The organism is Colwellia sp. SU-HH01217 (assembly GCF_057543495.1).
Genome location: NZ_BAAJLX010000004.1, coordinates 57,672 through 115,342 on the forward strand (window position 1 = coordinate 57,672; position 57,671 = coordinate 115,342).

47 protein-coding genes and 1 tRNA gene (2 of these 48 cut by a window edge) are annotated in these 57,671 nt (G+C 37.6%); 31 read left to right on the forward strand and 17 right to left on the reverse strand.

Annotated elements, in window-relative coordinates:
* The 5 genes from aceK to AC27G3_RS06940 form a co-directional block, all read left to right on the forward strand.
* On the forward strand, positions 1-18 hold the 3' end of the coding sequence (gene aceK, locus AC27G3_RS06920; RefSeq protein WP_487120066.1) for a bifunctional isocitrate dehydrogenase kinase/phosphatase. It extends 1,716 nt beyond the left edge of the window; only the last 18 of its 1,734 coding nucleotides appear in the window; the start codon falls outside the window, past its left edge; it ends in the stop codon at positions 16-18.
* A 120-nt stretch (positions 19-138) separates the two neighbouring features.
* Positions 139-215, forward strand: a tRNA-Trp gene (locus tag AC27G3_RS06925).
* 146 nt (positions 216-361) lie between these two features.
* Positions 362-823: a hypothetical protein gene (locus tag AC27G3_RS06930; protein WP_487120068.1), complete on the forward strand. Its 462-nt coding sequence runs from the start codon at positions 362-364 to the stop codon at positions 821-823.
* Positions 814-1,278: a ribosomal protein S18-alanine N-acetyltransferase gene (rimI, locus tag AC27G3_RS06935; protein ID WP_487120070.1), complete on the forward strand. Its 465-nt coding sequence runs from the start codon at positions 814-816 to the stop codon at positions 1,276-1,278. Before AC27G3_RS06930 ends, rimI begins: the two co-directional genes overlap by 10 nt.
* A gap of 183 nt (positions 1,279-1,461) precedes the next feature.
* Positions 1,462-1,701: a hypothetical protein gene (locus tag AC27G3_RS06940; protein ID WP_487120072.1), complete on the forward strand. Its 240-nt coding sequence runs from the start codon at positions 1,462-1,464 to the stop codon at positions 1,699-1,701.
* Between the two features lie 51 nt (positions 1,702-1,752).
* Here the strand turns inward: AC27G3_RS06940 and AC27G3_RS06945 are convergent, their stop codons facing one another.
* Positions 1,753-2,313, reverse strand: coding sequence for a type II secretion system protein (locus AC27G3_RS06945; protein WP_487120074.1), 561 nt, complete (start codon positions 2,311-2,313; stop codon positions 1,753-1,755).
* A 342-nt stretch (positions 2,314-2,655) separates the two neighbouring features.
* Between AC27G3_RS06945 and prfC the strand changes: the two genes are divergently transcribed.
* The 3 genes from prfC to AC27G3_RS06960 all read left to right on the forward strand — a co-directional run bounded on the left by prfC (position 2,656) and on the right by AC27G3_RS06960 (position 7,196).
* A complete protein-coding gene (gene prfC / locus AC27G3_RS06950) occupies positions 2,656-4,236 on the forward strand; it encodes a peptide chain release factor 3 (protein ID WP_487120076.1) in 1,581 nt (526 codons plus the stop codon).
* Between the two features lie 310 nt (positions 4,237-4,546).
* Positions 4,547-6,286: an arginine--tRNA ligase gene (gene argS, locus AC27G3_RS06955; protein WP_487120077.1), complete on the forward strand. Its 1,740-nt coding sequence runs from the start codon at positions 4,547-4,549 to the stop codon at positions 6,284-6,286.
* A 94-nt stretch (positions 6,287-6,380) separates the two neighbouring features.
* Entirely contained in the window at positions 6,381-7,196 is an 816-nt protein-coding gene (locus AC27G3_RS06960; protein WP_487120079.1) for a TatD family hydrolase, read from the forward strand.
* A 38-nt stretch (positions 7,197-7,234) separates the two neighbouring features.
* Here the strand turns inward: AC27G3_RS06960 and AC27G3_RS06965 are convergent, their stop codons facing one another.
* Positions 7,235-7,858: an AhpA/YtjB family protein gene (locus AC27G3_RS06965; protein WP_487120081.1), complete on the reverse strand. Its 624-nt coding sequence runs from the start codon at positions 7,856-7,858 to the stop codon at positions 7,235-7,237.
* 186 nt (positions 7,859-8,044) lie between these two features.
* Between AC27G3_RS06965 and serB the strand changes: the two genes are divergently transcribed.
* Positions 8,045-9,139, forward strand: coding sequence for a phosphoserine phosphatase SerB (gene serB / locus AC27G3_RS06970; RefSeq protein ID WP_487120083.1), 1,095 nt, complete (start codon positions 8,045-8,047; stop codon positions 9,137-9,139).
* 93 nt (positions 9,140-9,232) lie between these two features.
* Here the strand turns inward: serB and AC27G3_RS06975 are convergent, their stop codons facing one another.
* On the reverse strand, positions 9,233-11,674 hold the full coding sequence (locus AC27G3_RS06975; RefSeq protein ID WP_487120085.1) for a PilZ domain-containing protein: 2,442 nt from the start codon (positions 11,672-11,674) through the stop codon (positions 9,233-9,235).
* Positions 11,675-11,918: 244 nt separating this feature from the next.
* On the opposite strand from AC27G3_RS06975, the gene radA reads away from it, so the two are divergent.
* From radA to AC27G3_RS06995, 4 genes are all read left to right on the forward strand, one after another.
* Positions 11,919-13,280: a DNA repair protein RadA gene (gene radA, locus AC27G3_RS06980; RefSeq protein WP_487120087.1), complete on the forward strand. Its 1,362-nt coding sequence runs from the start codon at positions 11,919-11,921 to the stop codon at positions 13,278-13,280.
* Between the two features lie 195 nt (positions 13,281-13,475).
* Positions 13,476-15,713: a S9 family peptidase gene (locus AC27G3_RS06985; RefSeq protein WP_487120412.1), complete on the forward strand. Its 2,238-nt coding sequence runs from the start codon at positions 13,476-13,478 to the stop codon at positions 15,711-15,713.
* Positions 15,714-15,999: 286 nt separating this feature from the next.
* Complete coding sequence (locus tag AC27G3_RS06990; protein WP_487120089.1) at positions 16,000-16,437, forward strand: hypothetical protein; 438 nt, start codon at positions 16,000-16,002, stop codon at positions 16,435-16,437.
* Between the two features lie 684 nt (positions 16,438-17,121).
* Entirely contained in the window at positions 17,122-21,411 is a 4,290-nt protein-coding gene (locus tag AC27G3_RS06995; RefSeq protein ID WP_487120091.1) for a collagenase, read from the forward strand.
* A gap of 60 nt (positions 21,412-21,471) precedes the next feature.
* Here the strand turns inward: AC27G3_RS06995 and AC27G3_RS07000 are convergent, their stop codons facing one another.
* From AC27G3_RS07000 to AC27G3_RS07030, 7 genes are all read right to left on the reverse strand, one after another.
* On the reverse strand, positions 21,472-22,038 hold the full coding sequence (locus AC27G3_RS07000; protein WP_487120093.1) for an SAM-dependent methyltransferase: 567 nt from the start codon (positions 22,036-22,038) through the stop codon (positions 21,472-21,474).
* Between the two features lie 255 nt (positions 22,039-22,293).
* Positions 22,294-23,334 (reverse strand): hypothetical protein, encoded by a 1,041-nt coding sequence (locus tag AC27G3_RS07005; RefSeq protein ID WP_487120094.1) that lies wholly within the window; start codon positions 23,332-23,334, stop codon positions 22,294-22,296.
* Between the two features lie 11 nt (positions 23,335-23,345).
* Entirely contained in the window at positions 23,346-24,392 is a 1,047-nt protein-coding gene (locus AC27G3_RS07010) for a hypothetical protein (RefSeq protein ID WP_487120095.1), read from the reverse strand.
* A gap of 507 nt (positions 24,393-24,899) precedes the next feature.
* Positions 24,900-26,201 (reverse strand): sensor histidine kinase, encoded by a 1,302-nt coding sequence (locus AC27G3_RS07015; protein WP_487120097.1) that lies wholly within the window; start codon positions 26,199-26,201, stop codon positions 24,900-24,902.
* Positions 26,201-26,938, reverse strand: a complete 738-nt coding sequence (locus AC27G3_RS07020; protein WP_487120098.1) for a response regulator transcription factor — start codon at positions 26,936-26,938, stop codon at positions 26,201-26,203. The genes AC27G3_RS07015 and AC27G3_RS07020 overlap by 1 nt, the downstream gene beginning before the upstream one ends.
* A gap of 10 nt (positions 26,939-26,948) precedes the next feature.
* Positions 26,949-30,008, reverse strand: coding sequence for an efflux RND transporter permease subunit (locus AC27G3_RS07025; protein WP_487120100.1), 3,060 nt, complete (start codon positions 30,006-30,008; stop codon positions 26,949-26,951).
* Positions 30,009-30,033: 25 nt separating this feature from the next.
* Entirely contained in the window at positions 30,034-31,152 is a 1,119-nt protein-coding gene (locus AC27G3_RS07030) for an efflux RND transporter periplasmic adaptor subunit (RefSeq protein ID WP_487120101.1), read from the reverse strand.
* A 449-nt stretch (positions 31,153-31,601) separates the two neighbouring features.
* Between AC27G3_RS07030 and AC27G3_RS07035 the strand changes: the two genes are divergently transcribed.
* Genes AC27G3_RS07035 through paaZ form a run of 3 tightly spaced genes read left to right on the forward strand, consistent with a single transcriptional unit; the run spans position 31,602 to position 37,094 of the window.
* Positions 31,602-33,746 carry an alpha-ketoacid dehydrogenase subunit alpha/beta gene (locus AC27G3_RS07035; RefSeq protein ID WP_487120103.1) on the forward strand — a complete coding sequence of 715 codons (2,145 nt, stop codon included), beginning with the start codon at positions 31,602-31,604 and terminating at the stop codon, positions 33,744-33,746.
* An 18-nt stretch (positions 33,747-33,764) separates the two neighbouring features.
* Positions 33,765-34,994 (forward strand): dihydrolipoamide acetyltransferase family protein, encoded by a 1,230-nt coding sequence (locus tag AC27G3_RS07040; RefSeq protein WP_487120105.1) that lies wholly within the window; start codon positions 33,765-33,767, stop codon positions 34,992-34,994.
* A gap of 48 nt (positions 34,995-35,042) precedes the next feature.
* A complete protein-coding gene (gene paaZ / locus AC27G3_RS07045) occupies positions 35,043-37,094 on the forward strand; it encodes a phenylacetic acid degradation bifunctional protein PaaZ (protein ID WP_487120106.1) in 2,052 nt (683 codons plus the stop codon).
* Between the two features lie 60 nt (positions 37,095-37,154).
* Here paaZ and AC27G3_RS07050 read toward each other — a convergent pair whose 3' ends face one another.
* Positions 37,155-37,739 carry an acyltransferase gene (locus AC27G3_RS07050; protein WP_487120108.1) on the reverse strand — a complete coding sequence of 195 codons (585 nt, stop codon included), beginning with the start codon at positions 37,737-37,739 and terminating at the stop codon, positions 37,155-37,157.
* Between the two features lie 70 nt (positions 37,740-37,809).
* Between AC27G3_RS07050 and paaG the strand changes: the two genes are divergently transcribed.
* The 3 genes from paaG to AC27G3_RS07065 all read left to right on the forward strand — a co-directional run bounded on the left by paaG (position 37,810) and on the right by AC27G3_RS07065 (position 40,499).
* Positions 37,810-38,628 carry a 2-(1,2-epoxy-1,2-dihydrophenyl)acetyl-CoA isomerase PaaG gene (gene paaG, locus AC27G3_RS07055; RefSeq protein WP_487120110.1) on the forward strand — a complete coding sequence of 273 codons (819 nt, stop codon included), beginning with the start codon at positions 37,810-37,812 and terminating at the stop codon, positions 38,626-38,628.
* Positions 38,629-38,642: 14 nt separating this feature from the next.
* A complete protein-coding gene (pcaF, locus tag AC27G3_RS07060) occupies positions 38,643-39,848 on the forward strand; it encodes a 3-oxoadipyl-CoA thiolase (RefSeq protein ID WP_487120112.1) in 1,206 nt (401 codons plus the stop codon).
* Positions 39,849-39,947: 99 nt separating this feature from the next.
* Positions 39,948-40,499 carry a MarR family winged helix-turn-helix transcriptional regulator gene (locus tag AC27G3_RS07065; protein WP_487120114.1) on the forward strand — a complete coding sequence of 184 codons (552 nt, stop codon included), beginning with the start codon at positions 39,948-39,950 and terminating at the stop codon, positions 40,497-40,499.
* A 58-nt stretch (positions 40,500-40,557) separates the two neighbouring features.
* On the opposite strand, the gene AC27G3_RS07070 is transcribed toward AC27G3_RS07065, so the two are convergent.
* Positions 40,558-41,310 carry a substrate-binding periplasmic protein gene (locus tag AC27G3_RS07070; protein WP_487120116.1) on the reverse strand — a complete coding sequence of 251 codons (753 nt, stop codon included), beginning with the start codon at positions 41,308-41,310 and terminating at the stop codon, positions 40,558-40,560.
* A gap of 109 nt (positions 41,311-41,419) precedes the next feature.
* Positions 41,420-43,021, reverse strand: coding sequence for a nitric oxide reductase transcriptional regulator NorR (gene norR / locus AC27G3_RS07075; protein WP_487120118.1), 1,602 nt, complete (start codon positions 43,019-43,021; stop codon positions 41,420-41,422).
* 227 nt (positions 43,022-43,248) lie between these two features.
* Here norR and AC27G3_RS07080 point away from each other — a divergent pair, with 227 nt between their 5' ends.
* From AC27G3_RS07080 to AC27G3_RS07115, 8 genes are all read left to right on the forward strand, one after another.
* The gene (locus tag AC27G3_RS07080; protein ID WP_487120120.1) at positions 43,249-43,518 is read left to right on the forward strand and encodes a hypothetical protein; all 270 of its coding nucleotides are present in this window, start codon (positions 43,249-43,251) and stop codon (positions 43,516-43,518) included.
* 83 nt (positions 43,519-43,601) lie between these two features.
* Positions 43,602-44,783, forward strand: a complete 1,182-nt coding sequence (hmpA, locus tag AC27G3_RS07085; protein ID WP_487120122.1) for an NO-inducible flavohemoprotein — start codon at positions 43,602-43,604, stop codon at positions 44,781-44,783.
* A gap of 294 nt (positions 44,784-45,077) precedes the next feature.
* Positions 45,078-45,836, forward strand: coding sequence for a PRC-barrel domain containing protein (locus AC27G3_RS07090; protein WP_487120124.1), 759 nt, complete (start codon positions 45,078-45,080; stop codon positions 45,834-45,836).
* Positions 45,837-46,055: 219 nt separating this feature from the next.
* On the forward strand, positions 46,056-47,438 hold the full coding sequence (locus tag AC27G3_RS07095; protein WP_487120126.1) for a class II fumarate hydratase: 1,383 nt from the start codon (positions 46,056-46,058) through the stop codon (positions 47,436-47,438).
* Positions 47,439-48,062: 624 nt separating this feature from the next.
* Positions 48,063-48,935 carry a LysR family transcriptional regulator gene (locus AC27G3_RS07100; RefSeq protein WP_487120414.1) on the forward strand — a complete coding sequence of 291 codons (873 nt, stop codon included), beginning with the start codon at positions 48,063-48,065 and terminating at the stop codon, positions 48,933-48,935.
* Positions 48,936-49,088: 153 nt separating this feature from the next.
* Positions 49,089-49,604: a hypothetical protein gene (locus AC27G3_RS07105; RefSeq protein WP_487120128.1), complete on the forward strand. Its 516-nt coding sequence runs from the start codon at positions 49,089-49,091 to the stop codon at positions 49,602-49,604.
* A gap of 72 nt (positions 49,605-49,676) precedes the next feature.
* The gene (locus AC27G3_RS07110) at positions 49,677-49,799 is read left to right on the forward strand and encodes a hypothetical protein (protein ID WP_487120130.1); all 123 of its coding nucleotides are present in this window, start codon (positions 49,677-49,679) and stop codon (positions 49,797-49,799) included.
* Between the two features lie 48 nt (positions 49,800-49,847).
* Entirely contained in the window at positions 49,848-50,801 is a 954-nt protein-coding gene (locus tag AC27G3_RS07115) for a PDC sensor domain-containing protein (protein ID WP_487120132.1), read from the forward strand.
* A 98-nt stretch (positions 50,802-50,899) separates the two neighbouring features.
* On the opposite strand, the gene AC27G3_RS07120 is transcribed toward AC27G3_RS07115, so the two are convergent.
* On the reverse strand, positions 50,900-51,154 hold the full coding sequence (locus tag AC27G3_RS07120; protein WP_487120134.1) for a hypothetical protein: 255 nt from the start codon (positions 51,152-51,154) through the stop codon (positions 50,900-50,902).
* Positions 51,155-51,447: 293 nt separating this feature from the next.
* Here AC27G3_RS07120 and AC27G3_RS07125 point away from each other — a divergent pair, with 293 nt between their 5' ends.
* On the forward strand, positions 51,448-52,173 hold the full coding sequence (locus AC27G3_RS07125) for a YebC/PmpR family DNA-binding transcriptional regulator (protein ID WP_487120136.1): 726 nt from the start codon (positions 51,448-51,450) through the stop codon (positions 52,171-52,173).
* Between the two features lie 77 nt (positions 52,174-52,250).
* Here the strand turns inward: AC27G3_RS07125 and AC27G3_RS07130 are convergent, their stop codons facing one another.
* Positions 52,251-52,427, reverse strand: a complete 177-nt coding sequence (locus AC27G3_RS07130) for a hypothetical protein (protein ID WP_487120138.1) — start codon at positions 52,425-52,427, stop codon at positions 52,251-52,253.
* 350 nt (positions 52,428-52,777) lie between these two features.
* Between AC27G3_RS07130 and AC27G3_RS07135 the strand changes: the two genes are divergently transcribed.
* Both AC27G3_RS07135 and AC27G3_RS07140 read left to right on the forward strand, forming a co-directional pair.
* Entirely contained in the window at positions 52,778-52,954 is a 177-nt protein-coding gene (locus tag AC27G3_RS07135; RefSeq protein WP_487120140.1) for a hypothetical protein, read from the forward strand.
* 20 nt (positions 52,955-52,974) lie between these two features.
* The gene (locus AC27G3_RS07140; RefSeq protein WP_487120142.1) at positions 52,975-53,745 is read left to right on the forward strand and encodes a hypothetical protein; all 771 of its coding nucleotides are present in this window, start codon (positions 52,975-52,977) and stop codon (positions 53,743-53,745) included.
* A gap of 42 nt (positions 53,746-53,787) precedes the next feature.
* On the opposite strand, the gene AC27G3_RS07145 is transcribed toward AC27G3_RS07140, so the two are convergent.
* On the reverse strand, positions 53,788-54,966 hold the full coding sequence (locus tag AC27G3_RS07145; RefSeq protein WP_487120144.1) for a DUF547 domain-containing protein: 1,179 nt from the start codon (positions 54,964-54,966) through the stop codon (positions 53,788-53,790).
* Between the two features lie 187 nt (positions 54,967-55,153).
* Between AC27G3_RS07145 and AC27G3_RS07150 the strand changes: the two genes are divergently transcribed.
* On the forward strand, positions 55,154-56,176 hold the full coding sequence (locus tag AC27G3_RS07150) for a LacI family DNA-binding transcriptional regulator (RefSeq protein ID WP_487120146.1): 1,023 nt from the start codon (positions 55,154-55,156) through the stop codon (positions 56,174-56,176).
* A gap of 75 nt (positions 56,177-56,251) precedes the next feature.
* Here the strand turns inward: AC27G3_RS07150 and AC27G3_RS07155 are convergent, their stop codons facing one another.
* Positions 56,252-57,671, reverse strand: the 3' portion of a protein-coding gene (locus tag AC27G3_RS07155) for an MFS transporter (protein WP_487120147.1). The gene runs 32 nt beyond the window's last position; only the last 1,420 of its 1,452 coding nucleotides appear in the window; its start codon lies beyond the right edge, outside the window; its stop codon occupies positions 56,252-56,254.

Sequence of the window (57,671 nt, forward strand, 5' to 3'; positions counted from 1 at the left end):
CATGACGAAAAACTTTAATACCGACATCTAAATACTGACAAAACACTAGGATTTGCTGAATATTCAAGCAATCAAAAAATATTTAGCAAATTCCACTTTACCTTTTAACTTCCTTGAGTATAATGCTTCACCTGTTGCAGGGGTGTAGTTCCAATTGGTAGAACAGCGGTCTCCAAAACCGACGGTTGGGAGTTCGAATCTCTCCACCCCTGCCATTTTCTCTTCTATTGTACGTCAATATCACGCCTATTTTCTTATTTCTCTTGAGTTGCTATTTAATTCTGTCATCATATTGCCAGTAGTATCATCCGTATTATTAAGTGACAATTTTCAATATCAACTTTAATTCTGGCCCTTTGTTATGACAGTAAGTAAACGACAGTTTGATGTGCTTAATGCAATGGAAATTCCATTATGGGTGTCAAAAAAGTTCTCTACAAAGCATGCAGCTCAAACAACAAGTGATTTAGCATCGTCAGCGCCTGAGTTTAAGGCGCAATCACTTAATAAAAATCAAGAACAAACAGAACAACACCATCAAGCCCCTACTGACACCATAGCCAAGGTTGAATTATCAGCGCTCACTAGCCAACCATTATTTAGCGATATTTTAATGACATTTGGCGTACCAATTTCGGCCATTACAGTAGAAAATAATACAGTTAACCTAGGTTTGTTTCGTTGGCAATTTTGCCTTACAGGCAAACTAGATTTTACTGACAACCTTTTAATTACGCCCAGCATCACACAGTTAGAAAAGTCATCCACTTTAAAACGCCAATTATGGCAATTAATTATAGATAAGTCATTGATATGTCATTAACATTTCATCAAATCACCTTAGCAGATGTTGCCAAGTTAATGCCGATTGAAAGTGCTTGTCACTCTCACCCTTGGAATGAAAAAACTTTTAAAAGCTGTATTGGCAGTCGCTATTTCGGGCAATTTTCAACCCTTAATGCCCCCTCAAAAAATGCTGATATTATAGGGTTTTATATTGGTGAACATGTGGCTGGCGAAGGTACATTAATGGATATTTGTGTTCCTCCTGAACATCAAGGAAAAGGTTACGGTAAAGCACTATTATTATCATTTTTCCAGCAATGCGAACAACTGCTACTAACGAAAGTACATTTAGAGGTTCGTGCTAAAAATATTAGTGCACAAATGCTTTATATCAATCAGGGATTTATTGAAGTTGGCAGAAGAAGTGGCTATTACCCAAGTGCAACAGGCTTTGGTTATGAAGACGCTATTGTAATGACAAAAACCTTGTAATACTAACCTCACGAACTATGTGATCATACCTACTGTTTCAACGAACCAACCACTGCGTTAGTTGTTCAATAATTATGCGATAACAATTTATTGCACTTTACTACACAATCGCCCTACTTTATTAGCCTGTAACTTTCTATTCTATCATTTATTATTTTATTACTGACTCAAAGTGAGTAGTGTATGTTTACTCAAATATCACCACAAAGCGATACCGCATTGTCTAATGATCAAGTTGCTAATATGCTTTTAAAGCAAGCGCTCGATCAACTAAGTAAGTTAACTCAGTTAAATAACAGCGACTGTTTATCATTATTAGAGCAGCAATTAGCAGGTGAGTCGCCTCAAAGAAAGTTGAAATCAGCACAAAAACAGTTAATAGATCACCAAGAAAGTGACTATATTATTTCCTTGTTTAACTGATAAAACAAAATGTCAGAGCAAAGTAGTTCATTGCGCTATAACTATAAAATTTTAGCTTAATGTTGCACGTCGTACTTCAACTTCGCCTGTTGCCGGATAATAGCGCATTTGCCAGTTTTCTTGGCCTTTAGCTGTATTGTCAGCAATGTAATTATAGTAACAATAGGTTGATGCTAAGGTAGCATCTGGACTTGAATACCAGTAAATAATATCATTTGTGCCACCAAAAGATGAATCGGCATGAACAGCCAGTTGAAACTCATTGTCGGCTAGTAAGCCTTGCCAAATTTGACGGCAATAATCCCCTGTTAGTTTATTTCCATCATCACTTACCAAAGTACTTTCCCCTAAAGGAAACCCTGTTGAGGTTGAATCAATATTACCTTGACCAAAGCAGGCTAAATCAAATACTACAACATCTTCACCAGAGGCTAACCAGCAGCTATGGTAAAGCGAGACACCGCTTTTAAATGAAGCAAAAAGGGTTTTAGCTACCGCATCGTGCGCATCTTGACTTACATTAATAAATCTAGGGAGTGCAGTGGCGGCTAAAATGCCTAAAATAACAATAACAACAACCAGTTCAATGAGGGTAAAACCTTTATTTTTCATTTAAGCACCTGCAAACCTAATTTAAATATTCAATATACAACTTAATTGTAATTCGATTAGCTTCTTTAAACAAGTTGGAAGTAAAAGCCTTTAATGCTCTCGCCTCAACCTCCAAACAGCTACCTTGTTTGAATGCTTAGCCTTTAAATTAATTATCTAATCCCCTTAGACTTGAACATGACACCCATAATTGCCTGCATTAAACGCATTTTTTCTGTGCAATTGTGCTTTCTACCATTACTTTTATTTCAGATTTTAGCTATAATGTCGCGCTTTAATTTTTATTTCTTCGGCTTACTTTTTATAAAAGCGCCAACAACCCATTTTTAACAGGTAATATGCATGTCTGTACAGCAGCAGGAAGTTGATCTTCGTAGAACTTTCGCCATTATCTCGCATCCCGATGCGGGTAAAACTACTATCACTGAAAAAGTGTTACTTTTTGGTCAAGCTTTACAAAAAGCGGGTACAGTAAAAGGTAAAAAATCGGGTCAACATGCGAAGTCTGATTGGATGGAGATGGAAAAAGATCGTGGTATTTCTATTACCACTTCCGTAATGCAATTTCCTTATAATGATTGTTTAGTGAATCTACTCGATACTCCAGGACATGAAGACTTCTCTGAGGATACTTACCGTACGTTAACAGCAGTAGATTCTTGCTTAATGGTAATTGATGTTGCCAAAGGTGTTGAAGCACGTACTGTTAAACTAATGGAAGTAACTCGTTTGCGCGATACGCCCATTATTACCTTCATGAACAAAATGGACCGTGATGTGCGTGACCCCATTGAAGTTATGGATGAAGTTGAAGAAGTCTTGAATATTAATTGCGCGCCAATTACTTGGCCAATAGGTATGGGTAAAGAGTTTAAAGGTGTTTATAACTTACTCACCGATGAAGTTTATTTATATCAGTCAGGTTTGGGTCATACCATTCAAGAAAAAAGAGTGATTAAAGGCTTAAACAATCCAGAGTTCGATGCCGCTATAGGACCTTTTGCTCAAGACTTTAGAGACGAAATGGAACTTGTTGAAGGTGCATCGCATGAATTTGATTTAGACGCTTTTTTAGCCGGTGAGTTAACACCTGTATTCTTTGGTACAGCCTTAGGTAACTTTGGTGTAGACCACATGTTAGATGGGTTAACCCAATGGGCACCTAAACCGCTACCTCGAGCAACTGATCTTCGCGAAGTTACAGCAACAGAAGATAAGTTTTCAGGTTTTGTTTTTAAGATTCAAGCAAACATGGATCCAAAGCATCGAGATCGAATTGCCTTTATGCGTATTTGTTCAGGCAAGTATGAAAAAGGCATGAAAATGCGTCAAGTACGTACCAATAAAGACGTAAAAATTGCTGACGCTGTGACTTTTATGGCTGGCGACAGAGCACATGTAGAAGAAGCATTTGCAGGTGACATTATTGGTTTACATAATCATGGCAGCATACAAATAGGTGATACTTTTACTGGCGGAGAAATGATGAAGTTTAGTGGTATACCGAACTTCGCTCCAGAAATGTTCCGCCGTATTCGTTTGCGCGACCCATTGAAAGCCAAGCAATTACAAAAAGGTCTTATTCAATTATCTGAAGAAGGTGCTGTACAAGTGTTTAGGCCGTTAATTAATAACGACATGATCGTTGGCGCCGTTGGTGTTCTTCAATTTGAAGTAGTAGTACAACGTTTAAAATCTGAATACAAAGTAGATGCTTTATATGAGCCCATTAGTGTCGCGACTGCGCGCTGGTGTACATGTGATGACGAGCGTACCTTAGAGCAGTTTAGAAAGAAAGCCGGCGATAACTTAGCATTAGATGGTGGTGACAACTTAACTTATATTGCACCAACAATGGTGAATTTATCGTTAGCGCAAGAAAGGCATCCAGAAATTGTTTTCCACGCAACGCGTGAACACTAAACTTTGGTGTCGTATATAACGTTCTAGCGGCGTTGCTTAATAGTTTTTATGCAGTCACTTAGTCAACTAAGCTCTCTTATAAAAATATTAAGCGCCTTGCTATAACGCTATCTTTTTGCAAAATATGCTATAGATACAACATATTTGATGCCCCTTATCAAAGGCATCAAAAACAAAATAAATGACTCACTGTGAGTTACTCTATTTTTACAGTGAGTGAGTTCAAGGCTGATTAAATGCGTGCGTTGATAAATATCAATCGGTACGCTGATGTCGGTATTGAGCTAAATAACAATGAAAGAGTCTATTAATGAATATTAAACAAATTTTAAGTGAAAAAGTAAGCGCTGCTATGACAGCAGCGGGTTTACCTGAAGGTACAAACCCAGCATTAAGCCTTTCAAGTCGCCCAGAGTTTGGTGACTACCAAGCCAATGGTGTAATGGGCGCGGCTAAAAAACTTAAAACAAATCCTCGCGCGCTTGCAACTGAAGTAGTTGAAAAGCTTAACCTCGACGGTATTGCCAGTAAAATTGAACTTGCAGGCCCTGGATTTATTAATATTCATTTAGAAGAAAAATGGTTAAGCGAGCAACTGAATCATATCGCTACAGATGCCCATATTGGAGTTAATCAACGTACGAAGCCGCAAACGGTTGTGGTTGATTATTCAGCGCCAAACCTTGCTAAAGAAATGCACGTAGGACATTTACGCTCGACCATTATTGGTGATGCAGTGGTACGCGCGCTTGAATTTAGAGGCGATAAAGTTATCCGTCAAAATCATATGGGTGACTGGGGTACGCAGTTTGGTATGTTAATCGCTCATTTAAGCGATAAGTTAGCCAGTAATGAAGTTGCAGAAACAGCCCTTAGTGATTTAGAAAATTTTTACCGAGAAGCGAAAATTCGCTTTGATGAAGAAGAAGGTTTTGCCGATCGCGCACGTGAAGATGTAGTGAAGCTACAAAGCGGCGACGCAGAATGCGCAAAGTTGTGGCAGCAGTTTATCGATATCTCCATTACTCACAGTGAAGAAATTTACCAAAAGCTGAATGTATCACTTAGCCGAACTGACATCATGGGCGAAAGTGCCTACAACGATGACTTGTCCGAAGTTATTGATGAATTAATGGCAAAAGAAATTGCAGTAGAAGATCAAGGCGCTAAAGTGGTCTTTATTGATGAAATGGCTAATAAAGATGGTGAACCATCAGTCTTCATCGTGCAAAAATCAGGAGGAGGTTATTTATATGCCACAACCGATTTATCTGCTTGTCGCTACCGCAGCGGTAAACTTAAAGCGGATCGCATCATTATATTTACCGATGCTCGCCAGTCTCTTCACTTTAAACAGGTCGAAGTAGTGGCGCGCAAAGCAGGCTTTTTACCTGAACATGTAGGTTACCAACATTGTCCATTTGGCATGATGATGGGCGAAGATGGTAAGCCATTTAAAACCCGTACTGGCGGCACGATAAAACTGGCTGAGTTATTAGATGAAGCTGTCTCTCGTGCAGCAGAAGTTATTAGTGAAAAAAATCCAGATTATAGTGAAGAAAAGTTAGCCGATATTGCCAGTAAAGTTGGTATTGGCGCTGTTAAGTTTGCTGATTTATCGAAAAACCGAACTAGTGATTACATTTTTAATTGGAAAACAATGTTAAGCTTTGAAGGTGCAACAGCCCCTTACCTACAGTACGCTTACTCTCGTATCCAATCTATATTTAATAAAGCTGATGTAAACTTATCGCAAGCGCCTCAAGCTATCAATATAGTAGCGCCACAAGAGAAAGCCTTAGCATTAAAATTATTGCAATTAGAAGATGTGATTGATGCGGTTATTAGCGAATGTACCCCTAACTTGTTATGTAATTACTTGTATGAATTAGCCAGTTTATACATGAGTTTTTATGAAGCATGTCCTATCCTTAAAGAAGGCATTGAGCCTGATGTTAAACAATCACGCTTAGCTTTATGTCAGATAATTTCGGCAACATTAAAACAAGGTTTAGATATTCTAGGCATTGAAGTAATGGATCGCATGTAAAAAGAAGAATATGGTAAGTAATACTTCATAATGTTATGAGTATTACTTACCTTTGTTATCTTTTTAGCTGTTTTTATACTGGGTGACTCAACCGATGAAATTTACTGATAGTCATTGCCACTTAGATTTCGATGAGTTTTCTCAACAGCGTAACACGTTAATCAATCAATGCGCCGATAATAATATTCACCAAATTATTGTGCCAAGCATCCATCCAAAAAACTGGGATAAGGTATTAACCCTTGCTGATACCATATATCCCAATTCGTTATCGCCTAACCTTGTTTGCAACATATACCCTTGCCTTGGTATTCATCCGTGGTTTTTAGAGGGATTAAATCAACAAGACTTAACTGCGTTATCAGCTATTGTCGAGTGCAACAAAGATAAGATTATCGCTATTGGTGAAGCGGGAATTGATGGCGGTATCATCAAACAAGCGAATAATTTAGCACAGCAAATTGAGTTTTTTCGTCACCAATTACAACTTGCCAAACAGCACAAGTTACCGATAATTGTGCATCACAGACAATCTCATCAACATATAATCCCCTTAATCAAACAAGCAAACCTTAGCGCAGGCGGTGTAATCCACGCATTTTCAGGCAGTTACCAGCAAGCAAAAGAGTATGTTGATTTAGGCTTTAAATTAGGAATTGGTGGCACTATCACCTACCCGAGAGCGCGTAAAACAATCAATGCCATAAAGCGCTTGCCTGTTTCATGTTTAGTGTTAGAAACAGATGCTCCGTCTATGCCATTATTTGGCCAACAAGGTAAGGAAAATTCGCCGTTAGCCCTGCTTGATGTATTTAATGCATTAACAGAAATACGTGATGAAACCCCAGAAGCTCTAGCGACCCAATTAGAAGAAAATATTGACCAGTTATTTTTTAGCAATGATCACTGAATAAACATAGCTAAACAGGGTTATACCAACCTCAATAATTATGTTTCACTTTTGGGCGGCCGATAACCTTGCCTGCTAAATCGATTTAACCCGCGAGTTAAGAAGAAGCCAACAAAGCCTGCCATAATCAGCATAAGTCTAAATAAGCGTTGTCGTTCATTACTTGCCGTCGTTAATGCCTCGCTAAGTTGCGATTTTTCAATGGTGATCCGTAAGTAACCTAATAGTTGATCCGTTCTAATTTCTTGAACAAAAGGCACATATTTAGCACTGTTATTGCGTTTATTCAAAGAGATACCATAAAGATCGTTAACTGAATCTAGCGAATAGTTTTCACTGGTAGACGAATACAACACACGACCAGTGGTATCATATAAATGAACAGATTGAACATAATCCATCGTTGATAAATCATCAATAATCTCTTCAATGAGCTCGTTTTGTTGTTCGAGCATTAATCGTTGCAAACTCACCCCAGCTTGACTGAGATATTGCGTGCTTATTTCTTGAAAATAGTCGTCAATTAATTCGTTATCTTTCGTGCCATTCGCGATCCATAAATTCATCAGCACTATAATAAACATAATAGCTATAGCTAATTGCATTATTTTATTATAAATAGATGATGTTTTAGGGTATAAAGATGGTTCAGGTTGTTGCATAAATACCTTTATAACCAAACCCCTTGCAATTTAGGTTCGAGTAAGTGGTTTGAATAGAGAATGTCGCTAACACAATATTTACACTATAAATTATTTTCAATGTTCGATGAAGTAAATTGTCGAATTATATAGATCAATTTTCAATAGTCATTAACTTAAGTATTTAACATAGAATAGAGGCTTACCTTGTCAATTTCAGTAAAAATTTTATCGATACCAGAAACCACTAGTGGCGTACTTTCCCAATATATATCGACCAATCAAGATAACAGCCAGTTACCAAGTTTCTGCCAATTATCTGCTTCTGAAATTGTAATTGATTTAGCAATAGCATTACAAAGCACACACATAAAATCTATCTCTGAATCAACCATAGCTGACGAAGCGCTACCTCAAACAAACTCAAATACCGAATTATCTGATTTAGAATTAGTTGTCTTTAGTGATATTGATTATAAGTTATTAATCGCAATGCTCAGTCAATGCCAATTAACTATTAACGCTTTAAATGCGATTAACCACAGAAACAATCAAATTAGTTATCGCTTTAATGTGTCAACTTCGTCGTTGAGTCAGTCACGTGAATTACTAGCCCAATTTTTATTAAAAAATACTATTGAAGCAGCATTATTAAGCAAGGCTCCTCAACTTTCGATTCCCGGTCTTTTAGTCATGGATATGGACTCAACAACAATTGAAATTGAATGTATTGATGAAATTGCCATTTTAGCTGGTGTAGGTGAACAAGTTGCAGCGGTTACTGAACAAGCGATGCAAGGAGAGCTAGACTTTTCTGAAAGTTTACATCAACGTGTATTAACCCTTAAGGGATCATCAGCACAAATATTGGCAGATGTTGCTCAAAACATTCCCTTAATGCCAGGGCTTAAAACGCTTATTCAGCATCTAAAAGAACACAATTGGCGTATAGCCATCGCCTCGGGTGGTTTTACTTATTTCGCTGAACACTTAGAAAATATGCTCGGCTTAGATGCGAGCTTCGCTAACCAGCTTGAAATACAAGATGGCAAATTAACCGGTAAAGTATTAGGTGATGTAGTAGATGCGCAAGCAAAAGCAGACTCGCTTAATATTTTAAGTGAACGTTATAACATTTCAGCCAATCAAACTGTTGCTATGGGCGATGGCGCAAACGATTTAGTGATGATGGCCAGTGCTTACTTAGGGGTTGCCTTTCATGCTAAACCAATTGTATTGGCTCAAGCCGACAGTAGTATTAATCATCAAGGCTTAGACTGTTTATTGCATTGGTTGAAATAACGTTATTATGCAACTGTAATGCACGATTAAAGCAAACCAGAGAGTTAACTCTGATTTGTTTTTTTATACAACACTCACTTTAATCGATGAATATCAAACCAGTTTATAGCGAAATAAAGTTTCTTTAGTAATATCAGTTAATTGAATAACCCCCGCCACACTCCATATTTCTTGCTCTAACTGCTTCCCTCGATGAATTGCATAACTACTAATATAATCCAGCTCGGGATTTAAGTAGTCCATATCAGGCTCGTTAGTGCGGGAGAGTTGGGTGTTAATACAAAAGAAACTCCCCTTTTTTAAAGCGTCTTTAATAAATGCTTTTTTCGCATCTACAGTGTTTAGCTCGCTAGAGAGTTGAGTAGTTACTGCTTTTTCAACCTGTTCAACTTCATCATTTATCGCGATGAATAACATATTCTCAATCGGTTGGCTCCCCGATTGCATTTTCTTTAAGCTAGTATTTACTAAGCTGCTTGCTTGATAATTATTTAACAGCGGGTATAAGTTATAAAAATTATTACGATTACTGAGCTGCAACATTTTTGCTAACAAGTCGCTATTATCTGAGCCCGAAGCTATCGACTCAATTTTATAGCGACTGCCGCTTGTTTGAACAATTAATGTCTGCGTTGTTGAGCAATTAGCATAAACTGTGCGCAGGGCTTTAGCTAAATCAGGCGACATATTCGCGTATTCGTCAGTGGTTAATTTTTCTTTATTTTTTTCAATTAACAATTTAAAAAATGAACGACCAATGTGTTGATGCTTTTTAACGTAAACTCTTAAATTAACTATAGTTTTCTTTTTATTGATATGAACTATTTCATAAGGAAGTTGGTTTAAGTCAAAAGCAGAAGTAATTTTTTGTAGCGCAGGAAAGCTTAAATTAACAATATCGCCTTTACTAAAACTTGTTGTTGTTTCAAGTTCGATTTTTAATCCTAATGTTGAAAAATCATGAGAGAAACCACTACATTTTACCTCGGCAGATTCTATAATTGCTGGCGTTTTATATTTAAAGCGCGGCTCTTGTCGATGATTTTTATAGTTAATACCTAGCTCATCAATATCTAACGTTTGAGTCGTTCTTTTATGACCAAATGTTTTCAGCAACTCTTTATTAATATTTTCATAAGATAGCCCTTTGTATTCATTTCTCACTTGCTCGTTAGTAATATCGTTTACTACTACAATGGCAGGTATATTTTCAAACGTAGTGATAACGTCATTCGATAAAGGTGCATTTAAATAGGCATTCTTTTTAGATAAGGTATTCGACAAAGTAAAGGAAGAGTTGGCATGTTGAGGCTCTACAGGTAAGTAACTCAGCTGTGATATCGCAAAACTTGGTTTAGCTGCGGCAAAAGCTAAAAATTGAGAGGCAAATTCTTCATTGTTTTTTAATTCTTGCTCGTCCGCGCTATAAAAAAAACTTTGCCCTTTATTGCTATGAACAAAGCTATAAACGAGTAAAGTTTTATGCGTGACACTACCACTTTTTAAATAAGCTAATCGCCTTTCTTTTAATAAATAATGCAGTGTACTTCTGCGTTGTTCATCTTGCCAATATTGGTAAATGCTTTGGCTATTATTAGACGTCAGTGCATACCGCGGTAAAAGCCCTTGCTGTGATTGCTCAATAAAAATAGGCAACTCGTTAGACTTGGGTAAAACGTACTGCTCCAAGGTTCTAGCCTGAAGAGCGCTAATCGTATTGTCTAAATTAATTTTATAACGGCGCTTATTTCCTTTAATAAAGCCGGCTAAAAACTGACTAAAGCTATCATCAACTTGTTCGTTTAAGCGCTTTACACCCACTAAATGATTTTTATTGTCAGACAGCACAGTACACACTTCGTAACTTAAATGGCTATCTACACCAAACTGAAATTCTTGTTCAAGACCGACAAAGTGAATACGTAAAATATCACCTTCTTCTACCGATACCGCACTTTTAAAGCGAAGTTTACAACCATTAACACTCAAGTCAGAGCTTGATGCATCAATGGTTTCATTATTATCAAACGTTATCTCAAGAGGAATAACAAAGTTCATTCTCTCTTCTGAGCGATCCTTATAATGGCCAAACTGATAGAAAGTCGCGGGGTATTGGACTTTTTCAAAAATGGGTTGTTCTTCTGTTAATGGTGGGCCTGTTTGAGCTGAAGATTTCTCATTTTGATAAATAACCCGAAAATTATTTTTAGTATTTTTAACCGCTTCATACACACCAAACGTATAACTACCGTAATAGGCGACGTTTTCTTCAAACGATTTAATCGCTAATTCATCAAGAAAGTGTAATTTCTCATCGTACTCATAAGTACGACACTCACCATCTACCAAGCCACGTAAATCGATAAGGCGCGTACATGGGCTAGCTAAGCGCTTAAGCTCCATCTTTAATAAAAATTTTTCTGTTTTTTGCAGCCCAGCGGTTGCCGCAGCAAAGTCAGCATCAAAGGTCTTTTTTAACGCTTCACCGCGAAACTGATCAATTATTTTTTGAAACTTTGAAAAATCTTTAGTCATCTAATATTTTTGTTCTTTAAAATAGAGAAAATTACCGTTTTTAGTATAATACCAATCGGACTAATTAACTGTTTAACTTCCAGTTATTACCTTGATACTATCTTAACGATATTTTGACAACAAGCTGATAAGTATAAAATATTAACAGCAGCTCAAACCCACTAATTTTTTATTGACGGTCATCCACTTACAATCAAAGTAGAAGCAATTACTATGCCCTCAAAGAATAACTAAGGCAAAAACTATGGCAAAAGACAAACCGACCTATGTGTGTACAGATTGTGGTGCTAACTTCAACCGTTGGCTAGGACAATGTACTGAGTGTAAGGCATGGAATACTGTTTCAGAATTTAGACAAGCTAAAGTGCCTGGTAGAGGCAATAACTTCTCGGGCTTTAGTGGCATAGTAGACGCTAAAGTACAAAATCTTGACGCGATAGATTTAACCGATTTACCTCGCTTTTCGTCAGGCTTTGCGGAGTTTGATCGTGTATTAGGCAGCGGTATCGTTCCCGGCAGCGCCATACTCATAGGTGGAGAGCCCGGCGCAGGTAAGTCAACACTTCTGCTTCAAACAATGTGTGATTTAGCCAACACCATGCCTGCACTTTATGTGACAGGTGAGGAATCATTGCAACAAGTGGCAATGCGAGCGAAACGCTTAGATTTACCAACAAATAATTTAAAAATGCTCTCAGAGACCAGTGTAGAAAATATTTGCCAAATTGCTGAGCGTGAAAAACCTAAAATTATGGTCATTGATTCTATCCAAGTGATGCACATGAGTGATATTCAGTCTGCACCAGGCAGTGTGTCACAAGTGAGAGAAACTGCTGCTTACCTAACAAGATTTGCGAAACAACATCATGTGGCAATGTTACTTGTCGGTCATGTAACTAAAGATGGCTCCTTAGCAGGCCCGAAAGTTTTAGAGCATTGCATTGATTGTTCCATCATGCTTGAAGGCAGTAGCGACTCACGCTATAGAACATTACGCGGCACTAAAAACCGTTTTGGCGCAGTTAATGAACTTGGCGTATTTGCCATGACAGGCGCCGGCCTTAAAGAAGTTAAAAACCCTTCCGCTATATTTTTAACGCGCAGTGAAGAGCCAACACCCGGTAGTATTGTAATGGTATTATGGGAAGGCACCCGCCCTTTACTGGTAGAAATTCAAGCTTTAGTTGATCACTCAGCTTTAGGTAACCCACGACGTGTTGCTGTTGGTGCCGATCAAAACAGGTTATCTATGCTTTTGGCAATATTACATCGCCACGGTGGTTTACAACTCAATGATCAAGATGTGTTTGTTAATGTTGTGGGTGGCGTTAAGGTTACCGAAACCAGTATTGATTTAGCATTAATACTGGCATTAGTGTCTAGCTTTAGAGATTTAGCACTACCACAAGACTTAGTTATTTTCGGGGAAGTAGGCCTGTCTGGTGAAATACGGCCAGTCCCTAGCGGACAAGAACGGATTAATGAAGCTGCCAAACATGGCTTTAAACGAGCTATAGTGCCTTATAACAACATGCCTAAAGAGCCAATAAAAGGCATGGAAGTTATTGGCGTTAAAAAGTTGAGCGAAGCACTTGATGTGATCTAACCAAAAGAACAACAGATCCTACATAACTTGAAACAAATAAGAACGCATAATTTTGCCGAAAAACAAAGTGTGCGGTTATTTTACTGCTAACATTATTATTATAAAAAACGTAAAATACTTCGGCAAGAGAATCAACCTTTATCTCAACACTAAAATGACTTATTAATGAAATTTAACTCAACTTCACTATTACTTATGCATGACTCTTTAATGTTCAAATTTTTTATCTTTAGCTTGTTGATACTCAGCCATGTGGTTCATGCAGAACAATTAAGCATAGAACGCATTTATTCTGCGCCTTCTCTTAATGGCGAACAGCTCAAGGCTATGCAAATATCTCCTGATGGTAAAAGAGTGACGTTTTTAAAAGCCAGAAATAATAATAGTAATCGTTATGACCTATGGGAATACCAAGTCGATAGGAAGTCTAGTAAATTATTAGTAGATTCTGACAGCATTTTTACTGCAACCGAACAACTTTCTGAAGAAGAACAAGCCCGACGTGAACGTCAAAGAGTTTACGGCTCAGGAATTCTCGAATACCAGTTCTCGCCCAATTCACAAGCATTATTATTTCCACTTAATGGCGATATTTATTATTACCAATTAGCCGATCAAACAACCAAGCGATTAACCGATACCAGTGCTTTTGAAACCGATGTAAAGTTTTCTCCCAAGGGGAATTTTATTTCTTTTATTCGACAACAAAATATCTACATTCTTAATTTGGCTACGCTTAAAGAGCAACAGTTAACAGCCGATGGAGGCGCTTTAATTAAAAATGGTATGGCTGAATTTGTTGCGCAGGAAGAAATGGATCGAATGACCGGGTATTGGTGGTCGCCTAATGAAAGGCATATTGCCTTTTTACGAGTTGATGAAAGTCCTGTAAATAGTGTTACACGCAATGAAATTTATGCACAAGAAAGTAAACTCGTGACACAGCGTTATCCAAATGCAGGCAGCCGCAATGTAAACATTCAACTCGCATATATTGATATAAAAAATGAGCGTACCCGTTTTATAGATTTACCAGAAAATGAAAGTGCTAACGGTGATTTTTATCTGCCACGCGTAAAATGGTTACCCACGAGTAAAGATTTGTCTTATCAATGGCAGAGTCGCGATCAAAAAACCTTAACGCTAAATTTTTTCAATTTAAGATCTCGTAAAAGCAAAACAGTGTTAACAGAAAAATCCTCCCACTGGATAAACTTACATAAGGATTTATATTTCTTAAAAGATAATAAAAGCTTTATTTGGGCATCAGAGCGCGATGGTTTTAAGCACTTATATCGCTTTAATTATCAAGGACAAATGATTAGTCAGTTAACCAAAGGTCATTGGGTAGTTAACTCACTAAAAAGTGTTGATGAAAAAGCCGGTTGGGTATTTTTTACAGGCCGTGCCGATACAGCGCTTGAACGCCATTTATACAAAGTACCATTAAATGGAAAATCACCGGATCATGTTGTCCCAATTAGCAAACGTAATGGCTTTCACTCTATTGCTTTTGCTAACAATAGTGACTTTTATGTCGATAGCTTTTCAAATATTTCTACGCCAACACAAGTTAGTATCCACCACAATAATGGCGAGATTATAGCTTGGCTTAACGAAAATATTATTGACGAACAACACCCATTATCACCATTTTATTCGCAATTAATTATGCCTGAATTTGGCTCTTTACCAACCAACGACGACACAACATTACTGTATTACAAATTATACAAGCCTGACAATTTAGAACCTGGTAAAAAATATCCTGTTATTGTCAACGTTTATGGTGGTCCACATGCACAACGTATCACTAATCAGTTTCAAGGTGCTGATATGACACAATACTTTTTACAGCAAGGTTACATAGTTTTTCAACTTGATAACAGAGGCTCTAATTATCGTGGCACAGCATTTGAATTTCCAATTTACGAGCAGTTAGGCAATATTGAAGTAGAAGATCAAATAACAGGCGCTAAATTTTTACAATCGCTCCCTTATGTTGATAAAGACAGCATCGGCATTTACGGCCATTCGTATGGTGGCTATTTGACACTAATGACAATGTTTAAAGCTGGAGATTTTTTTAAAGCAGGCGTTGCTGGTGCTCCTGTCACTGACTGGTTGTTATATGATACTCATTACACTGAACGTTATTTAAATCACCCTTCGGTAAATAGCGAAGGTTATAAACAAAGTAGCGTATTTCCATTTGCACAAGACTTAACAGGTTCGTTACTGGTTTATCATGGCATGGCTGATGACAATGTATTATTTACCAACACCACCAAACTGATTAAAACTTTACAAGATGAAGGTAAGCTCTTTGAACTAATGACCTACCCTGGCAGTAAACACAGCATGCGAGGGAAAAACGTTAAGGTGCATCTAAATAAAACCATCGTTGATTTTTTTAACCGTAAGTTAAAGTAAGAGCACAATATATTTTCCTACACTTCTATGTAATTAAACCTACTAAAAACACCTAAGGATGGGTGAAAAACATCGTTACAGCAATTTACATCACACTTCTGTCATCACTATTATTAACGGCGTTAACTTATAATGCCTGCTAATAATCATTAAACTTTATTTAACAAGATATACCTTAAGCATTAACCTTAAGTATTATCGAATAATTCCCTTTTGCAAAAATCCATGCTAGCTTGTTGCATCCAATATACAAAAACACATGAAAAATACACTTTTAGGAGATGTCATGGCTAAAACTAAATTACTTGTTATTTCAACTTTAACCCTAGCAGTTGCCGCTGTCGCTTACTCTCAATTATCATCGCCAGATGAGAAAGCGCAATTAACCAATAATGCGCTTAACAACGTCAAGACTGTTAATCCAGCAGAAGAGTTTGCCATGATGAAAGTGCCTGCTAAGCAATTTAAAGAGCCAACACTCACCCAAGCTAATGAGAAAGAAGCAAACAGCGTTGCACAACAAGCTTCAGCGCCTCCACAAGCTCAGGTAAAACCAAGTAAATATATGCCTAAAAAAGAGCATCCGCCAAGAGATCATAGCTCACACTCAACACACGCTCGCGCCCATGGTCATGAAAAAGTGAATAACGATCCAAGATATAATGCTCCGCGACCACCAGGAGAGCCTAAGAAAAGTTTACCAACAGCAACTCACGATCACTAAAAATCGAAAAAATTAGTACTAGAGGGAGCTAGTATTAATTATTTAATCTAAATAACCTGAGCTCGGCTTAACAAATATTTCTCTAACAGCTATTTTTCCTTACTTCTTCGTTAAATTTCTTGCAATAGGCCAGCTATTGACGCGAAATTTACCTTGAATTAAGAAAAACTATCAAGCTAGAGTGGAGTAAAATAATTATTTACCTATTTTTCAAACTGTTAACCATCTCTAAACCGAGTTCAGGTTAAATATTTCTTCACCTGCCCTGTCATTAAATTAATATTCAAGTGTCTAAACACCCGTCTTATTTTGGCTTCCTGCGAGCAATTTGATGTAAAAACATCAAAATTCTACCCTTTACTAAAAATATACAATATTTAATTTGTTATTTTTAGCTTAGCTAAGAGTATTGAATAATAAGCGTTAAGTGATTATACAATCGTTATACGAAAAGCTTACGAGAAAATTAATTATGGATACTGTATACAAACTGTAATATAAATAGTGTGAAACAAATTATTACAATTCCCAAGAAAACTATAAAAACAGATGGATGTATTGAGTTGACTGAACAAGTTGTCTGCGCAACTTATTTCAGCAAAGGAGTATTCACCACAGTAACCAAGGTGAAAGAAACAACTCAACAATATTTGAAACAGGTCACACACTCTTATGAAATTATCAATGAAAAAATCACTGCTCGCTAGTGCTATATTGCTATCGATAAATATTGGCAATGCACAAGCAGCCGGCATGTGTGGAACAAAAACTTTAGAACGTCAAGGTGAAGTTCCCGCTAACCAAACTCAATGCATTACTGACTATGGACATTACTTCTACGTTAATGTTCCTTATGAAAATAGCAATGTTACCATTACCACTTCAGGCGGTGCATTTAATGGCAGCGACGCGGATATTAAGTTATATGATGGCGGGGATTGGAGCGGTAATATTGAAACTAGTAGTACCACGCTAGGGACAAATGAAGAAAGTATTTCCTTTACCTCTCGTGCTGGTAATCGTTATTTCGCAATAAACGGTAATATAGAAGAAGTCACTTTAAATGTTACTATTACAGGTGGTGACATTCCACCACCAATGCCTGATGAATATATTGTTTATGATACATATATTCCTGTTAATGTTAGTGCTGCGCCTATTTCATCTAAGGCGGGTTATGGCTCGGTAATAGCAGACATTTTAGCTGCTGACTACGATGGCTTTCAAGCCATTGGCGCTTCAGTAAACGACCCTATTAACGATGTGTCAGCAGCGATTCACTATCTTGCCAAAGCGGATGATTTAACTGATCCAGATCTTAACCAATTATTATACTTTTTAGCCTCTTATAAATATAACGCCGAAGCAATGACAGACAATGAAGCTGCGGCATTAAGCACAGCATTATTAGCTGTTACACAAATGACAAACTTCATTAGTGAGTCAGGTGCTGTTATTCAAGAAGGTTATGCTTATGCACTAACTAATTTAGAACGTAATTCTGGCGCTATTTACTTTAAAGACCATTTACCTCATTTATTGGCGCTTATTCAATATTATTCAATTCAATCAAATCCTTTTGGCTTAAGTAATGCAGGTGACACTACCATGGCGCTTTTAGGCGCTATGGGTTCTGCCGCGTTATACGGTGATTCGTCCGTTTCCGACGCATTTAACGAAAATATGTTTGATGTGATTTCAGTAATGCGCTCGTTTGTATTTTTAGGTGAAACCTCACTTGATATGCGTTGGTCTGCAGAAGCAGATAGAAAGTGGATTATGCCGCATTCGTTTCCTGTTCTGGGTAAAATTTCAGCCATTGGTACTGATGAAGCTAAAGCGCGTATTGACAGCATCATTTTAGAAGCACGCGAAAAAGTTATAAACGATATTTCTATTGAAACTGCTGAAACAATCATTACCAAAAACTATTTAGAAAGTGCCGGTCGCGCTTGTGAAGCAAGCGATGCGTTATTTGGCAGTTGTGTTGTACCGCCTAAAGAAGAAGATATTTTAACGGTAAGTTACGACTGTACAGACAAAATCACCATTCGTGCTCAAGCGTCAATTAGCCAAGCAACCCTTGATCAATCTTGTGCTGATATGGCTTTACAAGAAACTGAGTTCCACGCTTTCTTTAACTCAGCAGGCACACCAGTTACTGGCGATTTAAATGAACACTTAGAAGTCGTTGCTTTTGCAAGCCCGGAAGATTATGAAAAGTATGCAGGTGAATTTTTTGGTATCAGTACTGATAACGGTGGTATGTATTTAGAAGGTACTCCTACGGCACAAGGTAACCAAGCACGCTTTATTGCTATGCAATGTCCAGATACTTGGGTAGGTAATTCATGTCAATATGAAGATCAAATTTATAACTTAAGACATGAATATGTTCACTACCTAGACGGTCGCTACAATAAAGTCGGCTCATATGGCACCTTTGATCCAAATGCAGCTTGGGCAGAAGGTATGGCAGAGTTTATGGCTATGGGTAAAGATCATACTCGCACATTAAATACTTTAAAAGGTGAAACGATTCCGCCACTTTATAACATCGTATTTATGGGCTATGAATTTGATAACCTATACCCTTGGGGCTACTTTGCGATGCGTTATTTAAGTGAAGAGCATAAAGGTGAAATTGAGCTTATTTTAACCACATTAAGAGCAGGCGATAATACCGCCTATAGAGCAGCGCTTAAAGATGCAGTACAACGCACTGAAGACGGTTTTGAAGCTTACATGTTAGCTAACTCTGAAACAGTAGCACCAGCTGCAGCACAAATACCAGTAGCAGACACTATAGGTAGCTGTGCACTGGTTCAACAATACGCACGTTATTTCGATGCAGAAAAAACTAACTTTACTTTCACCAATACTACGGATACTCCAGTATCATTATTCTGGATAGACAGTACAACGGGTGAAACAAACTTTGGTAAAAACTATAAAACCTTAAATGTTGGTGACACCTATACCTCAGCAAGTTGGACCGTTGGCGATCGCATGATGTTAAGCGATAGTAACATGAACTGTTTAGGTGTAGCAGTGATGGCTGAAAATAACAATACATTCACCATAGATGCCGACCTAGTAAAAGATGTAATCACTGAAGAAATTCCTTCGCTAAACCAAATGGGCAGCTGTGCATTAGCACAACCTCACTTAATTGGTGAAGAATCGCACTCATTTACGATTACTAACACCTCTGATACAGCGGTACGTTTATTTAGAATAGATAATACCAAAGGCACTATTATAACCACTAGCGGTGCTACTGACTTTACTCATGGTTACGGTATTTTAGCGCCAGGTGCGAGTTACAGTAACGATATTTGGTTTGCTGATCGCCGCTTAATGGTGACAGACAGTAACTTAAATTGTTTAAGTGTTGGTGTGCTTAATAACCCAACAGCTTCATTTACAGTTGATCAAGCAATAGTTGCTAATGCCGCAACTCCTGAGGTTATTCCAGCAGCCAATGCAATTGGTGGTTGTGATTTACAAGCTCCGCATTTAACAGGTCCTTTTGAAGCTGACTTCTCTTTTGTTAACAATAGCGATAATCCTGTACGTGTTCACCGTGTTGATAATGTAACAGGTGAGCTAAGTGAAAGCTTTGGCTTTACAACCTTACAAACAGGTGAAACTTACGATAGCGTAGAAACGTGGAAATGGTTTGGACATCGCCGTGCGGCAATCACCAACGAAAGTAATCAGTGTTTAGGTGTTGCGGTAATGACTGAAGAAGATACCAGCAATGATTATATCATTACGAATGAACTTGGCGGTGGAACGCAAGAGCCTGTAGATAGTGATGGCGATGGCGTAGTTGATAGCCAAGATGCTTTCCCTAATGATCCAACAGAAACGCAAGACAGCGATGGTGACGGTGTAGGTGATAACGGCGATGCATTCCCAAATGATGCAACTGAAACACATGATACCGATGGCGATGGCATAGGTGACAACAGCGATCCAACGCCAAATGGCGATGTTGATAGCGACGGTGATGGTCATTTAGATAGTGTAGATGCCTTCCCGAACGACGCAACAGAGTGGTTAGATAGTGATAGCGATGGCCATGGTGACAATGGTGACGCCTTCCCTAACGACGCAACTGAATGGTTAGACTCTGACAATGATGGTCATGGCGATAATAGCGATGCATTTCCAGCAGACAACACTGAATGGCTAGACTCAGATGGTGATGGTATGGGTGATAACTCAGACCCATATCCAAATGATGCAACCAACGGTGGTGGCGAACCAATCGCCGACTGTGGTGAAGCCACGATTACTAGTGGAAGATTGACCTTAGAAAACACTGAGTGTGTTGCCGGTGGTCGTGGTTCATACTATGTATGGGTTGAAGAAAATAATACTGAATTATTCTTAACTACCCAAGGTGGTAATGGAGATGTGGGTATTTATTTCAACGCTGATACATGGGCGACAGCGGCTAATGCTCAATCGGCATCATCAGCAACAGGTACAACACAATCGTTATCTGTAACTGCAAATAGAGGCTGGCGTTATGTTTCATTAGAGAGCACTTCTAGTTTCTCTGATGTAAGTTTTAAAGTGAGTTTAACTGAAGGTGATATAACTCCACCTGTTGAACCACCAGTCACTGGCGATATGGTTAACGCTTGTGAGTCTCAGTCACCATTTACATATGGTGCAATAGAGTCAGGTAATGCCGTTTGTACAGGCATTGGCCATAATAGCTACTATATCTACCTTGACAGTTCAGTTAATAGTATCGAAGTAAACACTGAACACGGCAGTGGTGAAGTGGCACTTTATACAGGTTCAAGCTGGCCTAGTGCAAGTGATCATAGTGCTAAGTCTGACACTGCAGGCACAACCGTACAAAGCATTACAGTTAACAACCCGCCAACAGGTTGGTTCTATATTGCTGTAGAAAGCAGTGGTAGTAATGTCAGTGTTCAAGTTGATGTAAACTAATTTACAACCAATGACAAAAAAGTAAAACGAGCCTTATGGCTCGTTTTTTTTGGAATGAATTTAAGGTTTTATTGCCACAATTTGGGCAATAGCTTGTTGACCAGATTCATTATCGGCGCTCACAACGCCCTCAAATAAATGGATAATTTTCCAATCAGAGAAGTGCTTAGCTAACTCACCATGGTTTAATAAAAACTCCGCTCGTTTTGGCCGACCATATTGTGGCTGATCGACGGTAAAAGTTTCATAAATCACCATACCACCAGAGATTACTGAGCGTTTTATATGTTCAAACAAGGGACGATGTAAATAGCGAAAAACCATAACAGCAGCAAATTCTTTTTTATTAAGCGCAAGATTAGTTTCTCGCTCAAAATCAACTTGCCATACTTGTGCTAACGATAAGTCTTTGACAACAGAACTGCAAAAAGGTGTTGTACTTGGTAAACTTTGTTTTACTTGTGCAATAGCACTTTCTTTTACATCGGCAAAAACGACGGGGATATTATTTTTGGTAAGAAAAAGACCATTTCGGCCACTGCCGCAAGCAAGATCGAGCACGGGAGCTTGCTTACTCAACCTTTGTAATGTCTCAAGGTATGTCACTAATAATTTGGAATGATTCAATGCATTATCCTTATAATTTTAGCGTATTGACTATTTACGCTAATACGCTAATACGCTAAAAATATAATAACACCTGCGGTTTACGCTATAAAACAGCTTTATACCAACCTCATTAACCCTGTAATCATTTCTACAGATTAAAATAACAAACGACTGCTTTATTTAATAGTTAGAGCAACTAGCTATCAAAATAAATGCCTTGTATTTGGTCATTTCCTGCGGATAAAGTAGATCCGCTAATTAATGAAATGGGTATTACTTACCATTCGCCATCGACTGAAGTAACTCTAAGCGCTGTTTCTCTTGAGGGCTGCTCTCATAAGGTTGAGTAGCTAAACTCGACACAGCGAAATTTTTTATTTCATATTTTTTAATCGCCGACTCACCAAACTTTTTACGCACTCCTGGCGATGGTGACATTAACTCAATCATAAAAGTGGACAGATAAAAAGGAGGCTGTCTATTTTGTAAAACTGACTGATGTGTTTTTAAAGCCACTTTTTGAAGGCCAGTTGTTAATTTACTTTTCGTGACTAAATGGGCAATAGGTTGATCATTAGCATCGAATAAATTAGCTCTTACCCGGTACAAACCTGCTTTTTTAGTCGTAAGTTTAGCGGTAACTACCATATCAGCGCCATCAGCTTTGGCAGGTTCAAAAGCTTCAATTATAGCAACGGGATTATTGTATTTTAATGCCAGCACAATCGGCACTGACTTATGACCAACATCTGCGACAACTTTTATATGAATTGACTCTGGAAACTCTTTTTTCCCTGCTAAATTAACTTGCCAATCTTGGTCTTTCTTTTTAAAAAAAGCCGATGCCAATTCCTTATTGGTTTGTGAATCTATCAAACTAAAACGAGCCCCCTTAATACTTTCTCCTTCTAGTTTGGCAACTATCGGTTCAGGATAACTGTAACGGTATTTAGAAAGCGAAGCGTTAATCGAATTCCCTTCGTCATCAATCGGCATATTTTGTGGGTTAAAATAATTAGGGTTAAGTCGATCAAAATCAGTCGGTTTTAACGGTTGAGAATACACAGGAAAGCTCAATTCTTGTGCGTAAACCTTTGAAATAAATACCGCAGATTTGTTCGCACTTAACAAAGACACTTTAGGTTTTTCTTGAGCGATAACTTCAACAGGCTTTATTGACGGCTTTACTACGACAGTTTTAGGTAAATTAACCTGAACCTCATTTTTTTGGGGTAATATTTGTGGCGTTGTTGGCCACAAAAAATAAGCCGCTATCAGTAATACACTGATAGCGGTTACTATTTTAATTAACATAGATTGATTCATTAGTTCGGCATTGATGCATAAAGTAATGCTGAGAAACTGGTATTAGACGAATTCTCTACATATACGTATTTGCTTTTCCACCACCACCAACCACTGGTTTCCTGATACGTTGAAAATTCAATATTATCATTCGACAACATACGTTCTTGACTATCTGCTGCGGTAACTTTACCTTTAACTGCTGGCTCAATAATTGATAAATGACTATATTTATCACTCATTAACATAGGGTAGTGATAAGGCATAAATCCCGTTACCGCATCGTTTTGATTGGTTAACTTGCCATTAAAATCAACTAAGTTAGAACAACTGCCGTAATTCCCTTGGCGATTTCCACCACAAGCAGAGTGGCTTCCGACTACGCCATCATCATTTCCTTTAATAAAACCACTGGTGACGCCTAAAAAGTCACTAGCATCTCCAACAAATCTTAACCGTGGAATACGTGTGCCAGGAAATGGTGCAAGTTGTCTTGCATTATTAACTTTTAAATCATGTAAAACGCCCATTTCATCAGTTAAATCGCCTCCTAACCAAGCTTCAAGTGCAGCTTCAATTAAAAAAGTTCCACTTTCTGTTGCTTGCGAAACGCTGACCGCTAAATCAGCAAGCTCACTACCACCGCCAGCGCCTGCTATGTCAAACGTGGCAACAATATTTAAAGGTTGTAATCCTGCATTCATCAACCATGTTTCTTGGTTTTCAATAATATAGCGCGCAACTAAATCACCTGTTGAATGCGTAACAAAGATACAGCCAGGGTCACATAAGTTACTCTGTGCAAATTCTTGAAGTTTTGGCCAAACATAATCGGTTGTTATTTTTTGTTCAATCCTCTCATCTGATGGCCAATCAATACGAGCATCAGCAAGATTATTCCAGTAACTATTCCAATAATCTTGTCCACTTGCTTCTACATCAGGATTACTAATGAGCTGTTGTGGCTGAAAACCATGTATTAGTACTATTTTAAATTGTTTTGCTAGAACGGTGTTTGAGATGAGCCCAAAAAAGAGCGTTGTCAGTACAACTATTTTTTTTATCATTGTGGTGTTGCCTTCTTGTTGTTTTATTTAATTATTTTTATAATTATATACCCATCTGGTCTGACGTTAGACCAGACAGTTCTAAAGCATAGATCATTTACAAAAAATTAACAACAGGCTATTTTTCACACAAAAATAATAGAAATAACAACTAGAATATAAGTGTGGTACATAGTGAGGTGTAGACAATTTCGATAAAATTATTAGGGTACAGGTTTAGCTACCACGAGTTTTAAAGCTTACATAGACGGTGGTTTATGTACAGACACATGATCTTTTAGTAGGAACCTGTAGTATTTGATTTAGTAGTAGGAGTTCGAGCTGATGATGATTATGCTGATTTGATTGAAGACAACGGTGGCTCGGAAGAGGTAATGATGATTTCTGTAGCACTACAATTAAGCGCAAAATTTTAAGTTGATTAATTTTAATCATATTAAAATCAAAAACGAGCTTTAAAACTCGTTTTTTGATTCATTTTATTTTGCGTTTAGTTGTTATTACTATTTAAAACTCAACTGTAACATCACGTCCACCTTCAATTTCATGGTTGTGATAATTCCAAGACATTTTATCAATAATACGTTCGACAAGGCGTAAACCTAAACCGTAACCGTAATCTGCGCCGGTATGATTCAGCACTTGTCGCTTTTGGTTAATATTAACAATATTAATTTTTGAATCAGCAAAACTGATAGTAACCTCACCATCAATAGTATATTGAAAAGCATTACGAATAAGATTATTCAGTACTAAGCGACAAGGCGTTTCAACCAATTGCAATATACTAGCTTCAATCACTAAAGAAACCTTAACGTTCTTACCTTGCAGTAAATACTGATTATCATCCACAAGATCATGCAGCATATCAGCGACATTCACTTGGCTAGTAATTAGCGCATCGTCTTGCTCTCGACTCAACCACAATAACGTTTCTGTAGTGTGTTGCATATTTAGTGCCGCTCGTTTGATACGTGCGATGGCTGCAACGCCTTTATGATCACAAGTTTCAGTTATGCCAGCTCCTTCTAAAATGCGGGCAAGTAACTCGCTGTTACTTTTAACAACAGCAATGGGCGTACGTAATTCATGGCTGGCATGCCTAAGAAAGTCTTGCTCTTTGGTTAAGATCTCACTCATACGTGTTAATGCAATTTGTTGTTGCTGAGCGATTCTATTAAGTTCGTTAAATTCAAAATCAGGAATAACTTTATCAACGTTATCCTGATTTAAGGTATCAACCCAATTACTTAATTGACCAAAAGGTTTTAATGTTCGCTTTAATATTAATTGCACAATGACATGCATCATTAACCAAAACATCAACGCTATTGGCAGGGTAAGCAATAATTTTTTTATAATGCCGTTTTGGCTTAAAGCATCATATTGTTCAATGTTAATTTCACGCACTAAATAAAATATTTTCCCATCATTTAACGGCTGAGCCACGATTATTATTGTTTGCTCTGGCCATGAAAAAATATTATCTTCAGAAAAAGTTCTCACGTTTTCCATGGTTAACGAATTTATTTTTTCAATGTTTGGAAAATGTTTTTTTATGTGGTTTGGGAGCTGTTGCCAACCTAAATAACCTTTAAAATGAATAGTATCGGGCAATGCAATATCATCCCCTCGATTATAAATTTTGCTAAAGTGATTACTCTCTAGGTGTAGATCTTGAAAGTTTGCTTCATCTAAACCACTAACAAAATAAAAACTGATCACTAATGTGTAACTAAGCACCACGGTTAATGCAACAAGGCTCTGAATTCTTAATACATAGCGGCGTAGTGTTTGCGGTCTATTCATTATGAATTAATGTCGCCAAAAGTTACCCCTTGCCCAGCAATGGTATGAATGAGTTTAGGCTCAGGTAATGAGTTTTTATCTAAATTTATTTCACAATGGTTGTCTTGATTAGTCTGTTGACTATCAATTTGTTGCCTAAGTTTAAAAAGATGAACCTTCAAACTATTACTGTCTGGGGCATCATCCCCCCAAATAGCCTGTGATAGTTGCTCGCGTGAAAGCACTTCAGGTGCGTTACGCATTAACACTTCAAGTAGTTTCCAACCGGTCGGTGATAAATGTAATACACGATTATTACGTACTGCAGTTTTAAGGGTAAAATCAACCGTCAAACCATGTTGTGAAAATTTATTAATAAGCCCTCTTCGTCGATTGGTTAACACTTTTAACCGTGCAATTAGCTCTAACATCTCAAATGGTTTTACCATGTAGTCGTCAATACCTACTTCAAAACCAGAAAGCTTATCATCTAATGTATCGCGTGCAGTTAACATGATCACGGGTGTACTAATCCCCTGCTCTCTTAATTGTTTGCACATAGTTAATCCATCCATACGCGGCATATTTACATCAAGAATAATAACGTCGTAAGGACGAACCAACTTTTGCTTGGCAATGAATTGTAACCCAGCAATACCGTTAGGCGCATGATCACATTGAATATTTTCTAATTCAAGGTAATCAACTACCGTTGTCGCTAAATCTAAGTCATCTTCAACAAGTAATACTAGTGTCATGATAATTCAATCACTTATGTACCTTAAAAAATGCAGCATAAAGCACAGGTACTACGCCTAAAGTTAATATTGTACCTACCCCCAAACCAAAAGCTAAAACCGTTGCCATCCCATAGAACATAGAATCTGGATTCATCATTAACGGTAATAATCCCATTATGGTGGTAACGGTTGTCATGGTAATAGGTCGAATTCGTGTTAAACATGAATTAATAATCGCTTGATAATCGTCCACCCCTTTTGAACGCTCTATATCTATTCGATCAATCAACACAATACCATTGTTGATAATAATGCCAGCCAGACTATAAATCCCTAATGTCACCATAAAACCAAATGGGGCATTCATCACCAATAAACCGATAACAGTACCAATTAACGATAATGGAATAGTTAGCACTATGATCATCGCTCGACGATAAGAGTTAAATTGAATCACCAATAACACCAGAACAAAACCAATAACCATTGGCATACTCGCGCCAAGCGCTTGTTGTGCTTCTTTTGAAACGACAATAACACCGTCGTATTCAATGTGGTGATTAACAGGTAAGTCTGACTTTAAAGCTTGTATATCGCCATCGACGATCAATTTAAGGTCTTCGGCAGTCATCTCAGTGTTATTCGCTTCAACGGTAATCGTGCTAAACATGTCCTCACGTTGTAAGGTTGAGTATTGATTAACAGGAATAAAGTCTGCAACTTGGAATAATGGAATAGAAGTTCCCGCAGATTGAGAGTAAATAGCCACCGTGCGTAACCTGTCAAGGTTAAAACGTTCTTCCTCTGTCGCTCTAAAAATAACAGGGATTATATCATCGCCCTCACGAAACTCAGTGACGATTGCTCCGCTAAAGTAACTTTGCAATGCAGTCGCAATATCTTCAGAAGTTACGCCAGCACGTCTAGCTCTGTGCTGGTCCACCTTAACTTTAATCTTCACAATGCGGTTTTCCCAGTCAGTGCGAATATTTTTTGTATGCGGAATTTCTTGTAATACCGACATGATTTCTTTGGCTTTTGCGTAAATCACATTTTTATCAGGACCTTTTACTTGAATGCTGATGGTGCTTGAATCAGAAGGGCCAGCAAACATGCGTTTTACTCGTCCAGAAACATTGGGAAAAGTCTCAATAATGCCGTTATGTAATTGGTTTACTAATACGTTTAAATCGGTACCATCTTTCACATTTAACACCACAAACCCTTTATTATCGGCAGGGTCTTCAGGGTTGAGTGTTAACACAAAGCGCGGGCCATTAAAGCCAGAATAACCAGAGTAGCTACTAATTTCAGGAAAACGTTCTTTATTATCCAACCAGTCAAATACCTCTAACATTTGACGATTAGTCTCTCTAGCAGAAGTCCCATTGGGTAAATCAATGTACATCATAATTTGGGTACGATCAGAGTCTGGAAAAAATTGTTTTTCGACAAACTTAAAACCGCCAAGCGATAACAACAATAGCCCGACCATTGACAACATAAACATAGCTTTATGGGTTAAAATTTGATGTAAAAAATTTTCATAAATACTATAAAAATGAATGCCTTGTTGCTTCTTTTTAATCGCGGTACTACTGGAAGATTTTTTATCTACACGAATAAATAAATAACAAAGTGTAGGCGTAACACATAAAGCTAACACCCAGCTTGTCATTAAGGTAATTAAAATAACTAAAGAAATTGAACGGGTAAATTCACCTGCAACATGTTCGGCTAACATTAAAGGGAGGAAAAATAAAATGGTGGTAATTGACGAGCTTAATAAAGGCAGAGCCAGCTCTTTTCCACCTTGAATCATGGCAGAAAAACGTTCTTCTCCTTTTTCTAGTCGACTCTTAAAATCCTCGGCTATAACAATGCCATTATCCACTAAAAGGCCTAGTGCGATTATAAGTGTCGCTAAACTCATTTTTTCTAACGCCATGCCAGAAAAATGCATAATAGCTAAAGTCGTTAACATAACAAACGGCACAATTGAGCCAACAATTAATCCTGTTCGCATACCTAAAAAGAAAATAACCACAACCAGTACAATCGCTAAGGTTTGCAAGACGTTAATGGATACCCCATGAACGGCTTTTTTAACTTGATCCGCTTGATATGTAGCAATATTAATTTGATAACCAATCGGTAAACTATTTTCAATTTTTGATACCATCGACTTTACACGTGGCGCATATTCTAAAAGGTTGTAATCAGGCAACATGGCAATTGCAAACATAATGGCAGGCTCGCCATTAAAATAAGCCGGCTGATGAGGTGGATCAATATACCCTCGACGCAAACTAACAATATCTTTTAACGCAATTGTATCTCCAGTCCCCGGAATACTGATATGGGTATCACCAATATCTTCAAGGGATGAAAAATTTCCGGTTGGCTCTACGACAATAAAACGCTTACCAGTATCTATTTGACCACCTGGGCTAATAATATTCTGCGCTTGTAATGCATTGATAATCGTTTGCGGCGAAATTCCTAATTGAGACAGTTTAGCTGTGCCAGCTTCTAAAAAGACTCTTTCTGCCTGGGCCCCTAAAATATCAACTTTCTTGGTGCCAGCTACTGAATAGAGATTATCTCGAATATGCTTAGCAATATCGTACATTTCGCCTAAATTAAAACCGTCGGCAGTTAAAGCTAATGTGACAACAGACACATCTCCAAACTCATCGTTAACATAGGGTGTTCGAGTGCCTTGTGGTAAATTCGTTTGAGCTTGTTTGACTTTATTTCGTAAATCTTGCCAAATATCATCTAAATTAAAATACCTGTCATATATTTCAACATGAATAACAGACTGCCCGGTTGTTGAAGTAGATGTAAGTTTTTCTACTTCTGGAATTTTTCTGATTTCTTTTTCTAAGGCGCGAGTAATTAATTGTTCAACTCGCTCTGGCGCCATTCCTGGGTATGAAGTTGTCACCACTGCAGTTCTGATAGTTATCGTCGGGTCTTCTTGTGCAGGTAGTGTCAAATAAGCAAAAACACCATTAATTAACAGTAAAGCCAAAATCATTAAAATAGATTTACGGTAAATAAATGCAATATGAGTTAAATTCATTTTATTCTCTTTGACAGTAATTAATTTAGTTAAAACGTTGAACGTGTTTATCTAATAAACGCACAGATTGACCATCTCGTAAAAATGAAACGCCAGCTGTAGCAACGATCTCACCATCATTTAATCCAGAAGAAATTATTACCTGATTATTAATAATACTCTCAGTTTGCACTTGTCTTTTACGAATAATTTGCTTTTCTTTATCGTAAACATACACATAAGCTTTCTGCCCTTCGTCTGCCCCTAAAGCAGAAATAGGTATATGGAAAGATTCACCTTCAAAGCCTGTTCGACCAACACCAGCGAAAGTGAAGTCCACTTCTGCGGTCATACCTGCTCTTAACCCATTAAGAGAAGAGGTAATAACAATAGTGACAGGAAACGCATTCGCGGTAGCTGCACGTGAGCTTATTTCAGTGATTTGACCTTTACTTTTTAATTGTGGAAAAGCGGAATAATGAATATCAACTTCACTAGCCATTGCTAATTTTTGAATAAGTGTTTCAGGTACCATTACCTGTACTTCAAGGCCGTCTTCACCTTCAATTTCAAACGTTGCTTGCCCAGGCGACACTTGCATTGAAGGCTCTATTAAACGTTTAGTGATTTTCCCATCATAGGGAGCGGTTAATATCGAGTCACTTAAATCTTTACTGGAAATATCCACTTGTGCTTTGGCTAAATTAACGGCACTGGTCGCTGATTCAAATGCCGCTTTAGCATTATCGTAACCCGATTTAGACACCAAGCCTTTTTCAGATAATTCGGCATAACGTTTAAATTCATTATCCGCTTCAGACAGTGACGCATGAGCTTTTTGTAAATTAGCTTGTGAACTTTGCATACTTAAATTGAAGTTTCTCAAATCCAAACGGGCAAGCTCATCACCACGCTTAACTGTTGCCCCGAGCTTCACGTTAACTTGGTCAACTTTACCACCAACTTCAAAACTTAAATTGGTAGATTCAACAGGGAAAAGACTGCCTGATAAACGTCTGACTTGATTAAAGGATGATTTTTGCACTTCTTGCCATGCTATTGGACGAATTGCTTCTTCAAACTTTTTTTCTTTTTCGCTGCAACCAGCCAATAAAACAAATAAAAATAAGCTAACAAGCACAAACTTATTGCAAGATAACGGCATAACAAAAATCCCTAAAAGTAACAAACTTTTAAGGCCTGCTGATCAATCGAATTTATGGGTCATTGTTTCTGGAGTATCAACTTAGTATTAAAAATAATTTAATACTAAGATCTACATAAATACTCAACATTTAACGGTAAAAACAAGTTCGAAAAATCAGTAAACCCTAACGTATGGAAATAGTGTACTACATAAAGGGTTAACAGTGGGTTAACGAATAGACTGTCATTATCCTTTTACACTTTTTCACTATTGATTAAAAAATAATAACCACCAAAAACAACCATATCGTTGCAGATTCAACAATTCGTTTGTAGCATCAATAGATATTACTCAGTAGTTGTTCAAAAACACACTAAGCTAACAAGCAATATCGTTAGCTCAAAGCCATAAAAAAAGAACAACAGATGAATGATGCTCTGCACCATTCAAATTTAAGGAATAGCACAATGACTACCGCTTCACTTCAACAAGCCGTGAATAGCGTTAACGAAAGCAATCAATGCGACTCAAATCAAGTTGATTGGCAAAAACTCAGTTACTTATTATTACTCTCTCGTGCCATGGATGATGTCGAAGAACAGGAGCTCGTTCCTGCTAAACTCGTATTCAATCAATTCTCTGCACGAGGTCACGACTTCGCACAAATTTTATTAGGTTTGCAACTCACCCATCCCCATGACGGCGCAACAGGTTATTATCGCTCGCGCCCTTTTGTCCTTTCTTTAGGTTTAGATATTGATGAAGCTGTTGCTTCTCCTATGGCAAAATCGGGTGGATACAGTGATGGTCGTGATATTGGTGTTGTTTGTAATTACCCAAATGTTGAGAGAACAGGTGCCATGTTATTCCCCATGTGTGGTGGTGTTGGTGCTCAATATTCACCAATAGCGGGCTGGGCTCAATCTATTGTTTATCATCGAGATGAACTTAAAAATGACGCCTATAAAGGCGCATTAGGTTTATCTATGGGCGGCGATTCATCCATGTCTACCAGCGGCTTTTGGGCTTCGCTTAATATCTCAACGACCAATAATCTTCCTCATTTATTTTATATTGAAGATAATGGTTATGGCATTTCCGTACCGCAAACAGTGCAAACCCCTGGTGGCGATCAGGTTGCTAATTTAGCTGCCTACAAAAATTTAAAAATAATTGATGGCGATGGTACTGATCCAGTAGCAACCCCTAAGTTAATTCAAGCAGCTGTCGATTATGTACGTAGTGGCAAAGGCACCTGTTTATTGCGTTTAAAAGTGCCCCGTTTGTGTGGACACACTTTTCAAGATACTCAAACCTACAAGCCTGCAGAAATGATCGCTGAAGAACAAGAAAACGATCCTCTACCTAAGCTAAAAAAATATCTTGCTCAACAACAAATTATCTCCGAGTCGCAGTGGCAAGCCCTAGAAGAAAAAGCGTATCAAGACATTCGTCAGAGTGTTGAGCGGGCCAAACAGCGTCCAGAGCCTAATACCGATAACTTAACACGCTATGTTTTTGCAGAAACCGATGAAAACGGTAAACCAGATCTACAATTACGAGGTGGCTTACATGGCGATAATTATCCATTTAGTTCGGTAACACAAACAGCTAAACCGCAAGGTCAACGCTTGAATATGCAAACAGCTATTCGTCAGGTACTCGAACACGAGCTTCAAACAAACCCAAAAGTATTGGTCTTTGGTGAAGATGTTGGTCCAAAAGGTGGGGTTCATGGTGCAACACTAGGTCTTAATGAAAAGTTTGGCGATCATCGTGTATTCGATACTAGTTTATCGGAAGAAGGCATTATCGGTCGGGCTGTTGGTATGGCACTGGCAGGATTAATGCCCGTACCTGAAATTCAATTTAGAAAGTACGCTGAACCAGCCGCTGAACAAATTACCGATACAGGTATTATGCGATGGCGCACAAACAACCAATTTGCAGCACCTATGGTTATTCGTATACCTGGCGGCTTTGCAGGGCGTGGGGATCCATGGCATTCAATGAGTGACGAAGTTGAGTGGGCGCATAAAACGGGTTGGCAAGTGGTTATGCCTTCTAATGCTGAAGATGCTGCCGGATTATTACGTTTTGCCTTACGTGATAACAACCCGACAATATTTTTTGAACACCGCTCGCTACTCGATAATCGCTGGGCAAGACGTCCTTATCCTGGCGATGATTTTGTTATTCCATTGGGCAAAGCCAACATTCTTTGTGCCGGTGATAAATTAACCCTTGTCACTTGGGGCGCTATGGTAGAGCGCTGCGAATTGGCTATTGAAGAGCTAAAAAAAGAACATACGCCTGATAGTATTGAACTTATTGATTTACGCTCTATTGTGCCTTGGGACAAAGCGGCCGTACTCGCCAGTATTAAAAAAACAGGGCGCTGCCTAATCGTTCATGAAGATAACATGACCGCAGGGTTCGGAGCTGAAATCGCAGCAGTAGTTGCCAAAGAAGGCTTTTTTGATTTAGATGCCCCTATTGAACGTCTTACTATGCCTGACACTCCTAACCCACATAATATTCATTTACTTAATGTAGCGGTGCCAACTGTTGAGCGCATAATAGCGACTATCATTGATACAGTAGAATTTTAACAAGAGCGAGTAACTAAGATGAGTACTATTGATATCACCCTACCCGCCTCTCAGTTAGAAGGCACTTCGGCAACTTTATCAAAATGGTTGGTTAACATTGGCCAGCAAGTTGCTGAAGGAGAACCATTAATCGAATTAGAAACAGATAAAGTTTCAATGGAAATATGCGCACCTGAAGCCGGAAACTTACTGGATATAATCGCCTGTGAGGGAGAAGAAATAGCCGTAGATGCGGTATTAGGGCATATAGAAACCAGTAAGATTGTTGCTGATCAACACCTCCCCCATGCGACAACAAATAATCATACAAATAACACAGAACAAACAAGTATTAGCAAACCACAAGATATAGCTGATGATAACAGTGCACACGATCTAATTGGCCCTGCAGCAAGACGATTATTAAAAAGCCATCACCTTGATCACCACCTTATTAATGGCTCTGGTCGACGAGGACGTGTAACTCGTAACGATGTTCAAGCTTACATTTCCGCTATGCCGAATCAACGAAGCCCGATGTCAGAGCAATCAATAACGAGTCGACCATTAAAAGGAACGATGGTTGAACACACGAGCATGCGTAAAGCGATTGCAAATCATATGGTCAGTAGCTTGTTAGAAACCTCCCCTCATGTCACCAGTATTTTTGAAATGGACATGAGCAATATTATTGCACATAGAAAATGGCATAAAAAAGAATATGCAGACTGCAATGTTAACTTAACATTTACCGCTTACTTTTTATCTGCGGTGGTTAAAGCCGTACAAGCAGTTCCACAAGTAAATGCTCGTTTTCATGAAAATGCATTAGAAATATTTAGCGATATTAATATTGGTGTCGGGACTGCACTTGGTGATTCAGGCTTAGTCGTTCCTGTGGTTCAACAAGTCCAATCGCTAAACTTATTCAGTATTGCTAGTGCGTTAACAGCACAAACTCAAAAAGCAAGAGAAGGCAAACTCGTCCCCAAAGATATGAAAAATGGCACCTTTACCATTTCTAATCACGGTGTTAGCGGTAGTTTAATTGCTACTCCTATTATCATTAACCAACCGCAAGTCGCAATTTTAGGCGTGGGTAAATTAGAAAAACGTGTTGTGGTACAAGAGGTTAATGGTGTTGATACTATGGTTATAAAACCTAAATGTTATGTATCGTTAAGTATTGATCATCGTGCTTTAGACGCACACCAAACTAACCAGTTTTTAGCTAAATTTGTTGACGTTATTGAGACTTGGGGTGAGTAATCCTTCAACAGCAGCCATAAATAAAAAGAATGATTAAGGAAATTTATAATGAAAATACAAAGTTATGTTAATGGCCAGTGGGTCAGCGGAGAAGGTCGTGCACAGCAATGTGTTAATGCTGTTAACGACGAAGTCATTGGCGATATACACTCACTAACTTCAGGTTTTGACGAATTACTCGATTATGGCAGAACAAAAGCAGGCCCTGCACTACGTAAATTAACGATTCACCAACGCGCTGAAATGATCAAAGCATTGGCTAAATATTTACTCGATCGTAAGGATGAGTTTTATCGTATTTCTTATTTAACAGGGGCAACAAAAGCCGACTCTTGGGTAGATATTGAAGGCGGTATTGGTACTATGTTTAGCTACAGTGGTATTGCTCGTCGCGAACTGAACAATGATACATTTATAGTGGAAGGCCCTGTTGAGCCTCTCTCTAAAAACGGCACCTTTGTCGGTCGACATATTTTAACAGCTAAAGAAGGGGTTTCTGTGCACATCAATGCCTTTAACTTTCCTATTTGGGGCATGTTAGAAAAAATTACGCCAAGCCTCATTGCTGGCGTACCCGTTGTAGTAAAACCTGGGAGTGTTACTTGTTACTTAACCGAAGCTGTTGTTAAAGCGATCGTCGAATCTAACATACTTCCAGAAGGTGCTATACAACTTATTTGTGGCAGTGTTGGGGATTTACTTGATCACCTCACTGAACAAGATATCGTCACCTTCACAGGATCAGCATCTACTGGTCAAATGTTGAAAACACATAAAAATATCATTGCCAAATCTATTCCTTTTACCATGGAAGCTGATTCACTTAACTGTTGTATATTAGCACCCGATGTAAAAGTTGAAGATCCAGAGTTTGATCTCTACATCAAAGAAATTGCTCGAGAGATGACCACCAAAGCAGGCCAAAAATGTACCGCAATTCGCCGAATATTCGCCCCTGAAAACATGACAGAATCGGTGGCAGACGCCCTTAAATCACGATTATTAAAAACAACCATAGGTGATCCCAAACAAGAGGGTGTGCGCATGGGAGCATTGGTAGGAAAATCGCAGCGAGATGATGTTATTTCTGTTATCGATCAACTTAGCCAAGGTAACGACGTGTTACTTTCAGGTATGGACAACTTTCAACGTATTGGCATTAACAACGAGCAAGGTGCATTTTTAGCGCCCACTTTACTGCATTGTTCTAATCCATTAAATAATCATGCTGTTCATGATATTGAAGCGTTCGGTCCTGTAAGTACGCTTATGCCATATACTGATATCGAACAAGCGATAGCGCTAGCAAAACTAGGTAAAGGTAGCTTAGCCGGTTCTGTATTTACTTACGATAAAGCTCATGCACGCCAATTAATTTTAGGTGCAGCATCCCATCATGGCCGCATGTTAGTGATTGACAGAGATTGTGCTAAAGAATCAACAGGTCATGGCTCACCATTAGCTAATCTTGTTCACGGTGGTCCGGGTCGTGCAGGCGGCGGTGAAGAACTGGGCGGCGTACGTGCGATAAAGCATTATATGCAGCGTAGTGCGATTCAAGGCTCTCCTACCTCACTGATGGCTGTAACCAATGAGTATGTAAAAGGTGCCACCACGGTTGAGGATCGCATACACCCGTTTAGAAAATATTTTGAAGAATTAAAAATTGGTGAGTCACTTATGACACACAGACGCACTGTTACTGAAGCGGATATTGTTAACTTTGGCTGTTTATCAGGGGATCATTTCTACGCGCATTTCGATGAAATTGCCGCAAAAGATTCGTTCTTTGGTCAACGTGTTGCCCATGGCTATTTTGTTATTTCAGCGGCGGCTGGTTTATTTGTAGATCCCGGCCAAGGACCTGTTATCGCAAACTATGGTATTGATAACTTACGTTTTGTCGAACCTGTTGCTATTGGCGATACTATACAAGTGAAGCTAACCGCAAAACGTAAAATTAATAAGTCGAAACGCCCTGACGATAAATATCATACAGGGGTTGTTGTTTGGGATATTGAAGTCACTAATCAACACGATGAAGCCGTCGCAATTTATGATATTTTAACGTTAGTTGAGCGTAAATACAGTGATGAATAAGGCGCATCATTGTACTCATAAAATGATAATGCAATAAATAACGCCTTATGGTTGTTAAAGTTATTTAGTTTGATGTGATGATTGAGTAAACCGAGGACGATCCGCTTGAATTTTATCAAGCGGTTCAACCAAACGTAAACTGTCTTTACAGCGAGTTACTAAGTTAATGTACTCTTGGGTACCTGCTTTTTTCCAATTAACTTCTTGCTCACTTAATTGACGAATGACTTTAGCCGGTGATCCAACAACCATAGAACGTGGCTCACAATTAAATGCCGACTTAACAAATGCGGAGGCGGCAACAACAGATTCGGCGCCAATATTAGCATCGTCCATAACAACCGCGTTCATGCCGATAAGAGCATTTTCGCCAATACGACAACCATGCAATACAGCGCAATGACCAATATGACTAAAAGGCTCAAGGTAGCAGTCTTTTTTAGGAAAACTGTGCATCACACAGTTGTCTTGTACATTGGAATTAGCACAAACATGAATACGCCCAAAATCACCACGTAAAACTGCGTGTGGGCCAATATAGCAATTAGCTTCAATGATAACATCGCCAATTATTTCAGCACTTGGATGAATAAAACTGCTAGGGTCAACAACAGGAATATAGTCATCGAGGGCGTAAATAGGCATAAAAGCTCCAGTGCTAAATATAAGTTAAATATAATTAAATAGAATCAAGAGTATAAATGAGGTTTACCCTATGCACCATGATAAAAACACTAAGGTTGAATATCAAACGATCACACTAGAAAAAAACAATGGTGTGGCCAAGTTAACACTTAACCGTCCTGATAAAATGAATAGTTTTAATGTGCAAATGCACGAAGAAATTCAAAACGCATTAGACAATATTGTTAGCGATGGGGTTAGTCGTTGTTTGTTATTAACAGGGAATGGACGAGGCTTTTGTGCCGGTCAAGATTTGGGCGATCGCGCAGTATCTACCGAGACAACTTCAAGACCTGATTTAGGCTTGTCAGTCGAGAAATACTATAACCCATTAATACGTCGTTTAACGGGAATGAAAATGCCCGTTATATGCGCACTAAATGGTGTAGCTGCTGGAGCAGGTGCCAGTGTAGCCATGGCTTGTGATATTGTAGTTGCTGCAAAGTCGGCGTCTTTTATCTTATCATTTTGTAAAGTCGGTTTAGTGCCCGATTCTGGTAGTTCATGGCATTTTACTCGTGCGCTAGGCTTACCACGAGCTAAAGCTCTCGCCATGTTAGGAAATAAGCTCAGCGCTGAACAAGCTGAGCAATGGGGGTTAATTTACCAAGTGGTTGAAAATGAAGATTTGGTTGAACAGTCGATGACTTTAGCCACTCATTTAGCTACCCAACCCACGCAAGCCTTAGGTCAAATTAAACAGTTATTAAATACCTCGTTTGATCACAGTTTACATGATCAACTCGAGCGTGAACGCGAAACTATGCAGCACTTAGGAAAAAGTGATGACTACCAAGAAGGTGTTGCTGCCTTTATGGAAAAACGCCCAGCTCAATTTAACGGCCAATAAACAAGGATAACCCAATGAAAGATGTTTATATTTGCGATGCAGTTCGCACACCTATCGGCCGTTATGGCGGCTCACTTGCTACCGTTAGAGCAGACGATCTTGGCGCACTGCCAATGAAAGCTTTAATGGAGCGAAACTCACAAGTGGATTGGACTCAAATTGATGAAGTTTACTATGGCTGTGCAAATCAATCGGGTGAAGACAACCGCAACGTTGCCCGAATGAGTGTGTTACTTGCCGGCCTTCCTCAAGTAGTTCCAGCCGTTACTATAAATCGTTTATGTGGCTCAGGAATGGACGCGATTGGCACGGCTGCTCGTGCCATTGCTTGTGGTGCTCAATCAATGGCAATCGCTGGTGGGGTTGAAGCAATGACGCGTGCTCCACTGGTAATGGCTAAAGCTCAAAGCGCTTTTGATCGACAAGTTAATATGTTTGACACCACAATGGGTTGGCGTTTTGTTAATAAAAAATTCGAACATGAGTACGGCGTCGACTCTATGCCAGAAACCGGGGAAAATGTAGCTGAACAATTTAATATTAGTCGTGAAGATCAAGACTTGTTTGCTTTTAAGTCTCAACAAAAACTTGCAATTGCTCAAGATAATAATATTTTCGATAAAGAAATAATGCCTGTTACTGTCCAAGTTAACCGTAAGGAGACTAGAGTTTTTTCTCAAGATGAACACGGTAGAGCAACAACTACGCTTGAAGGTTTAGCGGCATTGAAAACTCCTTTTAGAACAGGAGGCACCATTACCGCAGGCAATGCTTCGGGAATTAATGACGGTGCATGTGCCCTTTTAATTGCTTCAAAAGAAGCTGCGACAGCTAATGGTTTAACACCAATTTCACGCATTGTGGCAATGGCTACTGCTGGATTAGAACCACGCATTATGGGTGTAGGGCCTGTCAATGCAACTAAAAAAGTATTAGCGAAAACTGGCTTAACTCTTGAGCAAATGGACGTGATAGAGCTTAACGAAGCGTTTGCTGCACAAGGTTTAGCCGTATTACGAGAGTTAGGTATTAATGATGATGATCCACGTATTAACCCCAATGGTGGAGCCATTGCTTTAGGGCATCCTTTAGGTATGAGTGGTGCTCGCTTGGTCACTACCGCAAGCTATCAATTACAACGCGTTCAAGGTAAATACGCTTTGTGTACTATGTGCATTGGTGTTGGTCAAGGTATTGCGATGATTATTGAACGAGCTTAATCATTAGTCTTTTTAAATTTAACAACTAGGTGCAGGTAACTAGCACCTAGTGTCTTTTCACGGTAAACTTTATTTATTCTCAACTTAAAATAGTTTTCCATGTCAGATAGCACGCTCAATACAAGCCTTACCGCTACAACCAACAAACCTAATAAGCAACCTGCTGGTAAAGTTCACTGTAGTTTAGATTTACAAACTTTTTTACCTTATCGCATGTACTGTTTAGCAACACAAATGGCACAAGCAGGCAACGATCTACCAGAATTATTAAATGAAGTAGGTGTTAACATTGGCGAACGAGAATGGCGAGTTATTTCAATTTTAGGTGCTTATGGTGGATTAACCAATGGACATGTGGCCAACGCACTAAAAAGTGATGCCGCGACTGTTTCACGTGCGGTAAAAGTACTAAAAACACAAAACTTAGTAGATACCCTAAATTCGAAAAAAGACCGCCGTAAAGTTTTAATTTATTTAACGGAAACTGGCGCTCAACTATATGATCAAATAACGCCTAAACGTATTGAAACGGGGAAAATGATTGATGAATGCTTTACCCATGAAGAATTGTCTACTCTACACCACCTTTTAAATAAAGTAGATCGTCATTTACAACATATGGAAAATGAACTTGAAGACGAGTGGGAGTAATTTAACGTGTTAGTGCAGTTTAGCGTTTGAGGTTAATAGATGTATATAAATAGTAGCCTTAACTCGGGTTAATATAAGCATTAAAAATGGCATCGTATTGACCGCTTTCTTTTAACCTTTTTAGCCCTTTATTAAAAGCATCTCTGATCTTTTCATCATGAAAAAGAATACTATTAACGCTTTGACCAAATAGCGGGAAACTATCGACAGGCAACGTTGTATCTATTCCACCTTTTTCGTTAATTTTAGCGCGATAATAATTAAAAATTTGTTGATCGAGTTGGATCACTTCAAAACGCTCTAAAAATAACATTTTAACTTGTAATTCCTGATTATAATTTTCTCGATAATTGGTGTTGTTTTCAATCATAGCCGCATACTCCTCTCCCATTCTACGAGAAGCACCTTGCCAAGACATTAAAGAATGCGACGCTAAGTCACTAATACGAGTAAATTTAAAGTTATTTTTCTTTAACGCAACAGCTATATTTTCATAAGCATAAGCTTCATCAGATAAATACCCTTCCAAATTTTCCTGTTCAATTACTTGTAAGCTAACATCACAAACCGCATCCACTTGTTTGAATTTATAGGAGGTAATTCGACGAGCATATGGATAATAAAGTGCATTAATTTCATAACCTTCTGATGCTAATGCTTCTTTTACTAAGGTAATAAGAATGCCATTATTTGTTTCAGGAATAACCCAAGGTGCTAACGCATTTCCAAAGGCTACTGTAATTTTTTGTGCGCCCCAGCTTGATAAAGGCAACAACATAAAAACAATCAACAATATTAATTTTATTGGCATATTTAATCTAAACTTCAAACAATAATTACCTATACTATAGTCTAAAATTCTCGCGATTCATTTATTTTATTTGCCTTTTGAATAACCAAATAAAAAGGCAAATAAAAAGTTAATTAACCACCTTGATCACTTCAATACCAAGACGCTTCCCTAAACGATTTAAATTTGCTCTGTCGGTAGTTAAGCGTTTAGCTGCACGACTCCAATTGCCTTTTTCTTCACTAAGTACCGAACTAATGATCTCTTTTTGATAACGATCGACTTCCTCACGCAAATTTATTGAAGGTTGAGATTTAACTTCAGTAAGATTATTATTTTTCGCTTTCTGTTCTGTTAGCACGATTGATTTGCTTGTTCTGTTTTCAACATCGCTACTTAAATTGTCACAATCAGATAGTGATAGTTTTACAACAGCTTTGTTTGGTTGTTGAGCAAGCGCCTTTAAAGCTGCTCGACTGATCAAATGTTCTAATTCTCGTACATTTCCTGGCCAATGATATTGCGATAGGTAGTCAATAAAATCTGGCGAAGCTTTAAGTTGCTTAATACCTAGTTTTCGCTTAATTTTTTCGATAAAAAAGCCAACCAATAATGAAATATCCCCTTCACGTTCTCTCAGTGGCGGCACAATAAGAGGGTATACATTTAATCGGTGATATAAGTCTGCCCTGAACTTACCCTTTTCAACTTCGCTTTGAAGGTCACGATTTGTTGCTGCAATAATACGGACATCAACATTTATTAGTTTATCTTGCCCCACCGCTTGAATTTCGTTACTTTGAATTGCTCTTAAGAGCTTACTTTGCGCATGTAAAGGTAATTCACCAATCTCATCTAAAAATAAAGTACCGCCATTGGCGATTACAAACTTTCCGGCACGACTCTTATCAGCACCAGTAAAAGCCCCCTTAACATGACCAAATAATTCACTTTCGATTAAGTTATCTGGCAGCGCTGCACAGTTTACATAAACCATGGGAGATCGATGTCTTGTTGATTGTTGATGTATATCATGGGCGACTAGTTCTTTACCTGAGCCGCTCTCTCCTTGAATAAGTACATTAAACTCAGATGAAGCAACCAAAGTGATTTCTTTGCTTAATTGCTGCATGGCTGTGCTGTTTCCTATTAATTCATTTTGCTCTACAACCACATTAGGTCGACTTAAAGCTGCGAGGACTTGTTGAGAATGATCAATATTTTTTTCCAATCTCTCTAACGTTAGCGCTGTGTGTAAACTAACCGAGGCAAGTGCTGAAACAATCTCTAAGGTACGCTCTGGAATGTCATCAAAAACTTGAGGTATTAGACTATCTAGGGTCAATACACCAATTAAATGCCCTTGAAAGTGTAATGGAATACCCATGCATGCATGGACGGGTAAGTCACCCTCTTGTGCAATTAACAACCCATCGTAGGGATCAGGTAGCGAACAGTTACTGGCAAATCGAATAAATTTTTGCGATTGACAAATTTTGTCTAAACGAGGATGTTCATTAATAATAAACCGCCTACCTAACGTGTCTTTACTAAGCCCTTGCAATGCTAGGGGAACTAAAACCTCCCCTTTTACCGCTAGCAAAGCAACGGCTTCACAAGTAATGGTTTTTCTAATCGTCGATAACAAATTATCGAATCGATCAACGCTTGTCATACTTTGAGCTAAGTTTAATGATAATTCGATCAATGCTGCGGAAGATATTTCGTTCATGGTGATATCACTTGCAAAACAGAGAGTGAGTATCCCAAAAACCAAAGACACAGTCAAAAAGAAATATCTATGTCTTTTTGACACACTAATATCAAGTCAAATTGACTCAAATTACTAATCATTACTTTTCTATTAAATCGCTATCCAATTGAAATAAAAGAAATTATAAACATTGGCCTGATAGTTGTACTAATACTGATAAGCTCGCAGGGGAAAGGCACCTCAAAATGAAAGATAATACGTTAGCTGAAAACTTTAGTATTGATTCAAATCAATTAAATTTTAACCAATGCATAAAAATTGGTAACACGCTTATGGCGACTTCGTTACTGATAATAAGTGCGTGTATTTACCTTACCTTTATACAAGCAGATCATTTTAGCTTGGCGATTCAAATTGGTGGTCACATTGGCACAATTATATTCGCTGCTACAGCAAAAATAGGTTACGTAATACGTTGTATTGGAGCGCATGGTTTAGGACATAACGCTTATTAATATTGCTAACGTATTATCGATATTCTCAACTTGCTTATTACATAATTATTTACCTTTACCAAATTAACATCTCGGAGAAGTACATGTTAACAACTCACCACATCGCTATTGTAAAAAGCACCATTCCTTTATTAGAGGCTGGAGGAAGTGACATTACCGAACATTTTTACCAACGGTTATTTTTGCATAACCCCGAATTAAAAGACATTTTCAACATGAGTAACCAAGCTTCTGGTCGACAAAAAACTGCTCTTTTTGAGGCAATACTCGCTTATGCTAAAAATATAGATAATATTTCAGTGCTAAAACATGCCGTTGAACGAATTGCACAAAAGCACACTAGCTTTCATATACAACCTGCTCATTATCAAGTGGTAGGTTTGCATTTAATAGAAACATTACGCGAACTTTTACCCGAGCAATTCACCCCTGAAGTAGAAGAAGCATGGACAGTTGCTTACGGGGTGTTAGCTGAAGTATTTATTAATCGTGAAGAACAACTCTATGCAGAGCGAGAAAATAGCCAAGGAGGTTGGCGTGGCAAACGGGCTTTTTGTCTTGTTGATAAAAAAGTCGAATCTGAATTTGTCACCAGCTTTGTCTTTGAACCGATTGATCAACAACCGATAATAGACTATCAGGTTGGTCAATACATTGGCATCGAGTTAACACCACATAAAAGTAATCACGTCGAAATTAGACAATATTCACTTTCGGACAAACCAAACAACAAAAGCTACCGTATTTCAGTAAAACGCGAGTTAGGCACACACAATGGCTTAATGTCGAATCATTTACATGATCACCTAAATGTTGGCGATTTAGTTGACTTACATGCCCCGGCTGGCGACTTCTTTTTCATTAATCGTGAAGCTCCTGTTGTACTAGTTTCAGCAGGTGTTGGTATTACTCCTATGCAGGCTATGCTAGAGAAACTTGCTAGTGAAGCATATGATAATCAAATTCACTATATTCACGCATGTGAGAATGAATTACAGCACTCCTTTAAACAACGCACACAAGAGCTATGTGATTTAAGAGGCTGGCAGCACAATACATGGTACAGAGAAACGCAAAGCAATAATAAAAACACGCATCAAGGATTTATTAATTTTAATGATATTGATCTCCCTGTTTGCGACGGAAATTATTATCTTTGTGGTCCTGTAGGCTTTATGCAGTTTGCTAAAACAGACCTAATGAAACTGGGTGTTGATGAGGCCCGAATTCATTATGAAGTATTTGGTCCTCATGCGACGTTATAAATGTTACCTGAGTTAACACTTATAACCTAAATGAGGCCATGTTTAGCATGGTCTCATTTACTTCTGAACAACTTCACCTGAATAAATTAAAGCATATCAACCTTTATTGAACAAACAAAATTTAATTAGATAACTAATTAAAAACAGATAAAACCCTACCATCACAAAATGCTATATTAACAACATAATATATATAAATTATTATCTTAAGTAGGTAGAAATATTAAATTGAACTAATATAATAATTAGTACTCTAACCATTATCGATTAAAATAAAATGCATATGGAGGAAATATGTTAGTCAGCTTAAATGAGTTGCACGGAAGTTCTGTTAATGCGACCGATGGTGATGTTGGACAAGTAAAAGATGTTTATTTTGATGACAGGCACTGGACCATTAGGTTTATGGTGGTAGATATACATCCTTGGGTGCCGTTAAGCCCAAAAAATTTGATTAGCCCTATCTCATTACGTGAGTTCAATAATAAAGAACATGTGCTGCACGTATCTATTAGCAAAGATAAAGTAAAAAACAGTCCTAAAATAGAAGAACATGAGCCTGTATCTCGTGAATTTGAACAACAGTATTTTGACTACTACGCTTATGGTTATTATTGGTTAGGCACTGAAACTTGGGGGGAGTATGCATATCCAACAGCTTTAGTTGATCATAAAACTTTAGTGCTAGAAGGCGTTATGAGTGAAGAAACTAAAACGACCAATCACCTTCGATCAACCAATGAGATAACACATTATGGTATTGATGCGATAGATGGCGAAAAAGGCCATATTAAAGACTTTATTTGTGATACCTATAATTGGTCTATTCGCTATTTGGTTGTAGATACACGTGACTGGTTGCCTGGTGGCAAAAAAGTATTGATCACCCCTGAACACCTCGACACCTTAAATTGGCAAGACAAAACGGTTACCTGCAATATCAATTTAGAGCAAATAAAATCGTGTCCTGAATATCATGAAGAAAAATTAAATGATGAAAACTACTTAGCAGAGGTTAAAGGCAAGTTAATGTTCAATAAAAAGGTGTCTTAGCCATAAAGTAAATAATTGCCCAATGAGTTAAAACTCGTCATAGTTAAGCCCGTGATATTGTTCTATTGATAACATTTAAAGAGAGAGCGATTATCAAGCCTACTTCAGGTTAAGTTTTTCAAAGACATTACCTCGAAGACATTACCTTAAAGACAATACCTCGCGGGCTGAATGACAGGATAAAATATTAATATAATTTAATAAACACTCGAGAATATAATGCAAAATAAAGATAACAAGGACTTTTCTACAAATACGGCAAACACTCAATGTTTATATGGTAATGAAACAACAAAGGCCCTTGAAAACTTTACGATTAGCAAGTTAAAAATGCCGCGTGCATTTCTTTGGGCATTGGGCACAATTAAAAGTGCTTGTGCGCAAGCAAATCAAGAGCTAGCTTTATTAGATAAAGACAAATCAGCAGCAATTACATTAGCGGCACAAAAAGTAGCTGACGGCTGTTTTGATGATCAATTCCCAATTGATGTATTTCAAACAGGCTCTGGCACTAGTACCAATATGAATGCCAACGAAGTTATTGCCTCGTTAGCCGAGCAAAACAAAGATAACACGCTACCAATTCACCCAAATGACGACGTCAATATGGGACAAAGCTCTAACGATATTATTCCATCTTGTATTCACCTAAGTGCTGCAGTACTTATTACCAAGCAACTATTACCTGCTTTGCAACAATTAATTGACATGTTAGATAATAAAGCTAGCGAGCATCAGCACACAATAAAAACTGGCAGAACTCATTTAATGGATGCAATGCCTTTAAGTTTCGCCCAAGAAATTAGCGGCTGGAGCGCTCAAGTTCGTTTTGTACATAATCAGCTCCAACAAAGTCTGCCGAGTTTATACAAACTCGCTATTGGTGGTACAGCCGTTGGAACAGGTGTGAATACCCACCCCAAATTCGCCGCTAAAGTCTCTCACGTTTTAACAGAAAAGACAGGCTTAGTTTTTACGCCAGCCGATAACTATTTTCGAGCAATAAGTGCTCAAGACACCGCCGTTTTTATCAGTGGAATACTAAAAACAACAGCGGTTAGCTTAAGTAAAATTAGCAATGATATACGCTGGTTAAGTAGTGGCCCCCAAAATGGTTTAAATGAAATACAACTACCAGAGCGACAAAAAGGCAGTAGTATTATGCCCGGAAAAGTTAATCCAGTAGTACCTGAAGCGATATTAATGGCTTGTACTCAAGTTATTGGCAATGACACAACCATAACATTAGCGGGGCAATCTGGTAATTTTCAGTTAAATACTATGCTTCCTTTAATTGCCCACACTTTAATACAAAGCATCGAACTCCTTAGCTCTAGTAGTATTTCACTTAGCGAAAAAGTACTTAAAGACATGTTAGTCAATCAAACTGTTATTGAGCAAAGCTTAGCAAAAAACCCAATTTTAGTGACAGCATTAGCACAGCACATTGGTTATGAAAAATGTGCCGAAATTGCTAAAACAGCATATATGGAAAATAGAACCGTAATAGATGTAGCCAAAGCACTCACCCAACTAAGTGAAGCAGAACTGCTTGAGCTTTTAGATCCTAAAAATTTAATTAGCAACCAAAGCTCTAAATAACTTCACCTAAATAACTTCAGGTGAATTAAATTCACTTATTGCGTGAATTTATCTCGTTTGCCCGAGTAGAGTAAAAGCCCTAAGATGAACTTGTTTTTGAATCCCCCCCGATTCTCCAAAACAATATGTTTTTTACTGCTTTAATTGTGCAATTTGTTTAACTTGAGGACATCTTTATGATGTCCTTTTTTTTGCCTGTTTTTTATCGGTACGCTATAGCGTCTAGTTAAAAATTTAAATTGCCGATTTTGTGAACGGGAATAAAGTGAGGTGAATTTAATTCACCTATTAAGTGAATTTATCTCGTTTGCCCGAGTAGAATAAAAACCCTAAGGTGAACTTGTTTTTGAATCCCCCCGATTCTCCAAAACAATATGTTTTTTACTGCTTCAATTGTTCAATTTGTTAAACTTAAGGACATCAATTTTTGATGTCCTTTTTTTTGCTCTCAACTTTATGCCACTATGTATAGTGCAAGGTATAGTGCAAGCGAACCAACATGGTGCAACGCAAAAAGAATAACTTATTCCAAAACCATTTAACTCATTGTAATACAACAACTTACAACTTGGTCTAGGTATTGCAAATTAATGTTGTCTTCATTCATTAAATATTACTATGCCAATTCAAACTCCAATACGAGGCTTACGCTCTTTCTGCGTAGCTTCTAAATGCTTAAGCTTTAAACATGCCGCAGAGCAATTATATTTAACCCCTTCAGCGGTTAGTCATCAAATTAAACAACTTGAAGCACAACTAGGTATTGCGCTATTCAAAAGAGGTACCCGTTCAATTGAATTAACCACTGCTGGTAAACAATTCTATCAATCGGTACAGCCTATTATTCATCAGCTCGAGTCAACTATTTCTGAGTTTACCCATAACCAACAAAATAAAACCATTATTATCAGTTTGCCAGAGTTTTTTGCCAGTGAACTGTTTACACCACGATTAAGTGAGTGGTCTGAACAAAACCCAGATATTAATTTGCAATTAGAAACTGTTAAGGCTGGTAATCAATCGTCGAATATAGCCGACTTATCAATCGTGCTTGCAAATGGCAAGCCCAATGCGAGCATTGTTCACGAACTGTTTCCGATACGTTATGCACCTGCATGTAACAAAAAGCTCTATTCAACGTTGAAAAACAAAGGATTTTCTGCATTAAAAACAACTCCGTTATTACTGCATAGCGCCCGACCATGGTCATGGCATCAGTGGGCTGACAATGTAGGAATTGACGACTTTGATCCCAAACAGATTATTCAATTTGACAGCATGTTTGGTGTTGCAAGAGCTGCACAGCAAGGTATGGGAATCGCATTAGTGCCATTGCCAATGAGTAAAACTTGGTTTAGTGAACAACTCTTAGTTAAGTTATTCGATGAAGAGCTCAATACCAATGATAGATATTATTTAATTCAACATGAGAACATGGAAAACAAAAAAGAGTTAACCCTTTTTGCTCATTGGGTGAAAAATACCTTCGCTATATAAATCAATTTAGCTGACAAGTAATAAAAATATCCTCCATTTTATAGATGAATTTAATTCACTCAATACGTCGATTTTAATCGTTTGTCAGCTTTCTTAATATTCCTTACATTAGACCTGCATCAACAAGATGCACTAACCCAAAGGAGAATTATCATGAACACTAAACCTGCACTATTAAAAGCTTTATTTACTGGCATTATTCTAACAAGTTCAGCAATTGCATCTGCACAAGCACCTGCATTAAAAGTTGCTGTAGTAAAAGGTGTAATGGGTAGTCAAAATATTGTAGCTGGCGATATTGAAACGGGTATTAAAAGGTTGTCACGTCATAGCTCAAAAGAAACGGCATTCGATAAAGCAATGGGATTATGTGTTGCTTATTTAAAAAGTGATAACACCATAAAATCTGAATCTGCATGTACGGCTGCAGTTGAAGCCTCAAAACTAATTCAATCTGAAAGTTCAAATGCTTTATACCTTAAATCTCTTAGTTACAGCAACCGTGCAGTAGCCAAGTATTTAAATGATGATATCGACGGTGCAGTAAGCGATTTAACAGTAGCTAAATCATTAAGTGTGAATAACGTTACTACTGGTAACTTAGCTTTTATTCAAAGTGTTAACGCTAAAGTTGAAATAGATGAATATACTGAAACATTCACTGACTAAGCATCAGCGGTAAACTGAACTAAAAAACTCTGAACTATAACTTTAATCTGATTTTACTTTAGGTGACACATTATGAAATTTATACAAGCCATAGCGGTATTTATCGATGAACTTAAACATATCTCTATTAGTCAATGGGATATTGAACAGGAGCAAAACATATGCGACAGCAATTTAAAAAGTAAGACTAATTAATGGAACACATTTGTTCACCCTCAATTGATAGAATAAAGCGATTACATTATGAATTATATTAGTGTTATTGAACGCTACCATGAGTATCAAAATTCTATCCACAAGCTTATGGCTTCAATTACTGCAGGGACATTTGATGAAGCATTTTTTAAAGACCCATCCTCATTAACACACTCGATGAAATGGCTAGGGAGGAATTATCCTTTCGTCGAGTTGATGTTTACACTAAGCAGCGATGGCAGACAAATTAGTCCCAATGTCTCTAACAAAATTTTTACTAACGATAAAATAAATGACGGCTTAGGTATTGATCGCTCATACCGCCCCTACTTTGTTAAAGCAAATAACAACGATGGTATTATTGTTACCGAACCTTACTTATCAAGTTCAAGTCATAACTTATGTATTTCTACCGCGCTAAAGCATGTCAATAAAGCAGGTGAAGTGATGGGTATATTGGTCATAGATATTGATCTTGCTCAAGCGATTGAGTTTTTAATGGGCGATCGTAAAAGAAAGAAATTTCATCCCTTTTTTGTCAGTATTTATACTTGCATTGCTATAGGCTTATTTTTTATTGTTGGCATTTTACTCTTTTCTGCTGGTGACGAAATTGCTTCTTTGTTGCATAACCCCAACCCTAAAGATTTACAATTAAAACCTTTTGGCATTATTATTTACCTTACTTTAGCGCTAGCAATATTTGACTTGGGTAAAACGACGATCGAAGAAGAAGTATTAATGCACAAAGATATATTCAGACACAGTTCAACCAGACGGACCATTACTCGATTTATTGCTACTATTTTAATTGCAGTTTCGATTGAAGCATTATTATTAATGTTTAAATCGGTATTAGGATCACCAGAATATTTAGCTAAAGCAGTCGCGATGATGGCCACTTCAGTAGGTTTACTTATTGGTTTAGGTATTTATGTTTACTTAGGAGCAAAAGCTGAAACACTACTTAAGTTAAATCACTCCCCTAATATAACGTCTTAACTAACACCTGAACTTACACCTTAAGTAATCCTTAAATAACGCTTTCAATAAAAAATTAATAGATAAAATTAACACTACGTGCTCGCTTATTTAATATTTTACGATCTAAGATGTAAATTAGGGCGAGTATCTATAGCGCCGTCATCTGCTATGGTAGTGAAAAACTCCTGTTTAATTAATACAGCAACACTGCCAGCTTCAGATTGACGTATAAAAGCGAGCTCGTAGCCATAGTTGGTTAAACTATTGGCAGAAAATTTTTGAGAAAGGGTTAGCTGTTGCCACCAATCTTGATTTCGACTCTCATCTTGTCGACGTTCAATGAGCTGATCCCTGTCACATTGCTTATTCATCGCAAGCACCTAGCTACCCTATGTATAGTATATATAAGCGAATTATTTAACAAAGCATAAAGCATACCTGCAAAAAAATAAGCGATATAATTCAAGTAATTAATCAAAATTATTTATAAATAAACAGCATAAAAAATGCGGTTGTGTAAAAGCTTCTGACATTGTCTTACGTAAAATAATAAAAATTTAGTCAAATAAAGACCACAAAGGCGGCTACAGGTAATTGCCAATACCTTATTGAGACTGGTAGAATCGAACATAGATTAATATTTTTTTCATGAGAAGATTTTCAGATGGGCAGAGCATACCAAAACCGTAAATTATCAATGGCTAAAACGGCCGGCGCAAAAACTAAAGTTTATTCTAAATATGGTAAAGCAATTTATGTTAGCGCTAAAGAAGGCGGCATAGACCCTGATGGTAACTTAGCACTACGAAGTTTGATTGACAGAGCTAAAAAAGATCAAGTTCCTACACATGTTATTGAAAATGCGATTAAAAAAGCTTCAGGAAGTGGCGGTGAAGACTTTGTCGCCGCACAATATGAAGGCTATGGTCCTGGTAACTGTATGGTAATTATTGACTGTCTAACCGACAATGGTAACCGTACAATTAAAGACGTTCGCCAGTGTTTTACAAAAACCAATGCAAAGATAGGATCTACCGGCACTGTATCTCATATGTTTGATCATCAAGCAGTGTTTGCTTTTAAAGGTGAAGATGATGAAGCAGTTTTAGAGAATTTAATGATGGCTGATATCGATGTATCAGACGTTGAATTAGAAGATGGCATTATTACCGTTTATGCGCCGCATACTGAGTTTTTCAAAATAAAAACTGAGTTTGCTAATTCTATGCCTGAGTTTGAGCTAGAAGTTGAAGAAATTACTTGGGTACCTCAAACTTACATAGATATTGAAAAAGAAGAAGATATCGCTAACTTTGAAAAATTTATTGAAATGTTAGACGACTGTGATGATGTACAAAATGTTTATCATAATGCTGAAGTGAAAGGTTAATTGATATTACGCTAATTTATAGCTGCGTAATGAAATAATTTAAACCCATCAAAATGATGGGTTTTTTATTGGGTTAACTACTTCAATTTAAGCTTTTCACCAGATAAACTTCCGCGCCACATTTTATCGGCTTGCCCTTTCGTACTATCAATAAATAACAGTTCACCATATTGTCCTTTTTTAATACTCGAATCGATAGCAATCACTCGACCTTGATGGCGACTCTCAATTTGTTTTTGAGATGTATGACCCACAATTATATGTTTAACATCAAAATGCCGCAGCTAGCTCACACTAAACTAATATAAATTGCAGTTTAAATAACAATGCTAATAGATATCTCATTCATCATTATTTCTTTTTATATCTATAACAGTGTTATGTTTTTTTAGTATTATTTTCAATTAAAGTGTAAGCTCATAAACACAATTCTATTTTTTTTAAAAAAATACAGTAAGTGCAACCTACGAAATACCATTTATACATCAATTAAAAAATATATTAAAAAACAAAAGATTAAAAATAAAAAAATGAATTAATGTAAAATATTGTTAGTATTAAAGCCTATAATTGCTCTTAAATTACTTGGCACGCTAGAAAAATAATGGTTTATGACTTTAAACAGCAATCGGTAAAGCCTTTAGTTCGATTACCACTTAATGGTTTTTCAACCAACGATCCGTTAACCTATGTCGCAGATCGTGAGCAACTTATATACACTGGCGTCAACTTTCCGCAAGCAAATATAAAAATGATAGCTAATGCCCCATTACTTCAATAACAATAAAAAAGAGAAATAATATGTTAAGCCTTGTAAAAACGCTTCAAAAACTATTTACGTCACCTTTAAAGCCTGTAGGTTTAACGGTACTGTTATTTACAATACTTAGCAGTGTTTTAACTGGCTGTAGTACCACGTCAGCCGACTTTACATTAGAAAAAAGAGTGGTAGAAACCTTACCACTTAACATCATGGCTCCTGAATTAAATCAAAGTCATACGGTAGAGAGAGGTGGCGTAATCAGTCATTATGAAACGGGGTTCTACCTTTCTACTCAATCTAAATATGTAGAATTAGTGAATGGGCTAACTGCCAGTGATGAGTTCCCTGAACTTAAGTCAGGTACAATATCTCCTTTATTAAAAGAAAAAGGTGAAGAAGAAAATGGCATAGTTAGCGCTTGCTTTAATTTAAACGAAACTTCTCATAGCGCGGGTGACTTTTGTTTAGTCGATAACGATAAAAACGGTTACTTTGAACAAGGTTTTTTTGACGGCTCAATCTTTGATAATTTAAACATTCAATACCAAATTAATACTCACGAGGTAAGAACAAATTTTACCGACCACATAAAAAAACAGTTAGTTTATCAAGGCATCACTGTAGACAAAATTAAGCTAACTTACCTTGAATTTAAAAATGATATGAAAACTCCGCATACAACGACTAACTTTACCATTAACAGTCATCGCGGCAACCATATTCTGTTTAACTACAAAGGCGCGCAATTTACTATAATGAAAGCGGATAATGTGAATATTATCTTTGAAAGCCGCTCTCATTTAAATTAACACTTAACCTTTTAAGTAAGGTTAAGTGTTACGCTGGTAAAGTTATTGGTTATCTTCTTCAATATCAGTAATGGTCACAGAACCGTCTGCTTTTAATTGAATATCATTCATTTTTTGAAGCAGCTCTAATTGATCGGCAGAAAAACGGCCATAATCGACAGTTTTTTCTGAAACCGTGCTAGCAATAAAGCCCATATTAACCGCTTGTGAACCTTGAAAGCCATCTCCAGCATTTGAGTCTTGGTTACTATTGACTGAATCTAGCATTGCAGCTCCATTATTATTGATGCTGGCACCATAAGTTCTTACAGAACCAAAGACATCAGTAATCGTCCAATTTTCTATATTCATTTTAAATGATTTCGCATTTTCAATATCTTGTCGAATAGGGCCGTTGGCGTAATAAAGTAAATGCTTAGTAAAGTCTTCTTTAAAGTTAGGAAATACGGCTTGGTTTTGTTCGTAAAACTTAGAGATTCTCAGCTTATTTTTTTTCCCTTTAAATACTCCTCGATTAGAATTAATAAATTCAGTAGCGTTTGCTTCTAGTTGCTTAACGACTTTATCAGCGGTGTAAGCTTCTTTTCTAATATTAGGGCTACCAATATTTCCTTGATATAAGCCGTAAATAACGTCTTTATTTTTACCAAATTTACCAATAATAATTTTATGGTGTATATAATTTAAAGAGAGTTTATGCCCTGATACCGTTAATAATTTTTCATCTAAAAACGAATCATCATCGAGTATTTCATCTTCTAGGTTTTTAATTGGGTACCTTAACACTAGCTGCTCAAGTACAGTGATATTATATAAATTCAACCAGTAAGCGAGCTGCTCTTTTTCTTTTAATTGATTAATTGGTACTTCATTCGACACTTGTTCAAGGCTCTTGCGAACTTTAGTCAATAAAACTTTAGTGTCTTCATCTTTAAAGTTTTCATAATAAAAACGATTCGCTTCTAAAGCGGTATATAGCTTTCTGTTCGATTTTAGTCGTGTGCCAGTTTTAGCTTTACTTCGTTTTAACTTTTTCTTCCCTGACATCCCCATATCTACCACAAAAGCATCGTATAACTGTGTAATGTCTTCATAAGAGATTTTAATGGTTGAATTCCATTTATAACCTTGAAATTCAGCAGGAAGTTCAGACTCATCAAATCCAAAACTCTGATGAGAAATAATTAGAGTCACTAATAACAATATAATTTTAATATTCATAGCTGCGCCAAATTCAATAAATGTTGATTAAATAATTGAATAATCAACTTAAACCTAAATGTATAAAAAATCAACAACTCATAAAAAACAACAATTATCTGTAACCGAGATCAAACGCGATTTGGGTATATACTTAATGTTATCGGTCGGTTAATATTTATTTCTCTTATTGTTTGGGATCTAACGCGTGAAATCAAAACCAACTTCTTTCGACATAGCCTATCGGGCAGGTGTATCGCAATCAACTGTTTCTCGTGCATTAAGAGATAGTCCACTGGTTAACCAAGAGACGCGATTAAAAGTTCAAGCTATTGCCAAAGAATTAAATTATAAAGTGGATAAAAACGCGAGTAATTTACGCTCTCAGCAAAGTACAACAATCGCCCTTCTACTTTTCGAAGATCCAACTAATGACGATTCATTAATTAATCCTTTCTTTTTAACTATGTTAGGCAGTATTACTCGCGCATGCTCGGTTAAAGGCTACGATTTACTTATTTCATTTCAACAAATGAATAACGATTGGCATGCAGATTTTGAGGATACCAATAAAGCAGACGGTATTATTTTATTAGGGTATGGCGATTACCTTGATTATAAAGAAAAGCTCCAGCATTTGATTGAACAGAACACGCACTTTGTCCGTTGGGGTGCAGAAGTTAAAGACTTACCTATTACTTCAGTCGGTTGTGATAATTTCCATGGTGGCTACCAACTTACTGAACACTTAATTAAAAATGGGAGAAAAAAATTCGCCTTTCTAGGCTATGCCTCAAGTCATTATCCTGAATTTTTTGACCGTTATTTAGGTCACTGTAAAGCATTGATAAATAGTAAGTTAACTGTAGATAAATCACTGCAATACGATGCTATTACCACTGAAGAAGCCGGCTACTTGGCCGCTTGCGAATTATTGAACAGTAACCAAAAATTTGATGCTATTTGTGCGGCGAGTGATTTAATCGCCATTGGCGCTATGCGAGCTTTAGCTGAGCATAACCTTAAAATACCTGAAGATGTGGCAGTGGTCGGCTTCGATGATATCCCTATTGCGAGTTTTACTAACCCAGCCTTAACAACCGCTCGTCAAAATACTATTTTGGCAGGGGAGCTCTTAGTTGAAAAATTATTGAAGTTAATTAAAGGTGAAGAAGCGGGTACAACCTTAATGCCAACAAGTTTAATTGTTCGTAAATCTTGTGGAAGTTAATACTACATGCATGTTCGAGCTTAATGACTAACACCATTAAGCTCAACCATTCACGATAAGCCCTAGTCTTATACTTTATTCTTGATTCTCATTAATAAAGTAGACTGAGATCGCGCCAAAAACCATAGATATCCCTGCAAGCATAATGATATAAAGAGCTTGGTTATTAAAGAGATTATTTAGAATCCAACCAACACTTAAAGCAGACACAATTTGCGGTGCAGCAATAGTAAAATTGAATATTCCCATATAAACCCCTGTTTTATTTGCAGGTAAAGATCCCGCTAAAATAGCATAAGGCATTGCTAAAATTGCCGCCCAAGCAATACCTACACCTATCATAGGAATAAATAAAGAAATCGCACCTTGTGGTACTTCAACTTGAGTAATAAGTAAATTTACCATCGTTGGTTCCCCACTTTGAATTAAGGCAAAACTTAAGTAACCTAATCCTCCAGCAAATAAAGCAAGAGAGTACACCATTTTTCTCCCTATTGTATTAGCTATTTTGGCTAACACGATTGAGAAAAATGCAGCAAATAACGAATATCCTGCAAATAGAATCCCAACCCAATCCCCTGCTGCCCCTTTTGCAGCAGCAATATCAGCAGGAACACCACCAACAGTTTCAATATAACTTGGATCGAACCATTTAACATCAATTCCCCAAACATGCTGGGCAATAGCAGGCATGGTGTAAACCCACATAATAAAAAGGGCAAACCATGAGAAAAATTGAACAAGTGCCAAGCGTTTCATCACCACAGGCATTGTTTTCATTAAACCAAGAAAGCCTTGAATTTTTTCAATTAAGCTTGACTGTACTGCTTGTTCTTTAGCAACCTCATCGGCATCAACGCCTTTAAAAGCATAAAACTCTTGAGGAGCATACTCTTTAGTCTTTATCACCGTCCACAGAACCGATCCTAGCAAAACTGTAGCACCAATATAAAATGCCCAAACTACAGAAGGCGCCACACTTCCAGCTGCAGCACTATTTTCTAGACCAACAACATTCGTAAGCACAAAGGGCAAAATAGAGCCTATCACAGCCCCGATATTAATAAGAAACGACTGAATGGAATAACCTTGTGTCATTTGTTTTTCAGGCACCATATCAGACACTAGTGCTCTGAACGGTTGGAAAGCCATATTAAAAGAGGCATCCATTAAAGCTAACATCATTACGCCAAAAATCATTGGAGTAATAAAGGATACAACCATAGCAGCATTAGGCATCATCAACATACCAAGAGTCGCACAAATTGCGCCTATTAAGATATAAGGATTACGACGACCAAACTTATTCCAGGTTTTATCTGATGCAGCCCCTACCAGTGGTTGAATAATTAACCCCATTACCGGAGCAACCAACCAAAACAAAGATAAAGAATGAAGATCTGCACCTAAATCAGATAAAATACGACTAACATTGGCATTTTGCAGCGCAAAACCAAATTGCACCCCTAAAAAGCCAAAACTTACATTCCATATT

Bases quoted from the DNA above. Each gene is read 5' to 3' on its own strand.
- AC27G3_RS06930 (WP_487120068.1), top strand. From the start codon at position 362: ATGACAGTAAGTAAACGACAGTTTGATGTGCTTAATGCAATGGAAATT.
- rimI (WP_487120070.1), top strand. From the start codon at position 814: ATGTCATTAACATTTCATCAAATCACCTTAGCAGATGTTGCCAAGTTA.
- AC27G3_RS06940 (WP_487120072.1), top strand. From the start codon at position 1,462: ATGTTTACTCAAATATCACCACAAAGCGATACCGCATTGTCTAATGAT.
- AC27G3_RS06945 (WP_487120074.1), bottom strand. From the start codon at position 2,313: ATGAAAAATAAAGGTTTTACCCTCATTGAACTGGTTGTTGTTATTGTT.
- prfC (WP_487120076.1), top strand. From the start codon at position 2,656: ATGTCTGTACAGCAGCAGGAAGTTGATCTTCGTAGAACTTTCGCCATT.
- argS (WP_487120077.1), top strand. From the start codon at position 4,547: ATGAATATTAAACAAATTTTAAGTGAAAAAGTAAGCGCTGCTATGACA.
- AC27G3_RS06960 (WP_487120079.1), top strand. From the start codon at position 6,381: ATGAAATTTACTGATAGTCATTGCCACTTAGATTTCGATGAGTTTTCT.
- AC27G3_RS06965 (WP_487120081.1), bottom strand. From the start codon at position 7,858: ATGCAACAACCTGAACCATCTTTATACCCTAAAACATCATCTATTTAT.
- AC27G3_RS06975 (WP_487120085.1), bottom strand. From the start codon at position 11,674: ATGACTAAAGATTTTTCAAAGTTTCAAAAAATAATTGATCAGTTTCGC.
- radA (WP_487120087.1), top strand. From the start codon at position 11,919: ATGGCAAAAGACAAACCGACCTATGTGTGTACAGATTGTGGTGCTAAC.
- AC27G3_RS06985 (WP_487120412.1), top strand. From the start codon at position 13,476: ATGCATGACTCTTTAATGTTCAAATTTTTTATCTTTAGCTTGTTGATA.
- AC27G3_RS06990 (WP_487120089.1), top strand. From the start codon at position 16,000: ATGGCTAAAACTAAATTACTTGTTATTTCAACTTTAACCCTAGCAGTT.
- AC27G3_RS06995 (WP_487120091.1), top strand. From the start codon at position 17,122: ATGAAAAAATCACTGCTCGCTAGTGCTATATTGCTATCGATAAATATT.
- AC27G3_RS07005 (WP_487120094.1), bottom strand. From the start codon at position 23,334: ATGTTAATTAAAATAGTAACCGCTATCAGTGTATTACTGATAGCGGCT.
- AC27G3_RS07010 (WP_487120095.1), bottom strand. From the start codon at position 24,392: ATGATAAAAAAAATAGTTGTACTGACAACGCTCTTTTTTGGGCTCATC.
- AC27G3_RS07015 (WP_487120097.1), bottom strand. From the start codon at position 26,201: ATGAATAGACCGCAAACACTACGCCGCTATGTATTAAGAATTCAGAGC.
- AC27G3_RS07020 (WP_487120098.1), bottom strand. From the start codon at position 26,938: ATGACACTAGTATTACTTGTTGAAGATGACTTAGATTTAGCGACAACG.
- AC27G3_RS07025 (WP_487120100.1), bottom strand. From the start codon at position 30,008: ATGAATTTAACTCATATTGCATTTATTTACCGTAAATCTATTTTAATG.
- AC27G3_RS07030 (WP_487120101.1), bottom strand. From the start codon at position 31,152: ATGCCGTTATCTTGCAATAAGTTTGTGCTTGTTAGCTTATTTTTATTT.
- AC27G3_RS07035 (WP_487120103.1), top strand. From the start codon at position 31,602: ATGACTACCGCTTCACTTCAACAAGCCGTGAATAGCGTTAACGAAAGC.
- AC27G3_RS07040 (WP_487120105.1), top strand. From the start codon at position 33,765: ATGAGTACTATTGATATCACCCTACCCGCCTCTCAGTTAGAAGGCACT.
- paaZ (WP_487120106.1), top strand. From the start codon at position 35,043: ATGAAAATACAAAGTTATGTTAATGGCCAGTGGGTCAGCGGAGAAGGT.
- AC27G3_RS07050 (WP_487120108.1), bottom strand. From the start codon at position 37,739: ATGCCTATTTACGCCCTCGATGACTATATTCCTGTTGTTGACCCTAGC.
- paaG (WP_487120110.1), top strand. From the start codon at position 37,810: ATGCACCATGATAAAAACACTAAGGTTGAATATCAAACGATCACACTA.
- pcaF (WP_487120112.1), top strand. From the start codon at position 38,643: ATGAAAGATGTTTATATTTGCGATGCAGTTCGCACACCTATCGGCCGT.
- AC27G3_RS07065 (WP_487120114.1), top strand. From the start codon at position 39,948: ATGTCAGATAGCACGCTCAATACAAGCCTTACCGCTACAACCAACAAA.
- AC27G3_RS07070 (WP_487120116.1), bottom strand. From the start codon at position 41,310: ATGCCAATAAAATTAATATTGTTGATTGTTTTTATGTTGTTGCCTTTA.
- norR (WP_487120118.1), bottom strand. From the start codon at position 43,021: ATGAACGAAATATCTTCCGCAGCATTGATCGAATTATCATTAAACTTA.
- AC27G3_RS07080 (WP_487120120.1), top strand. From the start codon at position 43,249: ATGAAAGATAATACGTTAGCTGAAAACTTTAGTATTGATTCAAATCAA.
- hmpA (WP_487120122.1), top strand. From the start codon at position 43,602: ATGTTAACAACTCACCACATCGCTATTGTAAAAAGCACCATTCCTTTA.
- AC27G3_RS07090 (WP_487120124.1), top strand. From the start codon at position 45,078: ATGTTAGTCAGCTTAAATGAGTTGCACGGAAGTTCTGTTAATGCGACC.
- AC27G3_RS07095 (WP_487120126.1), top strand. From the start codon at position 46,056: ATGCAAAATAAAGATAACAAGGACTTTTCTACAAATACGGCAAACACT.
- AC27G3_RS07105 (WP_487120128.1), top strand. From the start codon at position 49,089: ATGAACACTAAACCTGCACTATTAAAAGCTTTATTTACTGGCATTATT.
- AC27G3_RS07110 (WP_487120130.1), top strand. From the start codon at position 49,677: ATGAAATTTATACAAGCCATAGCGGTATTTATCGATGAACTTAAACAT.
- AC27G3_RS07115 (WP_487120132.1), top strand. From the start codon at position 49,848: ATGAATTATATTAGTGTTATTGAACGCTACCATGAGTATCAAAATTCT.
- AC27G3_RS07120 (WP_487120134.1), bottom strand. From the start codon at position 51,154: ATGAATAAGCAATGTGACAGGGATCAGCTCATTGAACGTCGACAAGAT.
- AC27G3_RS07125 (WP_487120136.1), top strand. From the start codon at position 51,448: ATGGGCAGAGCATACCAAAACCGTAAATTATCAATGGCTAAAACGGCC.
- AC27G3_RS07135 (WP_487120140.1), top strand. From the start codon at position 52,778: ATGGTTTATGACTTTAAACAGCAATCGGTAAAGCCTTTAGTTCGATTA.
- AC27G3_RS07140 (WP_487120142.1), top strand. From the start codon at position 52,975: ATGTTAAGCCTTGTAAAAACGCTTCAAAAACTATTTACGTCACCTTTA.
- AC27G3_RS07145 (WP_487120144.1), bottom strand. From the start codon at position 54,966: ATGAATATTAAAATTATATTGTTATTAGTGACTCTAATTATTTCTCAT.